General features: G+C 36.0%; 39 protein-coding genes and 1 riboswitch (1 of these 40 running past the window's edge). Of the genes, 14 read left to right on the forward strand and 25 right to left on the reverse strand.

Going from position 1 to position 57,671, the window contains the following annotated elements; all coding sequences use genetic code 11:
- Window positions 1–90 precede the first annotated feature (90 nt).
- The 21 genes from AC27G3_RS15930 to AC27G3_RS16030 all read right to left on the reverse strand — a co-directional run bounded on the left by AC27G3_RS15930 (window position 91) and on the right by AC27G3_RS16030 (window position 26,669).
- The gene (locus AC27G3_RS15930) at window positions 91–363 is read right to left on the reverse strand and encodes a hypothetical protein (RefSeq protein WP_487123244.1); all 273 of its coding nucleotides are present in this window, start codon (window positions 361–363) and stop codon (window positions 91–93) included.
- A 343-nt stretch (window positions 364–706) separates the two neighbouring features.
- Window positions 707–2,164: an NCS2 family permease gene (locus AC27G3_RS15935; protein WP_487123245.1), complete on the reverse strand. Its 1,458-nt coding sequence runs from the start codon at window positions 2,162–2,164 to the stop codon at window positions 707–709.
- 69 nt (window positions 2,165–2,233) lie between these two features.
- The gene (locus tag AC27G3_RS15940; RefSeq protein WP_487123247.1) at window positions 2,234–2,905 is read right to left on the reverse strand and encodes a TetR family transcriptional regulator C-terminal domain-containing protein; all 672 of its coding nucleotides are present in this window, start codon (window positions 2,903–2,905) and stop codon (window positions 2,234–2,236) included.
- A 72-nt stretch (window positions 2,906–2,977) separates the two neighbouring features.
- The gene (locus AC27G3_RS15945) at window positions 2,978–4,180 is read right to left on the reverse strand and encodes a urate hydroxylase PuuD (protein ID WP_487123249.1); all 1,203 of its coding nucleotides are present in this window, start codon (window positions 4,178–4,180) and stop codon (window positions 2,978–2,980) included.
- Between the two features lie 111 nt (window positions 4,181–4,291).
- Window positions 4,292–5,578 carry a guanine deaminase gene (guaD, locus tag AC27G3_RS15950; protein ID WP_487123251.1) on the reverse strand — a complete coding sequence of 429 codons (1,287 nt, stop codon included), beginning with the start codon at window positions 5,576–5,578 and terminating at the stop codon, window positions 4,292–4,294.
- Window positions 5,579–5,633: 55 nt separating this feature from the next.
- Window positions 5,634–6,152, reverse strand: coding sequence for an ureidoglycolate lyase (locus tag AC27G3_RS15955; protein WP_487123253.1), 519 nt, complete (start codon window positions 6,150–6,152; stop codon window positions 5,634–5,636).
- Window positions 6,153–6,155: 3 nt separating this feature from the next.
- Window positions 6,156–6,497 carry a hydroxyisourate hydrolase gene (uraH, locus tag AC27G3_RS15960; protein ID WP_487123255.1) on the reverse strand — a complete coding sequence of 114 codons (342 nt, stop codon included), beginning with the start codon at window positions 6,495–6,497 and terminating at the stop codon, window positions 6,156–6,158.
- Window positions 6,498–6,576: 79 nt separating this feature from the next.
- On the reverse strand, window positions 6,577–7,080 hold the full coding sequence (gene uraD / locus AC27G3_RS15965; RefSeq protein WP_487123257.1) for a 2-oxo-4-hydroxy-4-carboxy-5-ureidoimidazoline decarboxylase: 504 nt from the start codon (window positions 7,078–7,080) through the stop codon (window positions 6,577–6,579).
- Window positions 7,081–7,146: 66 nt separating this feature from the next.
- Entirely contained in the window at window positions 7,147–8,211 is a 1,065-nt protein-coding gene (gene alc, locus AC27G3_RS15970) for an allantoicase (protein ID WP_487123259.1), read from the reverse strand.
- Window positions 8,212–8,233: 22 nt separating this feature from the next.
- Complete coding sequence (gene allB, locus AC27G3_RS15975; RefSeq protein WP_487123261.1) at window positions 8,234–9,613, reverse strand: allantoinase AllB; 1,380 nt, start codon at window positions 9,611–9,613, stop codon at window positions 8,234–8,236.
- 78 nt (window positions 9,614–9,691) lie between these two features.
- Window positions 9,692–10,588, reverse strand: coding sequence for a xanthine dehydrogenase accessory protein XdhC (xdhC, locus tag AC27G3_RS15980; RefSeq protein WP_487123263.1), 897 nt, complete (start codon window positions 10,586–10,588; stop codon window positions 9,692–9,694).
- Entirely contained in the window at window positions 10,588–13,020 is a 2,433-nt protein-coding gene (xdhB, locus tag AC27G3_RS15985) for a xanthine dehydrogenase molybdopterin binding subunit (protein ID WP_487123265.1), read from the reverse strand. Before xdhB ends, xdhC begins: the two co-directional genes overlap by 1 nt.
- A complete protein-coding gene (gene xdhA, locus AC27G3_RS15990; protein WP_487123266.1) occupies window positions 13,013–14,473 on the reverse strand; it encodes a xanthine dehydrogenase small subunit in 1,461 nt (486 codons plus the stop codon). The genes xdhB and xdhA overlap by 8 nt, the downstream gene beginning before the upstream one ends.
- A gap of 585 nt (window positions 14,474–15,058) precedes the next feature.
- Window positions 15,059–17,032, reverse strand: a complete 1,974-nt coding sequence (locus AC27G3_RS15995; protein WP_487123268.1) for a hypothetical protein — start codon at window positions 17,030–17,032, stop codon at window positions 15,059–15,061.
- Window positions 17,029–19,443: a hypothetical protein gene (locus AC27G3_RS16000; RefSeq protein WP_487123270.1), complete on the reverse strand. Its 2,415-nt coding sequence runs from the start codon at window positions 19,441–19,443 to the stop codon at window positions 17,029–17,031. The genes AC27G3_RS15995 and AC27G3_RS16000 overlap by 4 nt, the downstream gene beginning before the upstream one ends.
- Window positions 19,443–20,768: a BatA domain-containing protein gene (locus tag AC27G3_RS16005; RefSeq protein ID WP_487123272.1), complete on the reverse strand. Its 1,326-nt coding sequence runs from the start codon at window positions 20,766–20,768 to the stop codon at window positions 19,443–19,445. Before AC27G3_RS16005 ends, AC27G3_RS16000 begins: the two co-directional genes overlap by 1 nt.
- The gene (locus tag AC27G3_RS16010) at window positions 20,769–21,731 is read right to left on the reverse strand and encodes a DUF58 domain-containing protein (protein ID WP_487123274.1); all 963 of its coding nucleotides are present in this window, start codon (window positions 21,729–21,731) and stop codon (window positions 20,769–20,771) included. It abuts the gene before it with no gap.
- 20 nt (window positions 21,732–21,751) lie between these two features.
- Window positions 21,752–22,777, reverse strand: a complete 1,026-nt coding sequence (locus AC27G3_RS16015; RefSeq protein WP_487123276.1) for an AAA family ATPase — start codon at window positions 22,775–22,777, stop codon at window positions 21,752–21,754.
- Window positions 22,778–22,802: 25 nt separating this feature from the next.
- Window positions 22,803–23,513, reverse strand: coding sequence for a DUF4159 domain-containing protein (locus tag AC27G3_RS16020; protein ID WP_487123362.1), 711 nt, complete (start codon window positions 23,511–23,513; stop codon window positions 22,803–22,805).
- Between the two features lie 134 nt (window positions 23,514–23,647).
- Window positions 23,648–24,982, reverse strand: a complete 1,335-nt coding sequence (locus AC27G3_RS16025) for a TldD/PmbA family protein (RefSeq protein WP_487123278.1) — start codon at window positions 24,980–24,982, stop codon at window positions 23,648–23,650.
- A 58-nt stretch (window positions 24,983–25,040) separates the two neighbouring features.
- Window positions 25,041–26,669: a TldD/PmbA family protein gene (locus AC27G3_RS16030; RefSeq protein ID WP_487123280.1), complete on the reverse strand. Its 1,629-nt coding sequence runs from the start codon at window positions 26,667–26,669 to the stop codon at window positions 25,041–25,043.
- Between the two features lie 415 nt (window positions 26,670–27,084).
- Between AC27G3_RS16030 and AC27G3_RS16035 the strand changes: the two genes are divergently transcribed.
- From AC27G3_RS16035 to sbcB, 11 genes are all read left to right on the forward strand, one after another.
- Window positions 27,085–27,849 (forward strand): substrate-binding periplasmic protein, encoded by a 765-nt coding sequence (locus AC27G3_RS16035; protein WP_487123282.1) that lies wholly within the window; start codon window positions 27,085–27,087, stop codon window positions 27,847–27,849.
- 190 nt (window positions 27,850–28,039) lie between these two features.
- Window positions 28,040–30,733, forward strand: coding sequence for a CHASE2 domain-containing protein (locus AC27G3_RS16040; protein WP_487123284.1), 2,694 nt, complete (start codon window positions 28,040–28,042; stop codon window positions 30,731–30,733).
- An 11-nt stretch (window positions 30,734–30,744) separates the two neighbouring features.
- Entirely contained in the window at window positions 30,745–31,110 is a 366-nt protein-coding gene (locus AC27G3_RS16045) for a response regulator transcription factor (RefSeq protein ID WP_487123286.1), read from the forward strand.
- 16 nt (window positions 31,111–31,126) lie between these two features.
- Complete coding sequence (locus AC27G3_RS16050) at window positions 31,127–34,306, forward strand: poly-gamma-glutamate biosynthesis protein PgsC/CapC (RefSeq protein ID WP_487123288.1); 3,180 nt, start codon at window positions 31,127–31,129, stop codon at window positions 34,304–34,306.
- Window positions 34,306–36,726, forward strand: coding sequence for a hypothetical protein (locus AC27G3_RS16055; RefSeq protein WP_487123290.1), 2,421 nt, complete (start codon window positions 34,306–34,308; stop codon window positions 36,724–36,726). The genes AC27G3_RS16050 and AC27G3_RS16055 overlap by 1 nt, the downstream gene beginning before the upstream one ends.
- The gene (locus tag AC27G3_RS16060) at window positions 36,719–37,531 is read left to right on the forward strand and encodes a hypothetical protein (protein WP_487123292.1); all 813 of its coding nucleotides are present in this window, start codon (window positions 36,719–36,721) and stop codon (window positions 37,529–37,531) included. The genes AC27G3_RS16055 and AC27G3_RS16060 overlap by 8 nt, the downstream gene beginning before the upstream one ends.
- Before the next feature lie 44 nt (window positions 37,532–37,575).
- Window positions 37,576–42,396, forward strand: a complete 4,821-nt coding sequence (locus AC27G3_RS16065) for a hypothetical protein (protein ID WP_487123294.1) — start codon at window positions 37,576–37,578, stop codon at window positions 42,394–42,396.
- A complete protein-coding gene (locus AC27G3_RS16070) occupies window positions 42,396–46,505 on the forward strand; it encodes a hypothetical protein (protein WP_487123296.1) in 4,110 nt (1,369 codons plus the stop codon). The genes AC27G3_RS16065 and AC27G3_RS16070 overlap by 1 nt, the downstream gene beginning before the upstream one ends.
- A 102-nt stretch (window positions 46,506–46,607) precedes the next feature.
- Window positions 46,608–47,429: a DUF1194 domain-containing protein gene (locus tag AC27G3_RS16075; protein WP_487123298.1), complete on the forward strand. Its 822-nt coding sequence runs from the start codon at window positions 46,608–46,610 to the stop codon at window positions 47,427–47,429.
- 118 nt (window positions 47,430–47,547) lie between these two features.
- Window positions 47,548–49,794, forward strand: coding sequence for a CapA family protein (locus AC27G3_RS16080; RefSeq protein ID WP_487123300.1), 2,247 nt, complete (start codon window positions 47,548–47,550; stop codon window positions 49,792–49,794).
- Between the two features lie 82 nt (window positions 49,795–49,876).
- Window positions 49,877–51,322, forward strand: coding sequence for an exodeoxyribonuclease I (gene sbcB / locus AC27G3_RS16085; RefSeq protein WP_487123302.1), 1,446 nt, complete (start codon window positions 49,877–49,879; stop codon window positions 51,320–51,322).
- 55 nt (window positions 51,323–51,377) lie between these two features.
- Here sbcB and AC27G3_RS16090 read toward each other — a convergent pair whose 3' ends face one another.
- Together AC27G3_RS16090 and AC27G3_RS16095 are read right to left on the reverse strand one after the other, a co-directional pair.
- Entirely contained in the window at window positions 51,378–52,178 is an 801-nt protein-coding gene (locus AC27G3_RS16090; protein WP_487123304.1) for a hypothetical protein, read from the reverse strand.
- Window positions 52,179–52,205: 27 nt separating this feature from the next.
- On the reverse strand, window positions 52,206–53,093 hold the full coding sequence (locus tag AC27G3_RS16095) for an NAD(P)-dependent oxidoreductase (RefSeq protein WP_487123364.1): 888 nt from the start codon (window positions 53,091–53,093) through the stop codon (window positions 52,206–52,208).
- 208 nt (window positions 53,094–53,301) lie between these two features.
- On the opposite strand from AC27G3_RS16095, the gene AC27G3_RS16100 reads away from it, so the two are divergent.
- Together AC27G3_RS16100 and AC27G3_RS16105 are read left to right on the forward strand one after the other, a co-directional pair.
- Entirely contained in the window at window positions 53,302–53,790 is a 489-nt protein-coding gene (locus AC27G3_RS16100) for a glutathione peroxidase (protein ID WP_487123306.1), read from the forward strand.
- 15 nt (window positions 53,791–53,805) lie between these two features.
- Window positions 53,806–54,282: a MarR family winged helix-turn-helix transcriptional regulator gene (locus AC27G3_RS16105; protein ID WP_487123308.1), complete on the forward strand. Its 477-nt coding sequence runs from the start codon at window positions 53,806–53,808 to the stop codon at window positions 54,280–54,282.
- A gap of 111 nt (window positions 54,283–54,393) precedes the next feature.
- On the opposite strand, the gene lysC is transcribed toward AC27G3_RS16105, so the two are convergent.
- Window positions 54,394–55,755 carry a lysine-sensitive aspartokinase 3 gene (lysC, locus tag AC27G3_RS16110; RefSeq protein WP_487123310.1) on the reverse strand — a complete coding sequence of 454 codons (1,362 nt, stop codon included), beginning with the start codon at window positions 55,753–55,755 and terminating at the stop codon, window positions 54,394–54,396.
- Between the two features lie 138 nt (window positions 55,756–55,893).
- Window positions 55,894–56,121, reverse strand: a riboswitch (Lysine riboswitch).
- Between the two features lie 419 nt (window positions 56,122–56,540).
- Here lysC and AC27G3_RS16115 point away from each other — a divergent pair.
- On the forward strand, window positions 56,541–57,119 hold the full coding sequence (locus AC27G3_RS16115) for an ElyC/SanA/YdcF family protein (RefSeq protein WP_487123312.1): 579 nt from the start codon (window positions 56,541–56,543) through the stop codon (window positions 57,117–57,119).
- Between the two features lie 27 nt (window positions 57,120–57,146).
- On the opposite strand, the gene AC27G3_RS16120 is transcribed toward AC27G3_RS16115, so the two are convergent.
- Window positions 57,147–57,671 carry the 3' portion of a Nif3-like dinuclear metal center hexameric protein gene (locus AC27G3_RS16120; RefSeq protein ID WP_487123314.1) on the reverse strand. The gene runs 234 nt beyond the window's last position, so 525 of the gene's 759 nt are visible here — the last part of the coding sequence; its start codon lies off the right edge, out of view — the gene reads right to left on this strand; its stop codon occupies window positions 57,147–57,149.

A 57,671-nucleotide genomic window follows, 5' to 3' on the forward strand; every position in this document is an offset into this window, starting at 1 on the left:
TAATTAACAGGCAAAAAATTGTTGGCTAAAATAAGGAACGAAGTGACAAAAAGCCAACTGTTTTTTGTCCTTGTTGAATTTCTTGTTAGGTTAATCTTTTGATTTCAAACGTGCTAATAAACCAGCTACTAATCCACTAATAATTCCCATAATAAGATATCTTGGAATATCCTCGTTGGATATAAAAGGAATAATAAATTTATCCGATAAATAATTTACAGCAATAATTAAGACCACGAAAAGTAAAATATTAATATCTGTTGCGATTTTTCCATTGCAACCTGGGCACCTTTTATCACTCGATAAATTATTAATTGATTTAGAAAATATACTGATTTTTTCGTCACAATGTGGACATTTCATGCGATCATCCTTGATTAACCTAACAGCTTATTAGTTAGGTAAAACCAGTGTTTAAACACGGGCTTTACCCTTCTTTCATGTTTTTTAATTATATGAACAATACATTGCTTTTTTATTTTTATCAATCAGTTAAAAATTATTCACTTAACTGGTTGATGTGTAAAAGCGTGGTTAAACCCTTCTTTCACTCAAAATAGCATTTATAAACACTTACTGTATATAAATCCAGTTAATATTTGGTTTTTTTTCATCTAAGAATTAGTTCTTTTTATAATAAAGTAATTTAAAAACAAAACTTCAGTTTACTTTTTGTTAAATGTTTTTTTGGTTCGGTATTTTTTACTTAATGCGATAAAAAGATAAATTTAGCAATAAACAAAATGGTAAGCGCCCAAACGCCGTTAGATATTTCGCTCGATTTACCTACCCCTACCTTTAAAATAGTGTAAGTGACAAAGCCAAAGGCAATACCGTTTGCAATAGAAAAGGTAAAAGCCATCATTACCGTAGTGCATACTGCAGGAGCGTACTCAGTTAAATCGTCCCAATTAAGCCCTCTTAATGAACTCATCATTAGCATGGCTACATAAATAAGCGCTCCGTTAACAGCGAAACTTGGTAACATTTGAGCAAGCGGCAGGAAAAACATGCCAACAATGAACAATATACCAATTGTTAGTGCTGTTAACCCTGTACGACCACCAACAGAAACGCCAGCAGCAGATTCAACATAAGAAGTAACCGGTGGACAACCAAAAGCGGTCCCTATAACAGACGAAATAGAGTCGGCTTTAAGCGATTTGCTTAAACCTTGAATTTTACCGCTGTTGTCTTGTAAATTGGCGCGTTCAGCCACGCCCATTAATGTGCCAGCGGTATCGAATATATTAACAAATAAAAACGTAATTATTACTGGTATTAACGCTATTTCAAAAGCGCCTATAATATCTGCTTTCCAAAAGATAGGCTCTAATGATGAGAAATCAGGCATTGCCAACATACCGTTATAACTTACAAAACCGGAAGCGGGTGCAAACGATTCTGCTGCTTTAGCAACAACAAAAAATTCAGTCGGTAGTAACAAAGTCATTAAAAATGCTATCGCTGTTGTCGCTGCAATACCAATTAATACTGCGCCAAAAACCTTACGGTAACTAAGAATGGCAATAAGTAAAAAACTTAAAAAGCCTAACGCGGGCGCTTCGGGTCCAAATTCACCAAAGCCAAAATGTGTTAAATCGGCAATAGCTAAAATGTTATCTGCATCGGGAATAATAATGCCGGTAAAACGTAAACCAATAAAACCTAAAAATAAACCAACCCCTGCTGTCATCGCTAACCGCAAGCTCATAGGAATGCTGTCTAACATCCACTTGCGCAAACTGGTCACGCTCATAAGCACAAATATTACGCCTGAAAGAAATACTGCCCCTAAGGCAACTTCCCAGCTATAGCCCATTCCACCAACGACCGAAAATGTAAAAAAAGCATTTAAACCCATTCCTGGCGCAAGCCCTACAGGCCAGTTCGCGTACAGTCCCATTAAAATTGTAGCAATGGCTGCGCCTAAACAGGTTGCCAGAAACAGGCCATCAAACGGCATTCCTGTTTTTGACATTATAATAGGGTTTAAAAACATAATGTAGGACATGGTAATAAAGGTGGTAACACCAGCCATCAGTTCTGTTTTTATCGTGGTGTTATGTGAGGATAATTTAAAAAATCGAGCTAAAAATCCGCCCTGTTCATACGTGTTATCGGTAGTTACTTCATTGGCGCCTGTATTGTCTGCTTTATCCATAATTACCGTTTCTCGTTGTTAATAAATGGGAGTATTTGTATTTTACATTATCTGTTTTTATAGAGTGGATTAACGAATACCACAACCTTTAAGTATTATTTTCGTTAACGAGTCGACAACGGCTTCGAAGTCGTCATCGTCCATTTTTTCTTTATTCAGTGCTGCCACTACTTGCACATTAAAGTCAGCATAGTGCTGTGTTGAGCTCCATATTAAAAATAATAAATGATGAGGATTAATGCTGTCTATTTTTCCTTGCTCTACCCAGTGTTGAATAACAGCGACTTTACTGTTTAACCACACTTTAAAATCGCTATTTAAATAGTCGTTTAATACAGGTGCGCCATGAATTAATTCGCTTGCAAAAATTCTTGAGCCATCTGGATCCTTCTTAGAGTGCATAACTTTAGCTCTAATATAACGACTTAATGCAGCTTTGGGTTCATTCTCATCATTTAGCGTATCGTAATCTCTGTTCCAAACCTCAATAATATTGCTAAGCAATTGCTGATACAGATCCGTTTTATCTACAAAGTAGTAATGAATATTCGCTCGTGCAATATTAGCGCGTTCAGCAATCCGCTTGATTGATGCACCTTTAAAGCCATAAGTGACAAACTCTTTTTTTGCTGCATTAAAAATAAGTGCTTTATTCTTTTGGCGAATACTTCCCTCTTTCACTACTATTTCTTTACTTACTTTACTTACTTTACTTACTTTAGTTACTGCGCTTTTTGTCACAATAAATTCCTTTTACCTCTGTTTTTAATACCGCATTGCTTAGTTACGCTAGTAATACGGTTAATCTGTTACTTACAAATTATTGGTTGCCGATTGTGCTAACCATAACGCTATTTGTTGACGCTCTTCGTCTGTCATTTTTGTTTTATTCATAAAGGGCATATCTTTAGCGTCAACAACTCTGGCTTTTATGCGTGGCGACCATTGTTTAATAGCATCAATGTCACTAAAAATAATGCCCGCTTGCGCCAATGTAAATATTTCATCGGTATTATTTGCTGAATGACAACTGCTGCAACGCTCTTCAATGATTTTCACTACTTGTTTATTGGTAATAGCAGGTTGTTTTTGCGCCGTGACAACATCAACAGATTTAGGTGCTATTGCCAATGCTAAAGCTAGGGTTGCCACAACCGAACCTACTAATATTAATGGTTTTTGTCGGCCAAAATGGCGCAAAACAAAATACTGACGAACCGCTGCGGTAATTAAAATAATCGCAACCAACACTAACCAATTTGCGCTATGGTTATAGGTCATCGGGTAATGATTAGAAATCATAATAAAGATGATAGGTAAGGTTGTATAGGTATTATGTGTTGATCGTAATTTAGCGTTTAAACCATAAGCCGGATCTGGCGCAGTACCAGCTTCAACCGCCTTAACAAGCGCCCGCTGCGATGGCATAATACCAAAAAATACATTGCCTGCCATTATAGTGCCAATAATAGCCCCCATATGCATATATGCACCTCTAGCACTAAATATTTGTGTTAATCCGTACGACAATAGCGTTGCGACGCTTATTAATATTATCCCCAAAACCATGCCATGCTTGCTGAGCTTTGTACGGACTAAAATCTCATAAACACCAACACCAATAACAATTGACCCAAGCCCTAAGACTATGGCTTGCATTTGCGTTAAATCGGCGACTCGCTTGTCAATTAAGTAAGACTCTGCGCCAACATAAAACATTAACGATAATAATAAAAATCCAGTAATCCAAGTAGTATAGGCTTCCCATTTAAACCAATGTAAAGTCGTTGGCATAGTCGGTGGCGCAAGCTTATATTTAGACACCTCATAAAAACCACCGCCATGAATCGCCCATAACTCTCCGCCAACACCTTGTTCTACTTTTTGTTGGCTAGCCGCTGTTAAATGGTTGTCTAGCCAAACAAAATAGAAGGATGCGCCTATCCAAGCAATACCGGTAATTAGATGGGCAAACCTAATAATTAAGTTCAACCATTCATTAATATACGGATCCATATTTTTCCCCAAATGTGTATTGATGAGTTTCTAAAAACTAAATGTTTACAACTTGAAACTCTTAATAATGATTTACTGTTGATAAATTCACTTACAAAGCAAAGTGGTTATTTAAACTTTTTCACCCATTATGTAGGTCGCTTTTATATGACGTTCGTCACCTAACATATTTAAAATAAATAGTTTTTCAGATAATTGTTGGCAATGACTCATTCGTCTGTCCATTAATGGAGTCGCGTGGTAGTCGAGTACCACAAAATCTGCTTCTGCACCTTGCGTAAAATTACCGATAGTGCCCTCTAGATCTAAAGCAATAGCACCACCTAATGTGGCTAAATAAAGCGATTGAAAAGGGCTTAATTTGTCGCCACGTAGTTGTTGAGTTTTATACCCTTCGTTGATTGTACTTAACATTGAAAATGTCGTACCCGCACCAATATCAGAGCCTAACCCCACATTAATATTGTGCGCTTTTGCCTGCTTAAGATTAAACAAGCCACTGCCTAAAAATAAATTTGAACTTGGACAAAAAGCAATAGCAGACTGGCTTTCGCCTAGTCGTTTACATTCATCATCGTGTAAATGTACGCCATGAGCAAAAACACTTCGACGACCTAATAATTGGTTACTATCGTAAACATCTAGATACCCCTTACTTTTTGGAAATAACGCTTTAACCCATGCAATTTCATCTTTGTTTTCACTCAAATGTGTATGCAAATATACACTGGGATGCTCGGCAAGTAACTGCCCTGCTTTTTTAAGTTGTTCGCTTGAACAGGTAGGAGCAAAACGAGGAGTTATCGCGTATTGAAGCCGATCAACCTTGTGCCATCGCTCGATTAAATCTTTAGATACCTGATAGCCAGACTCGGCAGTATCTGATAAATCGTCAGGACAGTTTTGATCCATTAATACCTTGCCACAAATCATCCGTAATTTTTTTTGCTGAGCGACGGTAAAAAATGCATCTACTGATTCTTTATGAACGGTGCCAAATACTAGGGCGGTAGTTGTACCAGCAGCTAATAATTGCGTTAAAAAAAACTCGGCAACACCTTTTGCATGTTCAAAATCACTAAATTGCTTCTCAAAAGGAAAAGTGTAGTTTTCTAACCACTCAAGTAATTGTTCCCCATAAGAGGCAATCATTTCGGTTTGAGGGTAATGCACATGGGTATCAATAAAACCCGGCATAATTAAGCTGTTTTCGTAATGAGTAATGGGTATATTTTTATCTAATTCGGGTAATAACTCTTTGGTATCGCCTATTTTCACCACAACGCCATCTTCAATAATTAGCAATCCATCTTCTATGTATTGGTAACTGTCTTTAAGCGCAACTTTATCGGGATCTGCCAAAAAGTGTAATAGCTCCCCACGAAATACTTTTAACATGTTTTTTACCTTGTTTTATTGGTTTTCTATCTTGTATATTGATTAGTTTTATCAACTAGCTAGGTTGAATAACCAAAGTGCCATCAAGGTGAAAAAGATCGCAATTATCGCCATCACCTCCTCTGTCAATAACTAAAAAGTCACTCTCATTTTCTAATGCTAAACAAAAGTGATGCCATGTTCCTTTATGGTAGTTAACCCCTTGATCACCACGGGCGATAAAAGCTTCAATTGCATTTACATCAAACTCACCAGCAGGCACCACAACCACTAAGTAAGGGTTATTCCCCATAGGAATAAATGCCTGACTACCAAAGGGGTGGCGCTCCATAGTATTAATTGTTATGGGTTGGTTTAATGGTGTTGAACGAAAAATATTAACCAACACTCGGCCATTATTATCATTAACATCAACTTGTGCTAAATCATGAAAACGTTGAGTGTAGCCATCGTTAATAGCAAAACTATTTACAGCGGTGCTCGCCTCAATAACATCGCCAAATGCAGCGAATGCTTCTGGTGTTAATGGCTTGGGTTTTAGTGTGCGAATATTTTTATTTGCCTTATCACTCATCACTTAACTACCGCGATAAGTTGAATAACCAAACGCTGATAATAACAAAGGTATATGGTAATGCGACCCCTTGTCATCTAACTGAAAAACGATATCAACATAAGGGTAAAAACCTGTTTCGTTATTTGCTGCGAAATAGCAATTTGTTTCAAAATTCATTCGGTAAATGCCTGCTGGCAGTTTACGTTCATCTGCTAATAAATTAGGTAAGCGACCGTCACTATTAGTGATTCCGCCACCTATTTTTTCCCAGTTATTCTCGTTTTGCACATATAAACTAATAGGTACATTTTGTGCGGGTAATCCTCGTGTAGTATCGAGTATATGTGTGGTAATTTGGCTCATTGTATTTCCTTAGCTTTCCCTAGGGTAAAATGATAAATTCTTAATTTGCTTTAGTAGCACCAATAACAATTACTGCTGTTTAATAAAGTGCTTTTTCGATCCGCAGTTGAAATATTTTTCGTTGTTCTTCGCTAGCATTAATTAACTCTTGTGTTCTACTGTTCTCGAGTCTGGTTTGTAAAAGATCAAACATTTCCTTAGCAGTTTTACCTGTTGCACACACAATAAAAATAAAGCCAAACTTAGCTTCATACGCTTTATTTCCAGCACACAATAGCGCAAGTACTTCTTCTGTTGCTTCTTTAACTAAGCCTTGCTCCTTGCCTGCTAGCGCTTTAGTGTGAGCATATTTGTCGCGAAGGCTATTGACGTCTCCAATTTTAGGGTGCCCTGCAAAAGCTTCTAAATAATCTGTTTCGGCTAAGTTTAACCATGCTAAGTTAGCTTTATCAGTAATCGCTTGTCGATTAGCAAAGGGGCGTGACTTAACCATAATATGGACCCACTGTGAAGAGGTACAACATTGCATAAAAAACTGTTCGGCCTGCGTTGCAGTTAACTGATTCAGTTGTTCAATATTCATATATAATTCGCTTTTAACATGCTTAATACTGTTAATGATCGGATAATTAAACCATTAGTAATTTCGTTACACTTTTCCATAGACTCTTAAACGAGAAACCCCACCGTCAGGAAAAATATTTAAACGCACATGGGTAAATTTCTGGTTGTTTTCAGGAATAATTTCACCCATAAATATATGCTCTCGATGAGCATATAGCTGTGTTTTATTAATAATAGGTTGCCACTTGTCGTCTTGGTTACCTTGCGTAAAATCGTCACTGTTTGACACTAAGCCTTCCAAGGTAAAGCTATCAGGAAAATTTCCTTTAAAATGACACGTATCCACAATCACTTTTTCAATACTCCCTTGTGCAGCAAGTTTGATAATAGACCAGTCAGGCCCTGGGTCACGGCGCCGTTTAGTTTCCCAGCCATCGCCCATATCTTTACCGCGTCCGGGCATAATTAAATTGTTTTTATCACTGAAAAACATATCGGAGACTAATAAGGCTTTCGCTCCATTTTTTATGTAAGCTAAGTCGATTAATTCACCTTCAATAAAATGACTCCAGTCAATATCAGCGTCACCATAAACACGAAAACGAGCAATACCGCCGTCAGGAAACATAGTTAATCGAACATGTGTCCAAACCGTGTTTTGATCAATTTCAAAAATATTTTGACTATGTGCATTCACTTCAACTTGGTGCAAAAGAGTATGCCATTGGGTATGCTCGTTTGGCTGTTCTTCACTTACACAAGCTTCAACTGATACTGTTTGAGGTGCGTTACCTCGAAAGTAATTGGTATCAATATCAAAACCACGAATAACGCCTTTTACCCCTAAACGAATAATACACCAATCGCCTTCAAGGCCACTTTCTTTGCGGTGTATACGCCCATAGCTACGGCGTGATTCCCAGCCATCCATCCATTTTCCGCGATCGGTAAATTTATCATCAATAAAAACACCACGACCAGACTTTAATAAGTTCTCCATTCCTGCAAAAAAGTCGTCGCTGCATTCTAATGTTTCACCCCCCATACGTTCGCTAGCTAAATCGACGTAGTTAGTTTTTAATTTAATGGCTAATTCGAGTGATTTACCCGTAAGTTTATTTTGCTGTTGCGTATCTATATCTAGCATCATAGCTTGTTTTTCCTATTCAAGATTACCCTTGGCCTTTCAATAAAGGACGCCCTTTAGTGGTATTGATAAATTCGTCTTGTTGGTAGACATGATGTCCTCGAACAAAGGTGTGAAGTACTTGTCCAAACACTTTTCTGCCTGCGTAAGGCGTAATATTATGGCGGTGTTTAATCATTTCATTAGTAATAGTGAACTCTGCATTGGGATCAAACACTAAAAAGTCAGCATGGTTGCCAAGCTTTATTGCCCCTTTTATTGACGATAACCCTGCAAAACTTGCGGTTTCATACGACATTAAACGCGCAATATCGACTAAACTAACATCGCGTTTTTTAGCTTCGGTCCAAATTAACGAAACACCAAATTGTAAAGCTGAGATACCACCCCATGCTTTTTCGATATCTCCTGTGTCGATATGTTTTAATTCAGGCGTACAAGGTGAATGGTCTGACACAATAAAACTTAAACGACCATCTTTAACAGCCTGCCATAAATGCTCGCGATTATTGTTTTCTCTAATTGGTGGACAACATTTAAACAAGGTTTTACCGTCGGGAATATCCTCCGAAGCAATTGTTAAATAATGCGGACACGTTTCAGCAGTAAAACGCAAACCTTCCGCCTTTGCTTGAGCAATAGAGTCTAATGCTTCGTCAGACGATAAATGTACAATATGAACCTTACAATTATCGCCTAAAGCTTGAGATTCTCTTGCCAGTTCCACCATAAGTGATATGGCATCGTTCTCCCATTTTTTCGGGCGTGATGCCAAAAAGCTATTGTATTTATTGGTAATTTCTACATTCTCAAAATTACCACAATCTAACTCAGCATGAATTAAATAGGGAACATTATGTTTGGCTAAAATTGGCATCGCTGCGCGAATATCTTTTGCTTCGACTTTAGGAAACTCATCAATTCCTGAATCAATTAAAAATGATTTTACCCCTAAAACTCCCGCATTAAGTAAATCGTCTAAGTCATCGATATTTTCGGGAATAACGCCTCCCCAAAAGCCACAATCCACCCATAATTTATCTTCAACTGCCGCTAGCTTTTCTTGGAACGCTTCCTTGGTGGTGGTTACAGGTATGCAATTTAGAGGCATATCAACTAGCGCGGTAATGCCTCCTGCCGCGGCGGCTTGTGTTGCTGTATTAAAACCTTCCCATTCGGTTCGTCCTGGTTCGTTTATATGCACATGCGAGTCGACTAACCCCGGCATAATAACGTAGTCACCATAATCGAGTACTTCGCAAGCTAAAGCATGTCCATAAGGATGTATGGCATGAATTAATTCATTTTTGACTTCGATACAAGCAGCTGTCATTTTACTTTTTCCGCCCTCTGCATTAGCTGCATCAATGATTACGTTCTTACTTTGTAAAGCAAAATGTGACACTTTCAGGCTCCTGTATTTTTAAGCGGCTTGTGTTAAAACTGTTAACTCGCGAAACACTTACGTTAATAAAAACTGACATTAAAATTCATCTGTTGTGAGTAGTTGTTTAAATTCTTTCCAGTAAACACCTTGTTGTGAACTAGGACGGGAGCGATCATTACTTGGCGATCTCTTTAGGTTATTTTCAACCGCTTGTTGGCTTTGATAAACATTTATAATTTGCGCAGCAACAGAAACCGCAACTTCCATAGGTAGCTTTCCGCCAACGCTTGATAACCCAATAGGGCAGCTCATGCGTGCTACTTGTTTTGGGTCTATGTCTCGATGTTTATATCGTTGTTGAAAGCGACGCCATTTGGTATCCGAAGCAATTAAACCTAAGTAGCTAAAGTCACTGCGTTTTAAAATGGCCTGCGATATATCGAAATCTAATTGGTGGTTATGTGTCATTACAATGTAATAGCTATTCTCAGGCATGTTAGCCACTTCAAGTTCTGGTGCTTCGCTGACGACTTTATTAACATGACTACTGACATTAACTGGAAATTGCGACTCTCTGCTATCTACCCAAGTAATTTTACAAGGCAGTTGCGTTAAAATTGGCATTAGGGCTTTGCCAACATGCCCTGCGCCAAACAACATAATGTTGACACCAACAGCAGCAAAACTTTCAAATAACACGCTTGCACTACCTCCACAGCATTGTCCTAAATTAGCGCCTAATTGAAAGTGCTCTAATTGCTGACTGTTCTCTCCTTTGTCCAACAGCTTATGCGCATGTTTAATGACTTTATGTTCAAGGTGTCCCCCACCGATAGTGTCATATATTTGATCTTTGCTAATCACCATTTTAGTACCGCTATTTCTTGGGGTAGATCCAGACACACCCACTAGCGTAACTAATACATAAGCACAACCTTGCTTGCTTAAATGATAAATAGCATTGTTCCAGTTATTGGTTATTACCGGTGTCATTACTGCTTTCTCGCTTTTGCTTGTTTTTTTATCTTTTCTACCGCCCAGAGCACGCGTTCAGGCGTTGCAGGTGTATCAAGCGCGGGGCTTAGTTTATAATCGGCAAGACTAGATATCGCATCTTTAAGGGCACACCAAACTGACATGCCTAACATAAACGGAGGCTCGCCTACTGCCTTTGAATTATAAATAGTGTGTTCGCGATTAGGTGCATCGGGGACTAAAGCAACACGAAAATCTTGTGGGGTATCGTTAATTGCAGGAATTTTGTAAGTAGCTGGATTATTGGAAAGTAAGCGACCTGTGTTATCCCACACAAGTTCTTCAGTGGTTAACCATCCCATGCCTTGGATAAAAGCGCCTTCGATTTGACCAAGATCAATTGCTGGATTAATAGAGTGACCGACATCTTGTAATATATCAGTGCGTAAAGTTTTGTATTCTCCTGTAAGTGTATCAATAATCACTTCAGAGACGGCCGCACCTGTTGCATAATAAAAAAATGGACGGCCTTTGCCACTGGCACGATCGAAATAAATTTTAGGTGTTTTGTAAAAACCTGTCGATGAAAGCGATACACGCGCCATATAAGCAATTTGTGAAAACTCAGCAAAACTAAACGTTTGTTCGCCAACCATAACAGTATTATTTTTAAACGTAACTTGCTGCGCAGTGACTTGATATTGTTCGCAGGCAAAATCAATTAACCGTTGTTTAATAATCTTGGCTGCCACTTGTGCGGCTTTACCATTAAGATCGGTTCCAGAAGACGCTGCTGTTGGCGATGTGTTGGGGACTTTGTCTGTACGTGCTGAAGAAATAGCGACAGATTCAACATCAACTTGAAATTCTTGAGCAACAATTTGGGCAACTTTTGTATTTAATCCCTGCCCCATTTCACAACCACCATGACTAAGATGAATCGTGCCATCGGTATAAACATGAACTAGTGCCCCTGCCTGATTTAAATGCTGAACAGTAAAAGAAATACCAAACTTAACAGGTGTTAAAGCGATGCCTTTTTTTAAAATCTTATTGTTTGAATTGAATTCAAGAATAGATTTTCGACGAGCCTGATAATCAGCACTATTTTCTAGGGTATTAATAATATAATTTAAATTATTGTGTTCAACTTTTTGATGGTAATGCGTAGTATTTCGGCTAAGTTTATTTGATTTTTGAGTACCGCTATTCACTTCATTTCCGATAGCGCTCTCATCATCGTATAAGTTTATTTTCCTAACAGCTAAAGGATCTTCACCTAAGTATCGAGCAATATCATCCATCACCATTTCAATAGTCATCATGCCTTGTGGGCCGCCAAAGCCCCTAAAAGCAGTATGAGAAACCGTGTTAAGCTTACATCGGTTTCCGGTGATCTTTGCCTGATCTAAATAATACGCATTGTCTGAGTGAAACATCGCTCTGTCGACAATCGCATCAGATAAGTCTGGCGAATATCCACAATTGCCATTTACTTCAATATTAATACCTTGTATTTGGCCTTCATCGTTAAAACCAACGGTATAGTTATTTTCAAAAGGGTGGCGTTTTCCTGTCATAACCATATCGTCGATACGCGCCAATTTAAATTTAACAGGAGATTGGGTAATATTAGCAAGTAAAGCAGCAATACAAGCCCACGGAGCCGCCTGAGTTTCTTTACCACCAAACCCTCCTCCCATACGGCGCATATCAACAACGACTTTATTCAGTGGTATGGCTAACACCTCTGCAACTAACTTTTGTACTTCGCTTGGGTGTTGCGAGGAGGTATAAATTTCCATACCGCCATCTTCTGTTGGTACAGCCGTAGAGACTTGCCCTTCTAAGTACATGTGCTCTTGGCCACCTACGGCAATCTCTCCTGACAATTGGTGTTTAGCCTTAGCAATTGCTGAGTCTGAATCGCCGCGTTTCATTGTCATTGGAGGTCTAACAAAGCTTTGTTTTGCTAGAGCCTCTTTTATCGATAACACAGCTTCGTGTGTTTGGTACTCAATTTTAGCTAATTTAACGGCTTTTCGAGCAAGTTCGTAACTCGTTGCAGCAACAGCAAAAATAGGCTGTCCTACATACTCAACCTTGCCAATGGCAAGTACTGGGTCGCCAGGAAATACTGGACCAATGTCGGTATGGCCAGGCACATCATCAACAGTAATAACACTAATAACGCCTTGCGATGATCTTACCGCTGATAAATCCATTGAAATAATGGTTGCGTGCGCCTGTTCAGATTTACCTACGGCGGCGTGTAATTCACCTCGAAGTGCTGGTCTATCATCAACATAAAGAGCTTCGCCTGCCACTTGCTTGTCTGCGCTTTCATGTTTTATCGAACGCCCAACACCACCGAGTTCAGGTTTAATGCGAGCTTGCTTATGGCAATTAGCATTACCGTTAATGTTTTCTATGTTAGTGAGGCTACGCATAATTAACCACCCGTGTTTCAATTATCGACGAGCTTAATTCTAGATAGCATTTTTCAAGCAGGTTTTGTGCTACTTTCATTCGATATTCATCTGATGCACGCACATCTGTCATTGGCTTAAAGTCTTGGTTAAGTGCTAATTTTGATTGTTCAATTGAGGACATATCAAAAGAGCCGTTTAATAATGCAGCTTCGGCTGTTAAGGCCCGTTTGGGGATCGCTGCCATCCCTCCAAAAGCTAGTCGTGCAGTGATCACTCTGTGTTGATTATCTTGTTCAATAAAAAATGCAGCCAATACTGCAGATATATCATCGTCAAGGCGTTTAGATATTTTATAAAGTTTGAGGCTTTGGCCCTTCTGAGGTTTTGGTATTTGAATAGTTTTTATAAATTCGGACGATTGAAGCACGGTTTTTTTATAATCGATAAAGTAGTCTTCGACTAATATTGTTCGCTCTGTGCCATTTTTATGTAAAGTTACAGTAGCTCCTAATGCAATAAGAGCCGGAGGCATATCACCAATAGGCGAGGCGTTGCCAATATTTCCTCCTAAAGTGCCTGTGTTGCGAACCTGTTTAGAGCCAATACGCTCAATCATGTCACCAAAATCAGGGTAATAGTGCTGTAAGGTTTTAATAAATTGGCTATAAGGAAGTGCAGAGCCAAGTAGAATGTCAGTATCGGTTTCTTCAATTTGAGTTAGCTCTTTTACATTGCCTACATAAACAAGGTGATCGATACTTGCTAAGTTTTGCGTCACTGATAGGGCTAAGTCAGTGCCTCCTGCAACTATGGTTGAAGATGGCTTTTTAACTAGTTCAATGGCTAATTCATCAATATTTTTAGGGGCGACATAACAATGATTATTACCTGTTAATTGAGGCATGGGTAACTGTTGAAGCTCGCTTAATGTAGCAATTGTTTGTTGATAATGCTTAGCAAATGAATCTTTTTCAGTATTTTTACTTTCGGTGGTCGCCGCTTCAATAATTGAACGATACCCTGTACATCGACATAAATTACCCGCTAATGCTTCAAGTACCTCTGCGCGCTCTGGTGCTTGGTTGTGCTTGTGCAATGCAAAGGAGGACATCACAAAACCTGGAGTACAAAAACCACATTGAGTTCCATGATTATCAATTATAGCCTGCTGAACATGATGCAGCTTCCCCTTCTCTTTTAAATCTTCTACGGTAATTAACTGTTTGCCATGCAAGTTACCTACAAAGGTTATACAAGCATTAATTGCCTGATAGTTTAATTGTTCAGCATTGGCAGTTAACTCTGCAATTACAACGGTACACGCACCGCAGTCACCCGAAGCGCAACCTTCTTTTGTGCCCGATTTAAATTTAACTTCTCGAAGGTAATTCAATACTGTTAAGTTGGGGTCTATATTTTCTATCGATACAAGATCGTTGTTCAATAAAAAACGAACGGTATTTGTGGTCATAATCATTTCCGGAGTTCGGCCAATAAACTCGTGTGCGCTCAGGCTGAGCATGTCTATATTTATCAAATTAATATAACAGAATAAAAACCTGACACAAGTGTCAAATTTTCAAGATATAGTATTTAATGCCAATATCATTAGTTTAGTGGTCTACTCTTCACCGCAGATAACACGCAGATAACACGCAGATAAAATAACCGAGTAGCTGGCTATTTTAGCCAGTAGAAATAATCACTTCGTTAGTGAAATTGGTATAACTTAGCTAAAAAGCTTCAAACAACAAAAACAATCCAAAAGCTCAATATCATTTGGGCTGCTTTAATTGTTGTAGATAATTACGATTTAGCCAGTAAATAAACTAACTAAGAATGAAATAAACTAACTAAGAATGAAATAAACTAATGTTAGATTGATAAAGAGTTTTTTAAGAACCGCTTTAAAGGCCCTTAAAGATAGGTGTGACTTGCGGGTAGCATCTTGCGGGTAAAATCTCGTGATTTTCAGAACTGATGCTAAGGTATTATTTGAGATATTGCATTAATTCATAGACATAACGATAAATTAAACTTAGCGTATTAAAAATAATTAGCGACGACTTTTATGATCGAGCCACAACAGCGTACATCCCATAAATAATAACAACCAAAGCACCGTTTTATTGATAGGTGTCGAGGTGTTAATTGCGCTTTTAGCTACAGCATAGCTCATAGCTTTTTTCGTCGCTTTATGGGTTAATGATTGTTGCCAAGTGGCCCAATCTTGATAGCTATAACTGTACAACCATCGATGATCAAGTAATTGATTCTTGGCATCGTTCAGCTCAAGCGCCATCCAACCTTTTTGCTCTGGCCAAATATAACCACACACTTTATGTTTTTCTGCAATGTTAGCAGATAAATAAAGCTGAGGAGATGATACCCCTTGACCAACATTTACAGATGATTGCGTTGCAATTGCACACTGCAAGCTTTGTACATTAGTATGATTAAGCGTGTTTTTTGTCTGCGGCAACCAATAACTTTGTTGATTATTTCTTGATATTTTGGCAATGAGATACTGCCAAAGCTGACTATAAACAAGCGCTTGTTCTTGACGGGTTAAGCTATAGCTTTGGTTAAATAAAGACAGTGCAATATTGCCCATGACCTTTTGTTTAGTAGCAACGATAACTTGTTGTTGATTGCCTTTTACTAACACCTCGCCTTGTTCGACATTAAGTGTCGCTAGCATAATTTTTAACGGTGACATTGTTGAGCCATTGACCCAAAACAATTGTTGTACCTCTTTATGTGTTTTAAGGTCAGCACCAGATAAACTAAAGCCTTTTAGTAATGTGTTAATTACTTTTGAACCGATATCATTAGAAGATTCAGCCGAAAGGTTTTTCGACAAAGCTGCTATTAAACTTGAGTCAACCATGACATAAAGACCTAGCCCCTTTTCTATTGCTGCTGTTAATACCGATACTTCATGTTCAGATAATCCAAGTAAACCTCGACCGTCAATAACCAATAGGTCAAATTGTGCTAAAAGCGCCAGATCAAAGTTATTGGCATTAATTACACTTTTTTCACGAACGTTTAATTTCTGACTGATGGTTTTCTCTTTCGAAATTTGAGTTTGCACTACCACCATAGCTCCCTGCTCTGTGAGTAAGTTTTTCAATTGTCGTGTTTCAAATGAGGGAGATGATTGCCTGATCAGTAATTTTACTAGCGGATCTTTTTTCACACTTACGGCGACATGTTCTTGGCTAATTACTTGCTCCAAATTATTAATAACCTTTAAGGTGTAAACAAAGTTACCTTGAGTTTTAATTTGAGTTTGTAAGGTGAATTTTTCATCTGCTTTGACTCTTTCACTAGCCACTTTTTTATCAAAAGGATCGAACAGTGCTATTTCTACAATATTATGTTTCGCCAGAGTTGACGGGGCATTTTGCTCGCCCTGCTGATAGGCCCCTTCAACAATAAAGGGTTGACCTAGGACGAGTTCTTTTTGCCAACTGCCTTCAATTAAGCCAAGCAATTTGGGGCTAGGATAAAAATCTATTGAGCTATTTTCTAACAAGTTAAGCTGCTGATGCGTTAACCCATTGCCATATATAGATAAATTTGCCATTTGTTGTTGATCGATGGGCAATTGCTCAATTGCTTTTATAGTAATTACGTCCTTAGGTAAACTTTTAAGATCTACCGCTTTAAAAGCACTATCGTTTATTTCGTTATCATCTATTAGTAAATAAACCTCTTTAATATTATTAAAGTTTAAAGATTCTATTTGTTGTTGGGTAACACCTGGCGTTAGCAAAACAGTCTGTTGCACTTGGCTACCTATTTTATTAATTGGTAGTGCTAAGGCAAACAACAGCAACATAACGCCAACATTAATACTTGTTATATACACAAAATAACGTTTAGGTTTCGCACCAAGTTGAACAATATTTCTATAAGCACCATAACTAATAATCAGAGTTATCAAACTCGCAAGGACAAAAAGCCAAAGCCAGCTTTTAGTTGGGATTAATAGTTGCCAACTGTCTAAAAAAGTAAAGGTCATTTAGTTTGCTCCAAATACTCACCATAGTGCTGCAATAAAGTATTACCATCAAAATAATTAGATTGATGAGTTGTTGGTTGGCTTAATTGAGGCGTTATTAATTGCCATAATTTATTTTTTAAATGAAATATACACTGCTGACAATCGGGAATTTGCAAACTGTTCGCCAAACTAATTTTTTCAATAGTGCCGAGTGCAGTAATTAAACTTGGGCGCTTATTAAGTAACTTACTGATAACTTCTTTGGCAGCGTTTAAACTGTCTTGTTGCTGTTTTGATAAAGAAGCTGAGTATGAGTTAACGTTATTGGTTAAGCCGTTGTTGCCCTTACTATCGACATAAACAGAGTCTCGTTTATTGGTTTGGTTAAGCATTTGAAAAAAAGTGCTGAGTATTTGATTATCAGAAGGTGGTAATAAAATATCCTCTTCTTTTTGATAACTAAGGATCTCATCAAGCTCTCCTTGGTATCGTCGTTGTTCGCTTACCGGTGGTGGTTCAAAACCTAAGCGTTTAACATAAATACGCTCTGCTTTTTTAGCCATATTTAAGAACTTTAGTGCTTGTTGCTCATAAGGCAAAGCTTTTTCAGGCTCAGACAACATTAAATGTGACTCAGCTTGCCACATATTAGCGATCGATCGTTTCATTAACGCTTTAGGATCTTCTTTGTTGATTATTCCGATATCGGCATCGCCATGATTATGACCAAATCGCGCCCTTTGCTCGGTATAACCGGAGCGATCTGTACCAAAATTTTTCATTTCAAAACTGTCTGAAACAGCTTCGTGGTGATGATGACTTTCTACAAGTTCAGCTGGTTCTTCGACATGTTCATTCCCGTGTTCTTCTTCAAGGTTTTCTTCATGATCATCTTCTTGTTCATCATCGTGATGCACATCATGAGTAATTGCCGCATTCTCAAGATTACCCGACTCAACTTCATCACCTAAATACTGGCCATATCTTTCTTTTAGGCTACTTTGAGCCACACCCAATAACTCCGAGGTTTCAGCAAACTTCTCAGGAGTTAATTGTTTTTTATCATCAATCAGCTCAAGTGTTTCAATAATAATTTGTCGTTGGCTTTTAAAGTACTCAGGCATAAAATCAATTAACACTCCGCTTGACAACACATCTTGTTCTTCATCTTCAAGCCAGCGAATTATTTTAGTAGACGAACGAGTTAATTGTGCCTTAGGTGTTTTGTTATCCCAAGCTTTAACAGTAAAATATAACTCATCTCCTGGCGCCATACCTAATTCATCCAGTCGCCATTGTTTTGTATATAAATCAGCTTTATCCCCTTGTTTTTCTTTATCAAAACTAAACGTTTGATCCCTAAATTTCACTGATTCACCAGACCCCTTTGCAATGGAGGCAAGTATTTCAACTTTTGAAAGTGCAAAGTCATCGCTAATGCTCACTTGTGTATTAAAACGAGGGATAGCATTTTTGGCAATTTCACTAATGGTACTTTTAGGCGTGATAATACGTAATTTAGGTGCGGTATCTTGGGTCACTGTTAGGGTATGCACAGAAGTAAACGTTTGATCTATTGATACAATTTTATACAAACTGGTATGATTAATATTGTGCTGTGCAATAAAATCGCCATTCGCTTGTTTTTCTAGCGCGACTTCTAAACCATCAGAAAAAATGAGCTTGTATGAAAGCTTAGTATGAGAAAATGTGAGTCGCCAAGTAACTAATGAACCTTCTATAAGCGAAATATCTAAATTATCGGTATCAACGCTAGCTTGTTGAGTATAAGCCGGAGCATCAACAGTAACCTGACGAGATTGTAATAGTATTTTAGCCTGAGAACGTTCAGTTAATTGCTCGTTTACTATGGGTAAATATTGCGTTTCTAACAATGCCTTGTTAGTGAGAAAGTGTAAGGTAAAGCAAAATAATATGACACTTATACAACTATATAAAAAAGCAGACTTTACTTTGGGTTTAGGGATAATTTCTTCAGAGCTTTTAACAATATGAGCTAAAGATATTAAGACTCTTTGTTGTTGAAGTTTTTGTAAAACATTAAGTTGCTCTCGCTTTTTAATGACTAATTGAGCACTTTCATTTAATTGTGGGAATTGGCGATTAAGGTGAAAAAGAATATTTTCATCATTTATTGCACGATAGCCCGCCGACTTAATTAAATATAAATAAACAAAACTGCTAGTTAAACCAAACACACCAAGTGCAAAAATAAAGGCATTGGGCTGTTCTAACATCAATAAATAAACAATAAAACTAATCGATAACACTACCGGGAGTGCTTGGCTCATTTGCTCAATAAAAAATCGTCGTTTAAAACCTGTCGTTAACTGTTGCAATAACAGAGTAATGTGCGATGACGTTAACCCCTCTCGTGCAGCTTTATTTAATTGATTAAGCAAAGTCATTATTTACCCTTAGATGTAAGTAAAACTTTGCTACGGGAATACTCAGAAAGCAAACGTTCAAGCATCCATAGAACAATCATTACAATAAATAAATTAAAATACCCTTTTGTCTCGTTTTGTCCGTGTTGTCCGTGTTGATTATTAGCGAAATCACTCAGTTGAGCACTTCTAGAGTTATCTTCTTGATTAATATCAGCTTTAAAATAGTTAGGCTGTGTGATTTGTCGTTTGGTTAAACGATTACGGGCAGTTAAATAGCTTTGTTGTTGCGGCTCTACTAATCGATTTAATAACAATTGAGGAAAGTAATTTTGTGTTAATAACGCTAACCATTGATCATCAAAAACCAATAAAGATATCCCTTCATTACTTAATTGTGTGATGTTTTGAGGTGTCGATTGTTGGGCCAGATAAATAATCCAATCAGGTGCTTCCCCTAACTTATCATCAAAAAACGCTAAAGGAGTTTTTTGGCTATACTGCTGATAATTAACATAACTAATCGTTATTTGTGTGAACTGCTGTGAGATGATGCTTAACGCTTTGCTAAGTTTGGCATTAACTCGCTCAGCATCTTTTTTACCAAAGTTGTCTATAACAACAATGTGTAATGGCGCAACCTCCTCTACGTTAAAAAGATCATTATTTGTCGGGGTTATGGGAAGAATGTGCCATTGAATATCTGCCTTTAATGAAAGTTTATCGCCAGAAAATTGATTTAATCGGTCTGTTGTATAAATGACAAAATGTTTAACTTCGGAGTTATCACGAATAACTTGATCGAGCATCGCCCATAAATTTATTTGTGTCGTGTGTTTTAATTGATGAGCAGGAGTTGAGGTTTTCTTCCAGTTTAATATGGCTTGTGCTGTTAAAGTTTGAGTGTTTCTATTTAAACTGTCGTTAAATGATGGGGTTAATAAATAAATTAGCGTGTCATTGCCCGTATCATTTTTCACTATCGATTTTTTTTCAATTACATTAGTCAGAAATTGTTTTTTGTCTTCTTCAGTTGAGGTATTTAACCAATCTTCAGTAACAAACAGCATCGTCTCTTGGGGTTTTTGATCGAACGATAAATATAACTGAGCTAAAAATAATACCGAAACAATCATTAATAACAATCTCAGTACAAGCAAAAGTCGGTCAACTAAACGCAATTGTGTCATTTTAATTGGCTTGGTTTTCTTAATAAACGTTAAACTGCCAAAAGCAACAAGGCGACCTTTGCTTTTACTGAAAATATGAATAGCTATCGGAACAATAATTGAGAGCAATGCCCAAAGCAGTATCGGTGATTGAAATCCCCAGGTTAATGCTGTCATTTAACGGATCACCTTTTTTCTCGCGTTAAGAAAAGTAAATAGCGTATCGTTTAATGGTTGATCAATATTGGTTGGCACGTACTGTACGCGGTGTTTGATTAATTTACTTTTTAACTGGTCATTATAAGCTTGACGCTCAGCAAGGTAATCGTCTTTAACTTGTTCAGCTGACACTAATCGCTGCTCTTTAGTTTCGAGATCTTCAAAACGAATAGCACCGGTAAACGGAAAATCAATTTCATCATGACTTGATAAATGAAAACTGATCACCTCTGTACGATCATTCGCTAAGTTAATAGCTAATTGAGATATTTCATCATGTTGTTGATGGAAATCACTTAATAGGATAATTAAGCCATTTTTTCTAAGTGAGCTCAATTGGTGCTTAACTTGTTCTATTTCTGGAAATGTTCCGTTTGGTTGTATTTGCGTCAGCTCAATTAAAAGCTTTTGCCAATGTCGCTCACCTGCATAAGCGGGCGTAAATTGACTTTTACCTGACGATAAAGCGAGTAAGCCAACACTGTCTCCTTGTTTTTGTGCTAAATAAGCCATAGTAGCAATTAAATACTGACTGTACTTAAGTTTACTCCATACACGTTCTTCAGATGCCTCATTAGAATCTTGTGATGTCGAGCGTCGAGATTTTTTATTACTTTTGTTAGCATGTTGACTATTCGCTTGCAGCATTGACTCACTACAATCGAGCACAAACCAGACGTTAATTTCACTTTCTCGTTCAGCTTCTCTCACAAAGTATCGATCTGAACGGGCAAAGAGTTTCCAGTCAATTTTTGATAATTCATCACCAGGTTCATAAACACGATACTGGCTAAATTCAATACCAACACCTCTTTGTCTACTATCGTGCAGTCCTTGTAAAAAGCCATGGGCAAGGGTTTTTGCAACCAAAGGTAAGTCTTTTACTCGTGACAATGTTTTAGGATCAATAAATTGCGTCATAATTTTCAATAACAGGTTAATTAAACAAGCGGGCTGTTTGGCACTTTAATCGAAGTTATTAAAGACCTAACGACATCATCAGTCGACACATTTTGGGCTTCTGCTTGAAAATTTAATAAAATACGATGGCGTAATACTGCAGGGGCTACAAATTTTATATCCTCTAAGGTAATAGCATAACGCCCAGATAATAAAGCTTTCGCTTTAGCACAAAGTACTAAGGCTTGTCCCGCTCTTGGGCCAGCTCCCCAACGCACATAATCGTTAACATCTGTACAAGTGTTTTTCTGTTCTGAGTCTTGAGCTTGGTTTTGAGCAGCAGGCCGAGTCGTTCTCACTAGCTGAGCAACGTAATCAAGTAAAGCAGCAGAAACTTCTACAGACCGAACCAGTGCTTGTAGTGCTAAAATGTCTTGCCCTGATAATTTAGGCTCGAGTTGAGCTGATTCAGTTCCAGTGGTGCGTTTAAGTATTTCTACTTCGTCTTCAGCTGTTGGATAGCCTACACGAACAAACATTAAAAACCTGTCTAATTGTGCTTCAGGTAAAGGATATGTACCCGCTTGTTCTACGGGATTTTGAGTAGCCAAAACGAAAAATGGTTGCGGTAATGAATAACTAGTGCCCCCATAGCTTACGCTTCTCTCTTGCATTGCTTCTAACAACGCGGCTTGAGTTTTTGCAGGGGTTCGGTTTATTTCATCGGCGAGCATAATATTAGTAAATACCGGACCTTCTTGGAATTTGAAAAAGCGATCGCCACTACTATGATCCGTTTCTAAAATTTCAGTTCCGATAATATCGCTTGGCATTAAATCAGGGGTAAACTGAACACGATTAAAGTCGAGCTCTAACGTTTTAGCTAATGAACTTACCATCAAGGTTTTCGCTAAACCAGGTACACCTTCGAGTAAGCAATGACCACCAGCTAAAATACTAATTAGTAACTCTTCAATAACTTGCTGTTGTCCAACAATTACCTTACCTACCTCATCAATCACTGAGGATAACTTAGTTAAAGTTTCTGTAATTTCTTGTTCTTTCATTTTATTTCCAAGTGTCTGTCAGTGGTCATGTGGTCATGCTATACATCACAATATTAACGGCGAAACGTGTATTATCAACTTTCAGCCATCGCTTATTTCTAAAATCGTAATCCCACTCACAACCATAATCTTTATTACTGTATAACACAGCAATTCGTCCATTAATTTCAATTGCTTTTAGGTAGTTATGAACAAGATCGTCCCCCCAACCATTAAGTTCAATAGAGGTTCTTGGCGGTCCATCAAATTCAAAAAATGATGAATATATATCATGATCATTGGGTATTTTTTTCAAGGCTTGATCGCCAAACATTTCTGCCATTTGACGTTCAAAGGTGCGAGCAAACATACCATCAATATCATGGTTACAATCATCAACAAAAATAAAGCCACCATTGTTGATGTATTGTTTAAAGTTTTGTTTTTCTTGATGATTAAATTGTACTAGTCGATGTCCTGCCAAATAACAAAATGGTGAATTTAGCATTTGAGGATCCGACAATGGGATAATATGTTCTTTTAAGTCAACACGTAAACTTGTGTATTCAATAAGCGAATTAAGCACATTCGCTGGCATGCGCTCATCAACTTCCCAGTCTCCTGACTCATAACTTAAGCGAGTAAAATAAAAGTCATAATAATCATTAGCAAACACCTTAGTTACAAAGGCTGTACTGCTAGTTGAAGCAAGAGCGACAGATAACGCTTGTATAAAACGGCGTCTATTCATAACCAGTTAAATAACCTCACATCGGGATTAGCGACTACTTAAAAGACAACGTTAAAAGTTTAGTTGATGTAGAAAGTGATTAAATAAATTAGCAAGTTAACATTAGTTAACTTGCTAATAATTAATAATAATTTATCTCATTAAACAGCGTCAGATAAACTACTAAAGGTAAAATCACGAATTTTCATTGGCGGCACCATGTTGCCATTAATGCGCTCAGGTTTACCGAGTGCTTCAATGTTGTTTAACATGATGATTGGACTTTCATTGAAACGGAAATTTTTAATTGGGTATTTAATCTTTCCGTTTTCTATATAAAAAGTGCCGTCGCGTGTTAAACCCGTTTGTAACAAAGTTTGAGGATCTAATGCTCTGATATACCAAAGACGAGTCACTAATACACCACGACGTGTGTTTTTAATCATGTCTTCAAGTGACTCATCGCCACCTGCCATAATAAAACTACCACCGCGAGGAATATAGTCTGTACCTGTATGTTTGGCCCAGTATGGTGAATTAGGAATGTTTGTGACAACACCACCTTTTATCCAATCCGTTTTATTGCGAGGATAGCCATTACCAGAAAATGGTGCTGACGGCGCAATGGCATGATTAGGATCAGAGTAAATATGGACACGTTCATCAAACATTTTTTGACCATGTTTATTTTTAGGTCCTTTTTCACCCTCTTCTAGTTTATTGGATAAAAAGCTACGACCTTCATCTGCTTGGCGTTGATCCATTGCTCCCATTAAGCGACCTAACAAGCCAACACTGGCTGCTGGTTCTAAAATAACGGTATATTTACCGGGTTCCATTTCTTTAGCATCAACAGAGCCCATCGATTTTTTAATCGCAATTTGAGAAGCTTTTTTCGTATCAAGTAGCTTAACATCACTATAATCGCGTGTTGCCCAACCTGAACCTTTACCATCTTCGGTACGAATTGTTACCGAGAAGTCGACATTGGTCGAGGTATTAAAAGCAAACAAACCTTTGTTATTCATAATTGCAGTAAAGGTTTCTTGCTCTTCTAAAAAGCCTGCTGCAACAAGTTTGTTAGCTTTAGAAGGCTTAATACTGTCTTCAGCAGCTTGGGCACGATATTGCGGTGTTACCTTCGCCGTTGAGTCAAAGTGAGTTTTAGAGTTCGTGTATTTTTGTTTGCCGAAAATAGGCATATGCTCTGGATTTTCAGGTGCTAGTTTTGCTAATTCTTCAGAGCGTCGAACTACTTTTTCCAGTGAAGCATCATCAAATTCATTGATGGTTGCTACACCGGTGCGTTTTCCAAAAGTCGATTGTACGGCTAATACTAAATCACTTTGTTCGCCAGCAGTTGATACTGTATTTCGAGCGTAGCGAATGTTACCGCCTACTTGTCCGTCTAAGTTACATTCAACTTCGTCCGCTTTTGAAAAAGCGATAACCTTTTTAAGTAACTTTTTTGCATGTTCTTCAGTTAAAATAGTCATGATTGTAAATTTCCTTTGATGCTTTAATTTTTATTTTTTGATTAACGAGATTTACACATCACACTTTTCGTGCGGTGTTAATAACGTTGATATTATTAAAACGTGTGGTTGGACAACCATGTGAAACAGCACTCACTTGTGATGGTTGACCTTTACCATCAAAGAAAGAGCCCCCTAAACGATAATCTGACTTACCTGCCATTTGCGTACAGCTATTCCAGAACTCTTGTGTATTTGACTGATAAGCAACATCTTCAATTTGCTCAGTGATTTTGCCATCTTTAATTTCAAAAAATAACTGGCCACCGAATTGGAAGTTATAACGCTGTTGATCGATAGAAAATGAACCTCGACCCGCAATATAGATACCATTTTCAACATCTTTAATAACATCTTCAGCCGAAATATCTTTTTCATTAGGTTTTAACGATACATTAGACATACGCTGAAACTGAACATCACGCCAACTTTGCGAGTAAGAACAACCGTGTGACTCTTTTTGATCAATCATATGTACTTGATCACGTGTGGCTTGATAGTTAACTAACACACCATCTTTAATTAAGTCCCACTCTTTGGTTTTAACACCTTCATCATCGTAACCAACATTACCTAGTGAATAAGGCTGTGTTTTATCGGCGAATAAATTAACTTTATCAGAGCCGTATTGAAACTTACCACTTTTCCACTTATCTAACGTAGCGAAACTTGTACCAGCATAATTAGCTTCGTAGCCAAGTACGCGATCAAGCTCTAGCGGGTGACCAACTGATTCATGAATCGTTAACATTAAATGTGCAGGATCTAACACAAGATCATATTTACCAGGTTCAACGGATTTTGCTTTTAATTTAGCTTGCAACTGTTTACCTGCTGCTGCTGCATCTTCAACAATATCGTAAGAGTTTTTATAACCAACATTGGCACCTGAAATTCTAATTTTGTCTTCTTCTTTACCGTCTAAGTACTCGAAGCCCATACCGACTGGATTACCTAAACCGGTACGCTGTTTAAAACCTTCTTTCCCAACAGCTGTAGCAAAGAATGGTGCCCATAAACGATGGACATCTTGATCAATGTACGAGCCATCCGTTGAAGCAAAATATTTCTGTTCGTTCACTAAAAATAAAATAGAAGTAATGTAGTTAGCACCGTTAGACATTGCTGCATCATTGGCAGAGAGCAATAAATCAACTTTGTCTTTTATAGGCACTTCCATCGCATTTTTCTTGATAGGTGTTTGCCAACTCACATCACCAACCCCTTTAACAGGAGCTAATTGTACTGGTGCAGTTTGAAATTTAGAATTAGCAACGGCAACAGCCACCGCTTTTTCTGCTGTTTTAGCAACGCTATCGGGTGTCATGTTAGATGTAGATGCAAAGCCCCATGTGCCATTAGCAATAACTCGCACACCAATACCAGCAGACTCTGTATTGACAATATTATCAACGCGAGTTTCTTGTGTAGTAACAAATTGATTTAAATAACGACCTATACGAGCATCAGCGTAAGTTGCGCCTTTCGCTTTCGCTGCATTTAATGCGATATCAGCTAACTTTTTCTTGTAAGCGACATCCATAGGTTTATCGAGTAACTGATCTGCTGAAATGGCAATACCTGACATAGGAAGCATTAAGCCCCCCATACCCGCACCAGTAAATTTAATAAAATCACGTCTTTGCATCTGTAATCCCTATTTTTAGTTTTATTATTTTGTATATTTGATAAGTCAATTGGTTATAACTTATTCAAGTAGTGTATAACAATTTATTTAAATAAAATACGTAGCAATATGTTTCAAAATATTACGATAAAATTGCTTTACTTCACGTTAGACAAAGATTGATTTTTAAGCAAATTAAAAAGCTCATCACAATTATTCCCTCTTACTTTTTAATGATAATGAAGCAAAAAATTATTTTTTAGTAATAAGTTGTTAAGAATATTTAACTGCCGTTAACAACTTTATTACAGCTTGTAAATTAATTGAAAACGTGTAAATAAGTTAGGAAATTATAGGGACTTACGCTAGACTCATTAATAACTAACAACTTTAATGTTAACTCAAACTCTCTATTTAATAATGTGTGATATCTTTAATGAAAGGATTTATTGTAAAATCAGCACTACTATTTTTTCTCATGCTTGCCAAGCTTGAGGCGTTTCAGCAACCGTCCTCATTAGAAAATATTACCTTTTATACTGAAAACTATCCCCCAGCTAATTATTTAGTAAATAACAAGCTTGAAGGCATTTCAGTAGATACATTAAAAGCCATTTGGCAGCACTTAAATTTACCAGAGCAAGAAACATTATTAGTGCCTTGGGCGCGAGGTTATCGGTTTACACTAGATAAAAGCAATACGGCTTTATTTACCATGTCGCGAACCCCTGCCCGTGAAAACCTATTTAAATGGGTCGGCCCTGTGTTCCATTCAACACATGTCTTAATGGCAAAAAAATCAAAGAATTTTAACTTCACGAGTTTAGGCCAAGCTTTTTATCATAGTGTTGCAACCGTTGAAGGCGATATTTCAGAAATTTCACTTCATCAAGTGGGTTTTCCTTCATCGAATATGGCGAGAGTATCTCAATTAAAACAAGCCTTTTTAATGATGCAATCTGACCGTGTAGACATGATAGTTGTTTCTATTCATGGTTTTTCGTATTTAGCTCATCAACTTAACTTTGATGAAAATGATTATGAACAAGTTTGGTCTGTGAATAAAATAGGTAATTATATTGCTTTTAATCTCAATACCCCTGATGAAGTAATACAAAATTATCAAAAGGCTTTTGATAATATTTCAAAACAGCGTTTAACTATTAAAGAGGCTTATAAATTACCTAAAGCTGAATATTAATTACCATTAAAAACAGCAAGTGTTTAATACGCTATAAACAATCCGATATATTCATCTTTACTGCTAAATATTAATTCTATCCTATTTATACTTCTCCTCTACAATCATCATCCAAGAAAAATTAGTTTGTTTCATTTGCAACCAATTTCATTTAAAATATACAATGTTGTAACATTTTAATGAGCTGTTAATGTATTCAAATAATAATCACATAAATGATGATTCATTTATTAATAAAAAAAGTCCTTTCACACTTATTTTAGCTGCTATTTTATTAGTATTAACATTTTCAATTTTAGGGCTATTTCAAGCCGTTAATTATTTCTTTTATGAATCATTTCCAAGTATATTTTCAAAAAGCCCTACATCGTCTGTAGTAATAATTACAATCAATGATAAATCTTGGGTGAAAGAAAGCGATATTACAGCATTAATAAATGAAATAGATAAGTTTTCACCTAAAGATATTTTATTATTTAAAGAGTATCCTGAGCAATTTTCTAGCATAGAGAAGAAAAAAACCACGATTAAAATTGTACCTACAGCACATAAAAAAGTAATAAATAATCAATCAATTGAGTTGGGATTAGCCAAAGGTTTCAATAAACCGTTGCATATTGGTGCCGCCATCCCTCCGCCATTAAATGATGGTACAATTAGAATGGCCTCTCTTGAGTTTACAACACATGAAGGCGCTGTTGTTCATAGCTTTTTACATCACTTTGCAACTAACACATTAATTGAGAAAAATTTCCCTATAAATTTTGATAAAGTAACGCCTTATTTAATCGAATTAACCAGTGACCAAGTTCTTCAAGGTAAAACTGTAGCACAACTTTTTAATAATAAAATAGTGATGTTAGGCAACAGAAGTCTTGCTGAACCAGCAATTTTAAAAACACCATTTCGTGACACAGATTTAGGATTTAGTTTATTACAGTTCCATGCTATTTCTCTAGATGCTGTTTTAAATGATGCGAAATTAAACTCCCCTTCACTCATCAATCAATTGTTTTTTATTATTTTCAGCCTACTTTTGATTCTCTTGGTGATGCAAAAATTATCAAATTATTCCAATTTATTTTTATTAACTTGCATCATTATCATTGGAATATTAGCACTAACAGTCCTTAGCCATGCAATTGAAAATATACTTCCCATTGGTCAATTCATTCTAACGTCTTTGTTAAGTTATTGGATTTATTTTCATATTCTTCAAAATCGAATGACTGAACAAGCAAATAAACTATCAGCTACAATTAGCAATGAATTAAGCTCAACCACAAAAGAACAAACGTTTAATGAAGCAGAGAAACCATGGTTAGAAATCACCTCACTGGTACAACAGTATTTACTTTTAAATAAAACCATATTTTTAGAAAAGGTTCCGGAAGATCATCGGGTAAAAGAAATACAAGCATTAAATTGTTCTCTAAGTGATATTAAAGAGATGCGTAGGGATTTTAAACGTGAACCTTATAGTAACGCGATAAAAGAAAATGCTCCTATTGAGATTAATCGTCCATATTTTGAAAATAAAGTTGATGGTGAGCTAGAATTTATAGTGCCTTTACTCTTTGCTGATGAAGTTTTGGGCTTCTGGGCAATGACAATAGTGCCTGATAAAACATGGGACAAAAATCAATTTATTCAAAATGTTCACAGTTTTTCAGAGCAAATTTCTTACTTACTTTATCATCGACAAGCTTTTCAGGAGGAAGGTAAAAATCAATCTTTACTTCAAAAGTCCCTGACTTTATTAGCACCAAAGAAAAATAATATTAATTTAAAGTTTAATGTTCACAATGCGTTAAAGAAGCTCTCTTTATATCAAAATATTTTTAATACGATGCATTCTTCAGCCATTATTTATGACTTATTTGGAAGAGTTATTGAAGTAAATCATACAATGGAAACAATTGCTGAACGTTGTCATCTTAATGTTTTTAATTTAAATGCTCTGGACTTATTACATAAAATAACCCTAATAGAAAGAGATGAAATTAAAAAGAAATTAAAAAACCTTATTCTCAATCAACAGGTTATTAATTTCACTACTACCAGTCAATTAGATAATCACACCTACATGGTGTCGGTTACTCCAGTTTTAGAAGATAAAAATAAGTCTGATGTGCTGCTTGAAACACAGCCTCCTTTTAATGTTATTGGTTTATTAGTAGAGTTTGTTGATGTTGCTTCAATGCAACAACTTATTACCGTTGAAAGAAAAGTGAACGCGCTTTATCTTAATAAGGTTTACAACGCATTATCGGTAGTTCAATTATGCAATTTAGAGCTTGAAAGATTAAATAAGGATGCTGTACTAAGCCCTATTTTGTTAAATTTACAACGACAACTTGATAGCGTAGTTCAAAGTACTCAAGACACTAACCAAGTGCTTAATAAATTACTTGATCCAAATGAAAGTAATCAGGTACCCGTAGATCTTATTAATATTTATACCGTGTTAAAGAAACAATTAAACACTAATTTAACAACCAAAAATATTCAGCTTACTTTTAATGCGCCTAAAATATCAACATTGGTTTACGCTAATCAATATGAATTAATTACCATGTTAAAATTAATGTTAACGGTATTAATTGATGATGCCCAACTCAACAGTAAAATACGGGTTATTGAGAAACAAAAAATAGTTTCAGGTGAAAAAGTTTATTATCTTTCAATGAGTAATGCTGGCTTTGGGATACCTAAAGAAACTTTAATGAATATCACACAACCTCAAAGTAGTGTTGATATTAATGGGGATGTGGTGAAGCTTAAACAGGTCATTGAAAATTCGCACAATTGGCATGCCAAACCCAGAGTGTTTTCTAAATTAGGTAAAGGGATAAGATTTAGTTTAATCTTATCCCGAGTATAGGTTCAATTATTATGAATAAACAATCAATATTACTCGTTGAAAGCCTTTCTGATTTAGCTAATTTACTTGCAAGCTATCTTACTCAACACGACTTCGAGGTCAGCATTGCAACTAACGGTGTTCACGCAAAGAAAAAACTCCTCTCCACGTCCTTTGACTTTTTAATCACTGATGTAATGATGTCAGAAGTTGATGGTTTACAATTATTATCATGGTTAAATCTACAAAAGCTACCCGTTAGAGTTGTCGTTACATCAGGTATTAATTTTGACTTACTCCCATTGCCTAATGTAAAAAATATAATATTGACCCTCGAAAAACCTTATAGTCAAGCGTGTTTATTAGCTTTGGTTAATACATTAAAGCAACACTCTTAAAAGAATTAATTTTATAATGATATTTGATATTTTTCCCGCTGGAGGATTAGCCAGCTCCGTAATTACTACTGTATGGATTGGTGTACTTATTGTTGTTTTATTAAACCTTAGGTTTGGTACTACACTTTCAGGACTCGTGATACCTGGGTATTTAGTACCCATTTTCTTTATCAAACCCATTAGTGCTGGGGTAGTTATTTTTGAAGGGATAATCACCTACTTCATTACCTTATTACTCGCTCAATTTGCTATGAAACGCTTTGGATATAGCGAACTTTTTGGACGAGATAGGTTCTTTGCCTTAATTATTGTCTCTGTTTTGGTTCGTATAGTTTTCGATTACTGGGCTCTGCCCTTTTTTGGTGAATGGATGTCAGATCAAGGCTGGCAGTTTGATTATAAAAACCATTTGCAAAGTTTTGGTTTAATCATTGTTTCTTTAATAGCTAACCAACTCTGGAATAGTGGCATAAAAACAGGCTCTACTGTTTTAGCACTTTATCTATCTTTAACTTTTTTAGTCATTAAATTTATATTAATCCCTTATACGAACTTTAATATTTCTGAAGTTGGTTATATGTATGAAAACCTTGCTCAGTCTCTTTTAGCAAGCCCAAAAGCTTACATTATTTTAATAACAACCGCTTTTATAGCTTCACGCATGAATTTGTTCTATGGCTGGGAGTTTAGCGGCATCCTTATTCCTGCTTTACTCGCCCTGCAATGGTATCAACCTGAAAAGTTACTTTTCACCTTTGTTGAAACCTTAATTATATTATTAATGGGGCATGCAGCGACCAAACTCCCTTTACTTCGCAATACAAGTTTTGAAGGAGGAAGGTTATTCTTATTATTTTTCAATATTTCCTTTGTCTATAAAATAGTTCTTGGTTTTACATTGATAGAATTTTTCCCAACCGTAAAAGTAACCGACTTTTACGGTTTTGGTTATTTAATAAGTACACTGCTTGCTATAAAAATGTTCCAGAAAGATATTGCGATACAAATGACCAGAGCAACAATACAAACATCCTTTGTTGCTGTTGTTTTAGCAAGTATTATTGGCTTTGCTCTTTCTTTAACTAATACATTCGATAATAAACCGTTTGTACCTAAAAATGAATATAACGTAGCTATAACAACAGAATCACTACAAAAATTCTATACTGACTTTAGGCCAGAACTGTTTAAATCTTCCTTAAGTAATTATCAACCACCAGCAATCAATGAACAGGAAATATTCATTGAAGCTCTGACTTTACTAAAGCAGTATCAACAACAAAAAACTTCATTTCAATTAGCTCAAGCCACAGAATTACTTCAACGTATTGACTACAGAGTCACCCTACTTGAAGAAAAATACTTGTTAATTTCAGAAGTGAACCCTCAACGAGGTTGGGGTTTGTATGTGATGAATTTACAACCAACTAATGAATTAGTTATTGAAGTTCCTAATGGATTAACTGAGAAGCACGCTGATAGTGCCTCATTGAAAATTTTTGAGCACTTTCAAACAAATGCGATTGCTATTTCAACGTCTAAACTTACTCGAGATAAAAGTGGAACTTCTGATGTCACCCTTTACCCCGCAAGCTTATTCCAGAGTTTTCATAATACTGTCGCGAATAATAACGTATTGCAAGTTAGAGGTTTTTCTGCAGAACTAAGTCGGCAAACCATGGGTGTTCGACAAATAAATAGCAATCAAGTGGAAGCACGTAACATTATATGGACAAAAAACCAATTACCTAAAGATTTACAGTTACAAGAAATTGAACGTTGGTTAAAGGACATTGAAGTTAATTTTTCACCTCCACCATTTGAAAATATCCAACGAAAAAACTCACTGTTTGGTTTCGCTGAAATATTATTAACAGATAAAGCCATAAAACGAATTTTAACGGATGTTATTCCAAGTAATTCAATAACAGAACTTGCTTATTCTCAACAAATAGAAGGTTACTTACAGTCTTGGCTATTAAACAATAAGGCAATGATTGCCAGAAAAGGCAGCGAATCATATCAAGATCCAAAGTTAAGTGAATTACTTTTTTGGGATGAAGAAATTATCACTCCATTACTTAACTTAACTCGAGACTTTAAACGTGATAATTGGTCAACAGCGAATTTAGAAGAGTTAAAACGTTTAGGTAATATAGTTTCTGCTTATGATTATCAATTAACTCGGTATATTGAAAAAGGACAGTCTTCAGAGTTCCTAATTCTTGCAGAAATACCGAGTCAAACAATGAAACATTGGGGCACTTTTGTCATAAGGTTAACGCCTTCAAAAAATTACTTTTTGGAAGTACCTCACCCTCTTTTTGAGGTAAGCTCCTTTGAATTTGCTGTTGCTTGGTTTACTCAACTTAAAGCACAATATTTATTGTTATCAGGTAGTCATATTTACGCGAATAAATCTGAGCATTCTAACATGTCTCGACTTGGTAATAATCAAACTATATTTCAATTATTTCATCAAGTTGTACAACGTCACGATCAAAATAAAGAGTTATTACCTGTACAGGTCCGAAGCTTTAAAACGACTCCAGGCACCTCACACATTAAAGAAGACATTCAATTAAGTTTTTGGCAATCTATCGGTGTACCAACCGAGCCTGCAACTGCTAATGATCTATTCAACGAATTATCCTTAGCAGGCCTTTCTATAAGTTTATTTGATGGAGATATAAAAACATCACAATATGATGCTGGTTTTAGTCAACAGTCTTTTTATAGTCAAATAAGTAATAGTCAGGCTTTTGCAAGTATCTGGTTGAGCCCTCAAATTAAATATCGTTACAAACATAAAGGTGCGAATAGCACACTATCAAATCATGCTAAGGCCTTAGGTATCGACGCAAGCACTGTAGATATAAAAGACTGGTTAGCAAATCAAGTATTTTCCAGTATCGTTTTAACACAACAAAATATTGATATATTAGAGTCTTATCAAAAACAACAAAACATTCTCAAGTTGCGTCAGTTAGTTCACGATGTCTCTTTAAACCGAATTAAAGTTCTATTTGATTCTGATTCTGGTCAAGAGTTTTTATTGCTATTAGATAAAAATAATAAATGGCAAGCCCTTTTCAACCCAAATGCAATTAACGCAAATAATATTCCGTTTACGAATAGAGAAAATATTGCAAGCTTTATCAATCAACGTAATAGTTTACTAATGGCAGGAAAATAATGAGAGTTATCGGTAATATATTTTTCTATTTAGTCATTCTTTTTGTGGTTGGTTATCTAGTAAAAGATAATTTTGTACAATTACTAACGGACGCGAAAACGCCTTACGTTATACCTAATGAAATTGATACGGATATATCTAAAACCTATTTAATAGAAGAAAACAACTCACTATATTTCAAGCTTTCTCAAGCCCCAAATAAAATATGGTTATCTAGCACTGCTCGTTTGATAGATGAAAACATGCTTGAAGAAGTTCAAGCCTACCAATTACAAATTGATTTTTTAGACAATAACAATAAGGTTGTTTATTCTCATGTGCATAGTACACAAGCAAAAGTAGTAGACAAGGTATTAATTAACGAACAACCTATTCCTCAACGCTTCTTTGAGACTATTAACTTTAAAGCGGCTAAAACTCGTAGTATTTATTTAAACAAAAATAAATTTTTAGACGCTAAAACAGTCAAAGTCTCGCTTAAAAAAATCAATAAAAATATAAAAGATGTAGCAATCAGCTTCTATCAGCAACAATTAAGAGATAGTAAATTAAGTCCAACTATCTTGTGGCAGCGCATGTCAGTAGCCGAACAAAAAAGAACAGCAAAAAGGCATGCTTTACCTGCTGATTTTATTGATGATCGTGAAGAGTTCGCCTATGCACAATATCGTTGGGACCCAATAGCGCCCAATGGTATTCCAGGCGTAACCCTTAAACAGTTAAACCTATTTAAACTAACGAAACCGGAAGGTTTTTGGCCAACGCTTTTATGGCGTAATCAAATAGAAAATCTTGCTGACAACTATAAAGCAACTACTTTTGCTGTGCATCAAGGTGACGACATAACCTTTAATATTACTCACGCCTATAAAGACAATAAAAGTTTTCAAGTCACTGTTAAATGGTATCCACCTTTTGCGGGATTACCACAAGTAAAAAAATATTATTTTTCAAGCACGACAAGTAAAATCAAACAATTTTATAAACGAGGTTTGGTTGAAATAACAAGTAGCATACCTGTCGATATTTCAGCAATAAACTACAAGGAAAGCGCATTTCCTAATGAAAAGCACTTTCTTTCGACTTATTTAATTAATGAAACGCAAACAATAGATTTCGACATAGATAATTTCAACAAAGAACTTATCCCTGTTCGAGTGAACGTAAGACAATATAACGCTTTACATCAACCAAGTGATGAAAAGCCTTTTCCTGTATACTATCAATGGCTAGATAAACAAGGAGAGGTTATTGAAACCGGTACGATAGTAACCAATCCCGCATCAGATACTTATCAACAGATAATGTCCGATGAGATTTACGATCAAGTATCAACTCCTAGCTCAAAATACTTTGTATTACCCCCTAACGTGTACAAAATTAGGCTAACATCCCCTAAAAACGTATTAGTTTCATTATCGATTAGTTTTGACAAAATAAATAACTCTAAATCATTACCAGAACAAACGAGAGATTGGTTTGACTCCCCTATTAATGTTAAATACTGGCATGAACTAAAACCACACAATTGGCTTGAATTAGAGCAATTAGGTTACAGATTCCCTATACGTTTTTATCATAAACCCATTTTTATCGCGCCTGAAATATTAGCAGGTGATTTTCAAAGCAACAGTGTGCCAACAATAAACAATAGCTTTACTTGGCGTGACTTAATGACTCCTTACATTAGTCTCAATAACGTGACAGGCTCTGATCCGAAGTACACTTTTAGCCGAGTAGAAGCAAATACACAGGTGGCTCATTTAGCTGAGCATAATAAAGAAAACAACCCGCCAAGTTTATTCTTTATTCGTCAATCAGTTACCCCTAAAAAAGTAGACTTAACCATTAATAATACAGCCATAAAACCTAACATAGTTACAGGAATGTGGGGACGAATTAACTTATTCCAAAAAGCGGATACTTACCAAATTAACTTTAATGACACTGACATTCATTGGTATCTCAATCAGCAAGCCATCAAAAAAGACAGTTATATTTCTCGTAGAGGCATATTGATAAAAGAACAATCACCTGTAACTTTTAAAGTAAATAAAACAACAGAAACTACCTCTCTCCTATTACGTTACTTTAGCGTTAATAAGCACTTTGCTGAGTTATCCATTAAAATAAAAGTCCCTAGAATTCCAGGTGTTTTTAGTGAACACACACGATTAATACAACGCTATAAATTAACATCTACGGATAAAGCTTTAGGGTATGCAATGCAAAGTAAACATCGTATTGGCCAAGAACATAAGATCCCCCTCAATTTGTTATCTGACTTACCTAGTGGCGAGTATGAGTTAGAGGTAGAATTAATGACTAAATCTGAAGGTTTTATTGCACTTAATAAACTTACCACTGAACCACAGACCTCTTTAACAAGCTATAAAGAGGTGGAAACTACTCATGATTAACTTTATATATAAAACGTTATTATTGGCATTGCTCATTAACACCTTGTCGGCCTATGCAGCCCCTGCTGTAACTAATTTAGATAATAACCAATTTAAAGAGTTACAAGCTTTATTTAAACAACTCATCTCCAGTGAAAATTCTCCTACTAAAGAACAATGGGCTTTAGCAGGGATCACTATGACTGAAAATAAAAAGTTCATTACTTTAGTCGCTGATAATAAAAAGTTATTTTCCATAGGGAAAACGGTTATCAAAAAGCAAGACTACTCAACAACGGCCCCATTGATGATTCAAGCCCCTCATCAATTTTACGATAAAAATACAGGAAAAATAGCTAATGCACTTTTTGAGAATTCTAAGTATCAAGTAAAAATACTTAATAGTGCTCAAAGAAACTCCAGTAAATATGCCGACTTAGTTCAACAACGATTAACAATTTTTTCTGCATTCGCTGAGGTGTTTGCCCAACAAAATAGCCAATCAAAAGTTATTCAACTGCATGGATATAGCACTAAAAAGCGCTCAACAAATGCTGGTAGATATGCAGATATGATAATCAGTAATGGTACCTATTACTCTGATAACTATTTACGAGAGCTACAAAATTGTCATCGTAACGAGCTTGGGCTAGTAACCCGCATATACGGTTATGATGTATTTGAGCTTGGCGCCACTACAAATAAAATAGGTCATAGACTAAATAGAAGTAACGAAGGCCAGTTTATCCACATTGAACTATCCCAACATACTCGATTAAATTTTAATAATGAGACTTGGTTAAGAGGTTTCAATACATGCTTATAAGAACGTTAAGCTTTTACTTTTTTATTTGCTTCTCTGCATTCTGTATGGGAAGCGAAACAACTAATCTTGATGAAACTATCATTGATTGGTCACCAATTATTGAGACAAATTTAACGTTATCAAAGAGTGATAAACCATTAAAAAATGGTAAAATAAAGATAAAACCGACTGAAAAAGAAATAATATTTTTACCAAAAAACAACTACTTACAAATAATAAACTCAATAAGCGACCTTGATTCACCTATTAAATATCAAGCCTCTGTAAGTAAAGGTGTTGCATATGAGATATTTCCTAATAGAGTATCAGAAAATGCCGTATTGATTCTGCCTGAATCAAAAAACCGTTTAATTACCCTATTTAATCTTTCAACAAAAGACACTCAGTTAACGCTATTAAATGGCGTAAAAATTAATCAAGCTAAAAACTTTTATAATCATGTTATATATTCTGAAAACTTATCGGGCCCTAAATTAATACAACAACCATTAAACCAACCGCTAAACTTTAGCCAAATTAACACTAACCAAACAGCTGAGTACATTGTCGAAGGCCCTGCTACAATTAAAATTACGAGTTTAGTTGAAAGTAGCTCTACAAAGACTAAAAAAATTGATTGGCAAATTAACGCAACACTTAATGAACAACCATTCAGAAGTTGGCAACATAAAGCCTCAGTGAATAAATTATCCTTTTATGTTGTTGAAAATACTCCTATTTGGACAACAGCTCAGAAAAGTTATTATTTAAAGATTCCAAAAGGTAAACAACAACTTATTCTTACTACGTCTTCAGATAGCTGGATTAAGGTTGATAAAGTTGCAAGTGATTTACTATTGACCAGTAATAATAGTTATTTAATCAATAATGAACAAACAGCCATTGAGCAACTTTTATCACAACAATCTAAAGAACAATTTGCTATTAAGCTATTAAGTAAACCACATTGGCTTGAAGATGCTAAGTCGACTCTCGACACACTAACTGCAGGTTTGTCTCAAAATGAAGCTACATGGGCAATTAAAGAATATTCAGATCTGTTTTATCAAGCAATACCCCCAAATAAAAAACAACAAATACAAACAATTAACCAAGATAGTTCAGCTCAATTTTGGCTAGCTAATCAAACACAAAATGCTCCTTCGCCTGATCTTCAGTATATTTCACTTAAAGAGATACGAGATAACCAATCATCAAAGCTTTCACAGCCTTTTTACAAGCTTACTAATAAACAAACTATTACCTTTGATTTACCTGACAACCGAGCATTAGCTGATATTAAAATAAAATTTTATAATCCAAATAAATTAACAGAGTCGATAAGAGTGAATAGCAACCGTCATAATTTTATGGCCTATTTACAACCTAACGACAATAATCAATGGTCTGCTACGAGCAACGCAAAGGAAATAGTAAAACAACTACGCAGTAAAAAACAGATAGAAGTGGTTGAATTAAATAATAATTTAACCAACCAAAAAGTACACAGTGAAATTTACTTTAAAGCCCATACCGACAATAACTCTATCACGATAAGTTCACCTAATAGTGAATCGGTATACGTTTCACTTAGCTACCTTACCCCCCAAAAAACAACCAATAATCAACAACAATGGTTGGCTTTGTTTATGAACGCTAATCAACAGAAAGAACAATTAACACAGAATAAAACGATCAATTTAGATGCCTTTTATTTACAAAAATTGATCACAAAAAGAAGTGAACAATTCATCCACGGCTTACAGTGCGAAGTAACAAAAAACAATACGACGGCAATTGTAAAAAATAAGGATTGGTTAGCGGAAGCAGAACAACTTTTCGACCAAGGTTTTCCAAGAAAACTCGCTTACTTACTTTTTCAAGAAACTAAAGAAAGTAATGAATTAACTTTATGGCAATGGCGCTTAACTTTACTAAAAAAATACGGTTTATGGTTAACCTATTCGCAAACATTGAAAGGTCTTGCGTGTAATAATAGCAATGTGGAATTACAACTATTCGCACAAAAAGCATATGCTAATTATATGCTTCAAAGTAATAACTTAATGGGTTATGAACAATTACTTGCTTATAATTTATCAACGCTTAAATTCAAAATGAATAACTTGGATGACATTACTTATGAATTTTCACTACTGCTATTTAACCAGGGAAAATATCGCATTGCTTTAGCTAATTTAGCCACATTACCGTTAACAGATAAAACAGCACAACTCTCTTTATGGCTTGCTCAAAAGTTAAATTACTGGCAATTATTTGAATACTTATTAGCCTTCGTAAATGTTGAACATCAAAATTTCTATTTAGGTTTACAAGCATTTGAACAAACAAATTACACTAAAGCTTTAAGCTTATGGCAATTAAATGAAACTAACGATGCACGTAGTAATAGCCATGTAAACTTTCCTTTTAACGTGTCAGACTTTTCAAATATTTTAGTACCTGAAACTCGCGATCTTACAGCTTTACAAACACTATCGTCTCAAGGCATGTTTTCAGCTTACACTACTGAAGCATTTTCAAGTTTCAATTTAATGCAAGCGAGCAAAGCTCAAGCGATAAAAATGACAGTAAATGGCCCATTAACTCTTCAGTTAACCGCCAGACAATTAAAAACTTCTGAGCAAAAAATTGAAGATGATTGGTTGTTAATTACGATCAATGACGATGTACATTACCTTCCAATTAATAAAAGTAGTTTCACCAGCCCCCTTAAACTTAAAGGGAGTCATTTACGTTTAGGAAAAAGCTACAATAATGAATTTTCGCTACCTGCAGGTGAACATCAAATAACAATAGCGCCACAAAATAATGACATGTTATTTTCTGTTAATAGCTTAACCAACAGCTTACCTAATAGAAAAAATATGAATAAAAAGAGTATTTGTATTAAGTCAGAACATTGGAGCCTCGTGAGTTCGAATGCTCAACTTGTGGATACTTGTTTATTACAATCTATAGTTAGCTCACCTACTAATACTCTGCAATCCCCCCTACCGGTAGATTTAGTTAATAAGTTGAGTCAAAAAATATTCTCATGGGAAAAATCAGGAAAAATTGAAAACGCTGAATTAGTCGATATTCAAAAAGAATTACTGACCAATGTAGACAACCCTTTATACAGCGCTTTAAAAAACAGAATGAACCAGTACGCTAATTGGAACTTATTGCAACCTACATTATCTGCGGGCAATAAAACACTATCCAATACACCGTTAACTTTTCAATCACCAACCGCTATGGTTAATGCCATTAGTAAAAATTATAATGAAAAGCTCGATAACGGTAAGTTATTTAAGTCTTATGAAACATTAAATTTTGACGTAAATTTAGTTAACCACGAACAAGTAAAATTGCTAGTGAGAAGTTATGAAAGTTCATATATCACTTTACCCACAACTTTTATCGATATAAGTGTTAACGATAAAAACATCTCTGAAATTCCACTTGAAAAAAGCGGTTTAACAGAAATACCATTGCAATTAAAATTTGGGGAAAATCATATTGCATTGAATTTACGTCAAGCCTATCAGCAGCATTTTTTTACAGCTGAAATACTTGTTAAAGGTAAAAATGAAGTATGGCGTAGCCTTAATAACAACATAAAAAGAAAAGTTTACTTAACATCTAAAGATAATGAACTAAGCTTTTATTTACCCAAACCCACATTACTTCGAATAGATAAATTTAATCAACAGAATGAAATTTCAAGCCAATACCATTATCAGAAAAAACCTGGAAACTTCACTATTGAACCAAGTCTGGACAGCGTTGAATTTGGATACCGTGTTTACCAATTGCATAAACCACAAGAGACAAAAATAGTAGGTAACGTTTATCAAACTCCTGCTATTGTAGAACCGCTGCAATCAAGCAACCTTTATATGATTGATAAAGAAGAAAATATAAAACCAAACCTACTTGCCTATAAAAACATTTCTGAACATGATACTTGGGGCGGTTATTATCAATGGCGTAAAAGGCTTAATTTTGATGAAGGCTTATCTGCTCAATATGAACGTTATAATGAGGTAGCCTTTCAACAACGTCATTTCAATAAAGAAGAACAACGCTTTTGGCGTTTCGATGCACTTGCTCGACTTCATGATAATAATTATAAAGTTTTGGGGTTAAAAAATTATATCGATTGGAAATTAACAGACAGTAACCAGCTTATTCACACTAAAGTGGCAGCATATTACCAACTTGAAGAGCAGCAACAAGAAAGTAATTGGTCGGCTATGTTTAACCTAGGATGGCAACTCAATAACAGTTGGTTGGATAAGTATGATAATCAATTAGATATTTCTGTTTTTGGTCAGCGAGTGGCTGACTTACCAATTAACCAACAATATTGGGATAATGATGTTTATAGTAGTTATAAAGCTTCCCATGAAAATGGGGCTAAAATCTCTAACCGCTTTCGTTATAAGCCTTATCAAGATGCTGAATTAGCTGTTTTAGTAGACACTACCACTAATTCAATATTTGAAAAAATATCACTAGACTCGGCCTCACTCCTACTCAGCGGACGATTTTATTGGCGTGGATTAACGGTAAGTTCTGCTTACCAAATAAAGCACTTTTTTGCCGATGAAGCGAGATTGAAAAAATACAATAGTGAAAGATGGTCGTTAGGGGTGCAACAAAGGTTCTGGCAACAACGTGGGCAACTTTGGCGTTTATACAGCAATGTAAGTTACGATATTACTCGTCAAGAAACAGCTTTCAATCTGGGCATATCATGGAACTCAACTCAGGATAGAGACATAACGGATTTTAGACTACAAGAAATTCCTTTTAGGGATTTATATCAACAGCAGGCTCAAAATAGTATTGCGGTAAATAAGGTCGGCACTAAGTAATGGCAAATATTAAATTATTCAAACTCATTTTATCTGAAGACTTATCTTTTCCATGGGATAAGCTCTACAAGTCTGCAATTGCCGATTTAACTAACGATTATAATGAATGGAAAGGTCATAACTTAGTTTATGATAACGACCAAGACATAAATGAACGTACAGCTAATGTTGTCTTTATGTTGCAAAAAATTAATGATGTTTTAATAAAGGTGCCCAAATTAGAAAGTTTTTATATTGAATTTCATCGCAGATATTCAAATGCATCTGATATCAATGAACAACATACACATATTCTCCAATTTGCTAAAAGCTTAGGAGCAAACTCTAGTCAATTAAAGCAAGATAAAAAGGCGTTAGACCGTTGGTTTAATATTGACGCTATTACTGAGCGTTATCAGGATATACAAGCTGAAAATGAAGCTCAACTTATATTCTATGCTTCTCGCTTAAGCAGTGTTGTTAATGCTTTATGGTGTAATGAAGATCAAGCTAACAAACGCATTATTTTTCAACGATACAAATTTGATAGCGTTTTATTACCTTTATTAGGCCATAAAACAAGTGAACGTTTAAAAGTTGCTGCGTTCAAAACATTAGGCCAATTACTACTCCCTATTGCAACATCAGACATGTCTGCAATACCGACTGATTTAGTGCGCTATATTTATCGATTTGCTATTGATAAATCACAACCTATAGGCTGTCAGATCGAAGCCTTACAATTAGTTAGTAAGGTAGGCGAGCATTATTTAGGAGATATATTTGAGCATAGCTTAAATAATTCGATGCAAAATACTGATGATGATTTATTTTTTCGTCATCACTTAGTATTGTCTTTAGGCACTAACGAAAATCAAGAATTATATGCTTATGTGCCTGTGTTACTAAAGGATCCTAAACCATATGTGCGTAAAGCTTTTTCTAAAATACTCATTCATTTACCGATAGAAATTACATTAGACATACTCCCACAATTATTATCAGACGACTGTGAAGCGGTTGTAGCGGCAACTATTCAAAAAATGCCATCTTTAATTGCTCACCATCAAAATGCCTCTCCCTATATAGAGCATTTAATTAATGTAATTGAAAAAACTAACAATGAATTTATTTCCCGAACTGCCCTGCACGTTTTAGTAGAAAGTTTTCATCAGGCTATAAAACACCTAAATCCAGAACAAACCAACAAGTTACTACAACAAATTGAATTAACTTTAACAAAAGAGAATACCACAGCTTCAACTGTCAAAGTAAGACGTTGGTCTGCTCAAACAAGAGAACAACTTTGGGCGAGTATGTATCATGCTTCAGAACAACTGAGCAATTTATTCAAGCTTAACCCAGAGAAACAACAAAGGCTTACGCCTCAACAGTCTGATGAATTAAAGAACCCTTTGGCCAAAAGATGGCTAGCGGCTAATACCAACAATCAATTTGGTTTTGATATTGCTAGTAAAAAAATCATTAGGGACAGTAAATTTGGATTTAGGCTTTGGCGATTTCTTTTTGAATGGCGTACTCCATCAACAGATAAACGACAAAACTATAATCATACTAAAGGACGCATTTATTTTGGGCTAGAACAAGTGCCAGCCCAAAACCTAGCAGAAATAAGCAAAACCAAAGTACCTGGAGAACCTCTACACATAGAAGAGGAAGGCGGATGGCGTCCTTATTTACCTTTAGTAGATCAACTTATTTCTAGTCTAGATCAAGGCTGGCCTACGAAAGCGTTAGCAATATATAGTAGTGAAGGTGTTACCTATGCTACACCTCCTTCAAGTTTCATTCACCGTTTATACGCTAAAACACAATTAACGTTACGATTTGATTACTATGCTAATTTACGTAATTGGCATAGTAAAGATGAGTATGACCCAAGTGAATACCTTAACGCATTAAAGAAACTTGGCTTCACTTTTTCCATAGAAGCCTATAGAAATAGCGAAGGTAAAACTTACCCATTAGATAAGAAAGTTGCACACTTTTTCCCTATGTCAGTGCTACCTCCTTTCATTTTTAGTTGGTGGCAACAATACCAATCTTATTTTTTTTCTGTATATCAAAATACGCTATCACAACTTGGCATATTTTTAATGGCAATTCTCAGCTGCTTTTTTGCCTTACACATCAAAGCAAATATTCAACTTAAACAAGCAAGGAAAAGCATCCCTCTTGTTATAGGAGGCTGGGGAACTCGGGGAAAATCTGGCACTGAAAGGTTAAAAGCTGCTCTTTTTAATGGCTTAGGCTTTAGCGTGCTATCAAAAACCACTGGCTGTGAAGCAATGTTTTTATACGGAACAAAAGGCAAACCTTTATCTGAAATGTTTTTATTTAGACCTTACGATAAAGCAACGATTTGGGAGCAAGTCAACGTAACTCAAATTGCTAAATCACTTAAAGCTGATGTTTTCCTTTGGGAGTGCATGGGCTTAACACCTAGATATATAGAAATACTCCAACAACAATGGATGAAAGATGATATTTCGACTATTACCAATTGTTACCCTGATCATGAAGACTTACAAGGACCAGCTGGCATTGACATCCCTAAAGTGATGATGAAATTCGTTCCTAAGAAAAGCTTATTATTAACCTCTGAAGAAAATATGCTGCCTTACTTAACACTTGCAGCAAAAGAGCAACAAACTGAAATAGTCAATGTTAATTGGTTAGACGCAGGCTTAATCACACCTGATATTATGGCTAGGTTTCCTTATCAAGAGCACTCAAATAATGTTGCATTGGTTTTAAGTTTAGCAAAACAGATGAACATTGATGAAACCTACGCTTTAAAAGAAATGGCTGACAGAGTTGTGCCTGATCTTGGCGTTTTAAAAAGCTTCCCTCAAGCAAATATTCAAGGAAGAAAATTACAATTTATTAATGGGATGTCTGCAAATGAACATTTTGGTGCGTTAGGGAATTGGCGTCGTGTTGGATTAGACAAACAATCACTCGCAACAGATTCAGACAAGTGGATTATTACTGTTATTAACAACCGAGAAGATCGCGTTGCGCGATCTAAAGTATTTGCCGATTTAATTGTACGAGACATAAGTGCAGATCGTCATTTACTGATTGGAAGTAACCTTTCTGGCCTTATGGGGTTTATTAAACAAAGTTGGACAACCTATATCGACTCTCAACAACTATCAAATAATGAGAGTGTTATAGCAATAAAAGAAAAATTTATACATATTACCCAACAACTTCGCATTCCTTTTACAGATAACCTTGTAGAATTAAGACATTATAATATGTGCCAAGGATTAAGTATCAACCAACCAAGTAATAATTATTTACAACCAGAGTCATATCATATAAATGATAATTTAGAACAGATTAATGCTCTTATTGAACAACATAGAATTGACCTGAAAAATCAGATTGAATACTCAACGATTATTGCAGAATTATCAAAACTACTAGATTCAAATGAAAAAGAAAAACAAGAAACTATTCATCGTATTAAAGAGCAACTATGGCAATGGTTTAGTAATAAACTCATTCAAGTTAAAGATTATCATGCGACTGGAAATCAAATAATTCAACAGCTAACATGGTCTTGTCCTCCAGGATTAAATAGTCAAGTAATGGGCTTACAAAACATAAAAGGCACAGGTTTAGATTTTGTTTATCGTTGGCAAACATGGGAAAGAAACTATGAGTTATGTAAGCAATTAAAAGATAGCTCTGAAGAGATTGCCCGTGAAGCTTTGCGTGAATTAACAAAAGTACAGGATTTCGGACTTCTTGATCTAGAAACTGTAGAGCAACATTTAGAATGGGCGATAAAACACAAGCTATTTCAAACTGAATTGTGCCAAGCACAAATCGAAGTCACCCAATCAAAACTAAATGAGCAAATATTAGATCAATCATTAGCAAAAGTAGCGCCAACTCGATCGCTCTTAACTATATTCATTAATGCAACCGAAGCTTTTTTAGATGCCGGTGATGCGGTTAAACGCCGAAGACAAGCTAATGTTATAATTAAGGATTTAGTCAATAAACAAATCAGCCAAGATAGTGCTGCACATGAATTATTTAAGTTAACACAGAAACAAAAAGGAGGTTGGCTCAGCAAACGTTTACAAACTTAATAATATATTGGTATGTGTGTATAAGTTCGCGTATAATATGAACAATGAAGAGGTGATATTATTTAATGGTACCTTTTATTTTGCTGTAATTGAGGAAACCAAATGTTTAAAAAAATGATCCCTGCTGTTCTTTTATCACTAGCTACATTTATACCTAATGTGCAAGCTAGTCTTATCAATGTTGATATGGAACTACAACTTTTAGTTGATGTTTCTGGCAGTATAGATACCCAAGAATACGCACAACAAACTCAAGGGTATGCAGATGCATTCCGTTCAGAATCTGTTATTAATGCAATGCTATCAGGTACTAATAGTAGTGTTGCTGTACAATATATAGAATGGTCTGGATTCTCAGAGCAACAAGTTCAAATTGACTGGTTTTTTATTGATAGCTTTCAATCAGCCAACAACTTTGCTGACCTTATTTTAGAGTTAAACACTGACATAACTCGACGTGCTTTTGGGTTAGCTGATGAAGACGGTATTAGAAGAGGAGCTACTTCTATTGGTCGTGCTATTCGTTTTGGTGTATCAGAATTTGATAATGAATATTTTTCTAATTCACAAGTTATGGATGTCTCAGGCGATGGCATAAGTAATAGTGGTAGTGGTGAGAACAGTACCGCTGATAGTCAAAGAGATTATGCACTTGCTAATGGTATTGATCAAATTAATGGTATTGCTATTGGTAACAGTGATTTGCAAACACACTATAAAAATAATGTCATTGGCGGTGATGATGCATTTTTAATTTCTATCGATAATATGAGCCAATTTGGTCAAGGTATCGAAACGAAATTAACAAAAGAAATTTCTTATGCAACGGCATCAATTAAAATACCAGAATCTCCTACATCTGTATTATTTGCTTTAGGTCTTATTGCTGTTATGACTAGACAAAGCAAGAGTAAAGTAAAATAGTTAAACCGTTTAGTAACGGGTTCCTTTTTTTATTTTACCAATAACTAAAAATATTAAGCACTAAACATTATTATATGTTTAGTGCTTTTTTCTTTTCGTACTATCGTGAGTACAAACTATGCTTTCAAAACACTGCTTTCCTTTCGGTTTTCTACTTTTAATATTAGTAGGCTGTAATAACGAAGGTATAGTTGATTCACCTATTCAAGAACAAGAAGATAATGCATTAGAGCAATTCAATGAGAACCTCATAAACTTACAAGGGATCATAGTTGACACTCAAGGAAGCGTTATTAGTGGTGCAAGTATTTTAATTGTAAATACAACTACTCCACCTGTAAATTCTTCAAATAATGGGAGTTTTATATTTTCATCACTAGAAAGAACTAACCAATTAATTCAAATTTCAGCAAACGGCTATCGTTCTGAATATATTACAGCCAACTTAATGCTTCCTCAAAAGGAATCTGTTTTAGATGTAGGTAAAATTATTTTAACGGTAAAAAATAACGAACAAGTGAGATTTTTATTCGGTGGAGATGTCGCCTTTGGTCGTCGTTTTATTGATTCGAAAGAATTGACACCTAGAGGAATTTTACCGCCAGACGATCCTAATGCGCTTATTCAAGTCAGTAATCCTGAACCAGGAACAAAAGATGCTCTACAATGGATTCAGCCACATTACCAAGAAGCAGATTTTGGTGTACTGAACTTAGAAACCCCTGTAACAAATAATCCAATAACCCCCCATCTTACGAAACCCTATGCTTTTTTTACTTTAGTTGAATCATTACCTGCACTTACCTGGCTTGGTGTGAACTATGTATCTTTAGGTAATAATCATTTATACGACTATTTAGAACAAGGTACCGTTGACACGCTAAACAATCTTGACCTCAAAGAAATCCCGCACAGTGGTGCAGGTTTAAACTCAAGCGAGGCGTTTAAAACAAACCGTCAAACGTTGAATGGTGAAAAATATAGTTTATTTTCTGCTACTTCTATAGATGGACATGAACATGAAATTAATTATGTTGCAACTTCGTTTAAGGGAGGCGCTGCAGATTTAACTGATACCGCAAAAGTAATAGAAGCAATTACAGCAGAAAAAGATGCGGGTTATTACCCTATTGCTCAACTTCATACAGGCAATGAATATACTTACACTCCTAATAATTTTGTGAAAAACCGCTTTGAATTAGCAATAGATAATGGCGCTGTTCTTGCTATTGGACACCATCCACATGTAGCGCAAGGTATTGGAATTTATAAAAATAAAGTGGCTATTCACAGTCTTGGTAATTTGGCATTTGACCAAGATAGACAAGAAACATTTTTAGGCATAATGGCGCGCATTGACATGCTTAAAGATATTACCAAACAAGTTCGCCTACTCCCTATTTATATTGAAGATTATCGTCCGAGATTAATTACAGGCGATTTAGCTAATGTTTTTTTACGCCGTATTGCTCAATCTTCTCACAATTACAATGGTCTAGTTTACCCATATCAAGGACAAGGTTGGTTAGCCATCAATGAAGAAGACGTAACTATTACAGAACAGCAACAATCAATCACTATCAATATTCCAGAAAGTGGTTCAGCTATTGTAGACCTTCGAGAATTAGTAACCAGTAATGTATCTATATCTAATGTAAGCAGTAATACCATTGCAAAAGTTAGCTTAGGACAAGATATTATGTACTACGGTGATTTTGAAGATGTAGATACTGATAGCGATAAACTAGAAGCGAGTCGATGGGATCATATTGATAGCGAAGCAAACTTTATTTGTGTTGATGACAGCTACCAAGGTGTAGCAGCGCTTTGTTCAACTCGAGCAGCTACTGATATTCAAGATTCTGTGATTGCCTATCAAAACAGGATAAGAGTTTTAGGCGACGCTTTAGACACTCCCAATAAAAACTTAAGTTTATTTGGTTATATTAAAGGTGATAATGCAGGTGAAGTTCGTATTGCCTCTCGTTATTATGCAAGCGAAGGCGATTTGATTTTTGGAGAAGAAAACAGCTTAACAAAAGAAGCAGGGACTTATAATTGGCAAAGTTTTTCCAGTAACTTAACGGTGCCTGATGAAGTGGTCACACCAGAAGGAAGTATCCCTGGCGCAGTTAATGCCCGGGCAGTGAGAGTATTCATCCGTCAGTCACCTCCTGAAATAAGTTATGGTAAAGCTATTTTTGATGGCATAGCACTTATTTCGTGGCAGCAAGACGACGTTTTTAATAAAAACATCGTGACTCCTCATGCTAAAGATTTTCTAAAAGTTAAAGCTGAGCCAGGTACAATTACTTTAACGTTAACATTCAAACAATACACTCCAACAGCAGCGACGAAAAACTAACTCTATATCAGTATTTAATATATATTAAACAAGTTAATTCAATAACAAGCATAATAACGACATAACAAAAAAGTAATTAATAATGACATTACAACATCAGCCTAGTATTTTGTGGCACGATTATGAAACATGGGGTATTGCCCCAAAGTTTGATAAACCTTCTCAATTTGCCGGTATTAGAACCGATCTAGACTTAAACATTATTGGTGAGCCAGAAATGTTATATTGTCAACCGCCCCAAGATTACTTACCTCATCCAGAAGCTTGTTTAGTAACAGGCATTACTCCCCAAAAAGCACAACGAGACGGCTTATCAGAGGCTGAATTTTCAGCTCGCATACATGCACTGTTTAGCCAACCAGATACTTGTGTTGCTGGATATAACAACATTCGTTTTGATGATGAAGTAAGCCGATATCTTTTTTATCGTAATTTTTACGACCCTTACGCGCGTGAGTGGCAAAATGGTAATAGCCGTTGGGATATAATTGATTTAGTTCGAGCCTGTTATGCCTTGCGCCCAGAAGGGATTGAATGGCCAACAGTTGAGCGTGACGGTAAACAAGTGGTGAGTTTTCGCTTAGAGCTACTAACTCAAGCTAATGGTATTGCCCATGAAGCAGCGCATGATGCCATGAGTGATGTCTACGCCACTATTGCTATGGCGAAATTGATTAAAGAGAAACAGCCTAAGCTGTTCGAATTTATTTTTAATTTAAAAAATAAGCGTCAAGTTGCCGAGTTAATTGATGTTTATAACATGACACCTATTGTTCATACCTCATCAAAAATTTCATCGGATCATGGCTGTACCAGTTGGTTTGCGCCAATCAGTTACCATCCGACCAATAAAAATGCAGTAATCGCTATTGATTTAGCCAGAGATCCTGCGCCATTATTTGAGCTTAGCAGCGAAGAAATAAAAACACGGTTATATACTCGATTTGATGAATTAGCACCTGACGAACTGCCGATTCCAGTTAAGCTTATTCATATTAACAAATGCCCTGTTATTGCTCCTGCTAAAACTTTATTACCTGAAAATGCTCAACGTTTGAATATTCCTCGAGACTACTGTTTAGCTAATTTAAAACAATTAAAAGAAAATACTGAACTGAGAGACAAATTAAGTGATGTTTTCGCTAACTCTGATTTTGAAAATGATGACGTTGATGCCGAACAAGCGCTTTACGGTGGTAACTTTTTTAGCCATAGTGATAAAGCACAAATGGATACTTTGCGCAGTTTACCACCAGAAGAATTAAGCAGTTACCCATTTTCTTTTCAAGATGAGCGCCTAACTACTTTACTATTTCGTTACCGTGCACGTAACTACCCTGAAACATTAAACAGTGAAGAGCAGCAGCGCTGGCAACAATACAGTCAAAGTAAATTACAATACGGCGGTAAAGGCATTTTAAGTGTTGATGAATTTATGATGAAAATTGAAAACTTAGCCCACGAACATGAGAGTGATAAAGGTAAAATGGCTATATTAAAGGCCTTGTATGAATATATACAAGGCTAATTCTATATTATAGCTACCTTAAGACGACTGATCACGTCATACCCAAAGAGGATGTTTAGTAATTACAAGGTAAATTATCCTCAATAGCCTGAGAGCTAACTTGACCAAATAATGCTAGCGTAGTGACATCAGCAGGCAAATGTTCAATATAAGGTAATAAGTCTGCTGGCTCCCCTGAAATAACTTCATATAATACTAATGAAGTCAGCAATTTTCCCATATCTGATGCATGATTTCCGTCAGGATTGTACACATTTAATTCAGGGGATATCAATAATGCTTGATTCCACGCTAGACCAACAGGGGCAACACAACTTGCTTGCTCTTTTGCAATATTCAAATGAATGCCATGAACATATTCAGCTTCATGTGGTCTACCAATTTGAGGGTGCTCAGGGAAAAGAATTGGGGTAGCTCCTATGGCTTTCGCTCTTTTTATCCAAGTGACTGTTGAATCAATTGGATACAGCACTGACTGACTTTGAGAGTACTTTTGCCCTTGCAATATTATATGTGTCCATTCTTTGTTTTCAATGAGCTCAATAATATTTTCATCATCAACTATAGTGTCTAAAAATTGTCCGCCTCGTGTGTCAATTTCAACTACTTTATCACTAACGGCTGTAGCAAATATGGCGCGAAGCTGTTGTTCAATACCCGAAACATGACTGTTACCTATAATTAAAATGTTATAAGCAGTTTTATCTGTATTTTTAGGGATAGCGATATTGTCTGTTGAATATACTGGTGGCTCAGTACTTTCAAGAGGCTCGGTGATCTGTTTGGCAGAATTTGAGCTTCCCTCACAAGCAGACAATACGTTGATTAATGTAAAAATAAATAAACATTTTTTCATTGTTTTCCCTTATTTTTATTCAAATAATTATTTTTTAAAGCGAGAAATTAAACTTGAAGTATCCCAGCGATTACCACCGTTTGACTGGATCTCTTGATAGAAACCATCAACCATTTCTGTCATGGGTAATTTTACCCCTGATTTTTTTGCTTCAGCAAAAGCAATCGCTAAATCTTTACGCATCCAATCAACAGCAAAACCAAAGTCATATTCTCCAGCAAACATTGTTTTATAACGATTTTCCATTTGCCATGAGCCCGCCGCACCTTTGGCAATAGTTTCAACAAGAGCATCAGGATCTAATCCAACTTTTTCTGCAAAATTAAAACCTTCGGCTAAGCCCTGCACTACCCCAGCGATACAAATTTGATTGACCATTTTAGCTAATTGTCCACTACCAACAGGCCCCATTAATTGACTAAATTTTGCATAAGCTTTCATTACCGGCGCTATTTTTTCAAATTCTGTTTCACTCCCGCCTAGCATCACGGTTAATACGCCATTTTCAGCGCCCGCTTGCCCACCAGAAACAGGAGCATCTAAAAAGTATTTATCTTGTTGGTTAGCAATATCAGCCAATTCGCGAGCAACTTCTGCTGATGCAGTAGTATGATCGACAAAGGTAGCCCCTTTTGGCAAACCTGCTAATATGCCGTTTTCACCTAATGAAACTTGACGAACATCATCATCATTACCCACACAACAAAAAACAATTTCGCAATCATTAGCTGCACTTGCTGGTGTTAAAGCAAAACGGCCGCCATATTCTGCTTGCCATTGTTTTGCTTTTTCAACAGTACGATTATAAACACACACATCATAACCAGCTTGTTGTAAATGCCCTGCCATTGGATATCCCATAACACCTAAACCAATAAAAGCGACCTTCATTTTCCACTCCTGAAAATTTGTTATTGCAATTTAAGCTAAGCAGTCATTGATAAATTATACGCTTAACTTAACAGTTAAATTTTAGCTTATAGAGTGTACTTAACTTTATCCTTTTGCTCTAGCTCTTTGCATTTTATTGAACAACAACTTATCATTGACCACAACTACATTGCGCACAATACATTTTTAACTAACGCAATCCCTAAACGTATCACCACCATAGGAAAATAAAATGAGTAATAACATTTATCAATTTAATGCCGTGAACAATAAAAACGAAACCGTTGAACTGTCGGATTATCAAGGCAAAGTCATGCTTATTGTTAATACAGCAAGCGCTTGTGGTTTTACACCTCAATATAAAGGCTTACAAACCTTATATGCTAATTACCAAACTCAAGGGCTAGAAGTTCTGGCGTTCCCGTGTAACCAATTTAAGCAACAAGAAAAAGGCAGTAACGAAGAAATTCAACAGTTTTGCGATTTACAGTTTAATATTAAATTTCCTTTATTCGATAAAATCGACGTTAATGGCGACAATGCGCACCCTTTATTTACCTTTTTAAAAGAACAAGCACCTGGTTTATTAGGCTCTAAAGGCATTAAATGGAATTTCACTAAATTTTTAGTAAATAAAAAAGGAGAAGTTTTTAAACGGTATGCCCCTACGACTAAACCTGCAGATATCGAAGAAGATATCAAACAACTACTCGCACAATAAGTACATTGAAAAACGATGAAAAACAATGAAAGTGATAATAGTGACAAACAGTTAAACGATTTAAATCATTTGCTATTAGAAAAACAACTGTGTTTTCGATTTTACAATTTAAACAAAAAAATGAATCGGTTGTACGCTCCAGTTTTAAAAGAGTTAGCATTAACCTACCCTCAATATTTGGTAATGCTAATTTTATGGCAGCATGAGAAAGCTATCGCTATTAAAGCTATCGGTCAACAGCTTGATCTTGATACTGGTACGTTATCACCGTTATTAAAGCGTATGGAAAAACAACTGTTGATCAGTCGTTGCAGAAAAGTCGAAGATGAGCGGAGCGTTGAAATTCAATTAACGCCTCTGGGTAAAGCGTTAAAAGAAAAAGCGCAAGATATTCCCGCTAAAATGTTTAATGTGACTGGCTTTTCTTTAACTGAACTAACGGCTTTAAATCAACAGTTAGATAAGTTGTTAGAGAATTTGAATAAGCTTTAATTGCGCAACTTAAACAGCTAATAAACACAACGACTAGTATACTTATAAGGCGCTGTGTTTTTTGATTTCGTTATAGCGTGTTAATCACTCATTCAAAAGGCTACCCACAAACTAGACAAACAGGCTACCATGAAGTTTTTCAACTACAGGGTTAGCCTCTTGCTCATCCACTAAAAAGCATAAATTATTAGCACTTGCCCCATGACAGATCATTCGAATGTTAAACTCATCAATCTGTTCAAAAATACTACGGCCAATACCTTTAGTTGTATTTAATGCATTACCGATAACAGCAACCAAAGATAAACCGTGCTCAACGGTTACTTCACATAGTTGCTCCAACTCTTCTACGACAGCATTAGTTATTATTGCTTGTGTAGAGCCTGTTGGGTTGTCGAAAGTTAACGCGACACTAATCTCACTGGTAGTAATTAAATCAATACTTAACTCATGTTTGGCTAAAATAGAAAACACTTTCGCTAAAAAACCACTGGCGTGTAACATTGCAGGGCTTTTTACCGTAACAAGCGTTTGTTCTCGTCTAATGGCGATTGAACGATACGTTGGGCTTGACTCCACTTGCTGCTTAATTTGTGTGCCGCCCTTTTCAGGCTCTTTACTAGAACCAACAAATACTGGAATATTATGGCGCATTGCAGGGATAAGTGTTGCAGGATGCAAAATTTTCGCACCAAAAGTAGCCATTTCAGCAGCTTCACCAAAGCTTATTTCATCAATTGCTCTGGCCTTTGAGGTAATACGAGGATCGGTCGTAAAAATACCAACAACATCAGTCCATATAGATAAATTATCTGCATTCAGTGATTCAGCAAGTAAAGCAGCACTATAATCTGAACCACCACGACCTAATGTAGTGGTATTGCCAAGTCCATCTTGACCAATAAACCCTTGAGTAACTATTACACTATTAGCTAACTGAGGTAATAAAATTGCCTGTGCTTGCTCTTTCAGGGCTTCAACATCAACTACCGCCTTACCGTACAAGCTGTTAGTTTTCATGACTTGACGAACATCAAAACATTGAGCCGAAACATGTAAGCTCTCTAAAACAGCAGTAAATAAAAAGGAGCTGAGTTGCTCACCATAAGACAAAATAGTGTCAGCCGTTTGTGAGCTATAGTGCTCTGATTGTTGCTTTGCATGAGACTTTAATTCAGTTAATAACGCATAAATTTTGTTGTTTAACTGACTTTCATTAGCTAAATGCTGACTAATATTAAGTTGAATTTTTTCAATCGCATTAATAATTGATAATTGTTCATCAACACTAATATTGGCTTGGCTAAGCCTTACTAAATGATTGGTAACACCTGAACTTGCTGAAACAACCACAACTCTATTAGCTGGGTTATTTTTAATAATACCCGCACAACGACACATGGCTTGGTAATCGGCGACACTTGTGCCACCAAACTTGGCAACAATAAGATTTGAACTGTTTTCAATGAACATTAGGTTCTCCCTAATTAGCAGACAGTATTTTACTATTAACTTAGTTATTAACTTAAGCGTAAATTGTCGGCTAAAAAAATATAAGGAAGAGCATGACTGAACCGTTAGGCTTGCATAAAGCAGAGTGACTAAACATTTTCAGCCAGAAGCCCTCCACCTCTTATTAACTAATCAAACTATTGCGAGACAATAACTTGCACTAATTAATAAATACAATCAGGTGACAATCCTAGAGTTTCAACCCTAGTGACCGAGTGAAATATGCCACACATATTTGCACCCTCGGCGATAATCCCCCTCAAAAACAGTCATTGGAATTGTGGTTCCTCGTGTTTTCTACCTTGTTATCGCACCTCTTCTGGTATTAATCCGTTAACCTTTAACATAAATATTAACATGGTTAATCGTATTAACACCGCTATTAGACCTCAAATAAATTAAGATTACAATAGACTTTTAGACGTCCGTACAAATTAACACCCAAAAACATATAAAGCGTTAATAAAACCTGATTAATATTACTTAATGCATAAGATAAAGACATGAAGACTGCGAAAAAGCTTGATATAGTGAGTAAAATTGCTTTCGACTAGACAGATACAATGGATTTATTTCTTCTAAAAAAAATAATCTCACAATTTTTAATGCCAATTAATATCATTATTATATTGTTACTTTTAGCTTTGTTCTTTTATAAATCAAGACCGAGTTTAAGTTTTAAATCTTTGTTTTTAGCGACGTTCATTTTAGTATTTTCTACATTTCCTCCCACTGCTGACCCGCTAATGTCGGCACTTGAAAACAATTACGATGCTTTCACTGTTTCAGACAAACCTGTTGATTATATAATTGTATTAGGTTGTGGTCACACAACAGATAATGCTTTACCTGCAACAAGCGAGCTAAAAACATGCTCATTACAACGATTAGTCGAAGCAGTGAGAATTGCTCGAATACATCCTGAAGCCCGCCTTATAATGTCTGGTGCATCTGGTGACGATCCAACACCCAATGCCGAAAAAATGAAACAAGCAGCGATGTTGCTTGGTATAAAAGAAAATAAATTAATTACCGAAAGCTACCCTAAAGATACTGAAGAAGAAGCGGAGCTGATTGCACCAAGAGTGTTAAATACCCATGTAGTGTTAGTCACCAATGCCGACCATATGCCTCGTTCCATTAAATACTTTAAAGCGCAAGGCATTGATGCTATTCCTGCGCCAACAGGTTATTGGGTGAAAGACAATGGCGAAGATAAATATTGGGCTCACTATTTTCCAAGCGCCAATAAGCTCAACCAAACAACGACCGCTTGGTATGAAACCTTAGGCCGTGTAGCTCAATGGGTTAAGTCGTTATTTTAATTAATTAAATTTTTTGATAAAAGGTAATTACACGGGGTTGTCAATATCAATAAATTCAACATTAACGCCTTGCGTTTTTGCTAAATACTCCCCAAGGGCTTTCACACCATAACGTTCAGTTGCGTGATGCCCTGCAGCAAAGAAATGGATATCCATTTCTTTAGCAACATGAGTCGTTTGCTCTGATGCTTCACCACTGATAAACGCATCAAAGCCTTGCTCAGCCGCTAATTCAATATAGCCTTGTCCTCCACCAGTACACCAAGCCACTTTTCGTATAGCTTTATCCGAGTCAGGAGAAATGTGTAAGCATTGGCGATTAAGTTTATCACTTATTCGTTGGCAAAATTCTTGTCCTGAAACAGCCTTTGATAATTCTCCATGAATAGCAACACTAAACGGATTACCGATTTCCAAAGGCCCTTTAACATCAATACCTAACAACTGTGCTAATTGCGCGTTATTACCTAGTTCTGCGTGAACATCTAACGGTAAATGATAAGCAAATAAATTAATATTATGATCCATTAAGGTTTTAATTCTTCGGTACTT

The sequence above is a fragment of the Colwellia sp. SU-HH01217 genome, from assembly GCF_057543495.1.

What these genes read in the sequence shown, in the direction of transcription:
- AC27G3_RS16035 (WP_487123282.1), top strand. Translation starts at nt 27,085, where the DNA reads ATGAAAGGATTTATTGTAAAATCAGCACTACTATTTTTTCTCATGCTT.
- guaD (WP_487123251.1), bottom strand. Translation starts at nt 5,578, where the DNA reads ATGTTAAAAGTATTTCGTGGGGAGCTATTACACTTTTTGGCAGATCCC.
- lysC (WP_487123310.1), bottom strand. Translation starts at nt 55,755, where the DNA reads ATGTTCATTGAAAACAGTTCAAATCTTATTGTTGCCAAGTTTGGTGGC.
- AC27G3_RS16010 (WP_487123274.1), bottom strand. Translation starts at nt 21,731, where the DNA reads ATGACGCAATTTATTGATCCTAAAACATTGTCACGAGTAAAAGACTTA.
- sbcB (WP_487123302.1), top strand. Translation starts at nt 49,877, where the DNA reads ATGACATTACAACATCAGCCTAGTATTTTGTGGCACGATTATGAAACA.
- AC27G3_RS16025 (WP_487123278.1), bottom strand. Translation starts at nt 24,982, where the DNA reads ATGACTATTTTAACTGAAGAACATGCAAAAAAGTTACTTAAAAAGGTT.
- AC27G3_RS16060 (WP_487123292.1), top strand. Translation starts at nt 36,719, where the DNA reads ATGATTAACTTTATATATAAAACGTTATTATTGGCATTGCTCATTAAC.
- xdhC (WP_487123263.1), bottom strand. Translation starts at nt 10,588, where the DNA reads ATGACACCGGTAATAACCAATAACTGGAACAATGCTATTTATCATTTA.
- AC27G3_RS16055 (WP_487123290.1), top strand. Translation starts at nt 34,306, where the DNA reads ATGAGAGTTATCGGTAATATATTTTTCTATTTAGTCATTCTTTTTGTG.
- AC27G3_RS16000 (WP_487123270.1), bottom strand. Translation starts at nt 19,443, where the DNA reads ATGACTTTGCTTAATCAATTAAATAAAGCTGCACGAGAGGGGTTAACG.
- AC27G3_RS16065 (WP_487123294.1), top strand. Translation starts at nt 37,576, where the DNA reads ATGGGAAGCGAAACAACTAATCTTGATGAAACTATCATTGATTGGTCA.
- AC27G3_RS15955 (WP_487123253.1), bottom strand. Translation starts at nt 6,152, where the DNA reads ATGAGTGATAAGGCAAATAAAAATATTCGCACACTAAAACCCAAGCCA.
- uraH (WP_487123255.1), bottom strand. Translation starts at nt 6,497, where the DNA reads ATGAGCCAAATTACCACACATATACTCGATACTACACGAGGATTACCC.
- AC27G3_RS16090 (WP_487123304.1), bottom strand. Translation starts at nt 52,178, where the DNA reads ATGAAAAAATGTTTATTTATTTTTACATTAATCAACGTATTGTCTGCT.
- AC27G3_RS15935 (WP_487123245.1), bottom strand. Translation starts at nt 2,164, where the DNA reads ATGGATAAAGCAGACAATACAGGCGCCAATGAAGTAACTACCGATAAC.
- AC27G3_RS16070 (WP_487123296.1), top strand. Translation starts at nt 42,396, where the DNA reads ATGGCAAATATTAAATTATTCAAACTCATTTTATCTGAAGACTTATCT.
- AC27G3_RS16100 (WP_487123306.1), top strand. Translation starts at nt 53,302, where the DNA reads ATGAGTAATAACATTTATCAATTTAATGCCGTGAACAATAAAAACGAA.
- AC27G3_RS16115 (WP_487123312.1), top strand. Translation starts at nt 56,541, where the DNA reads ATGTCGGCACTTGAAAACAATTACGATGCTTTCACTGTTTCAGACAAA.
- AC27G3_RS16040 (WP_487123284.1), top strand. Translation starts at nt 28,040, where the DNA reads ATGTATTCAAATAATAATCACATAAATGATGATTCATTTATTAATAAA.
- AC27G3_RS16015 (WP_487123276.1), bottom strand. Translation starts at nt 22,777, where the DNA reads ATGAAAGAACAAGAAATTACAGAAACTTTAACTAAGTTATCCTCAGTG.
- uraD (WP_487123257.1), bottom strand. Translation starts at nt 7,080, where the DNA reads ATGAATATTGAACAACTGAATCAGTTAACTGCAACGCAGGCCGAACAG.
- AC27G3_RS16030 (WP_487123280.1), bottom strand. Translation starts at nt 26,669, where the DNA reads ATGCAAAGACGTGATTTTATTAAATTTACTGGTGCGGGTATGGGGGGC.
- AC27G3_RS16050 (WP_487123288.1), top strand. Translation starts at nt 31,127, where the DNA reads ATGATATTTGATATTTTTCCCGCTGGAGGATTAGCCAGCTCCGTAATT.
- AC27G3_RS16005 (WP_487123272.1), bottom strand. Translation starts at nt 20,768, where the DNA reads ATGACAGCATTAACCTGGGGATTTCAATCACCGATACTGCTTTGGGCA.
- AC27G3_RS15930 (WP_487123244.1), bottom strand. Translation starts at nt 363, where the DNA reads ATGAAATGTCCACATTGTGACGAAAAAATCAGTATATTTTCTAAATCA.
- xdhB (WP_487123265.1), bottom strand. Translation starts at nt 13,020, where the DNA reads ATGCGTAGCCTCACTAACATAGAAAACATTAACGGTAATGCTAATTGC.
- AC27G3_RS16075 (WP_487123298.1), top strand. Translation starts at nt 46,608, where the DNA reads ATGTTTAAAAAAATGATCCCTGCTGTTCTTTTATCACTAGCTACATTT.
- AC27G3_RS16080 (WP_487123300.1), top strand. Translation starts at nt 47,548, where the DNA reads ATGCTTTCAAAACACTGCTTTCCTTTCGGTTTTCTACTTTTAATATTA.
- AC27G3_RS15945 (WP_487123249.1), bottom strand. Translation starts at nt 4,180, where the DNA reads ATGGATCCGTATATTAATGAATGGTTGAACTTAATTATTAGGTTTGCC.
- AC27G3_RS15995 (WP_487123268.1), bottom strand. Translation starts at nt 17,032, where the DNA reads ATGACCTTTACTTTTTTAGACAGTTGGCAACTATTAATCCCAACTAAA.
- alc (WP_487123259.1), bottom strand. Translation starts at nt 8,211, where the DNA reads ATGATGCTAGATATAGATACGCAACAGCAAAATAAACTTACGGGTAAA.
- AC27G3_RS16045 (WP_487123286.1), top strand. Translation starts at nt 30,745, where the DNA reads ATGAATAAACAATCAATATTACTCGTTGAAAGCCTTTCTGATTTAGCT.
- xdhA (WP_487123266.1), bottom strand. Translation starts at nt 14,473, where the DNA reads ATGACCACAAATACCGTTCGTTTTTTATTGAACAACGATCTTGTATCG.
- AC27G3_RS16105 (WP_487123308.1), top strand. Translation starts at nt 53,806, where the DNA reads ATGAAAAACAATGAAAGTGATAATAGTGACAAACAGTTAAACGATTTA.